Consider the following 57,671-nt stretch of genomic DNA (forward strand, 5'->3'; position numbering starts at 1 on the left):
CTCCCCTTAGTAGAGCCTACACTCTCCTATGTGCCTATCGGTGAGGAATGGATTGATCTCGCTGTTCCACCGGGTCACCCCCTAGCCCTGCGTAAAAACGGTGATCAGCCGCAGCCTGTGCATATGGAGGAACTGAAAGATGAACCTTTTGTCGTGCTGAAAAAAGGGCAGGGCTTTCGCAAGCTGACGATGGATTTGTGCCATCAGGCGGGCTTTGAACCTCATGTGGTGTTTGAAAGCACCAACATGGAGACCCTGCAATCGCTCGTGGCGACAGGTATGGGTGTGACGCTCGTCCCCCGTTTTATCGCGCGGGCTGCCAGCAGCGAGTTTGTTCCGGCTTTACTGCCTCTGGCCGAACCGACGCCAAGCCGTACCTTAGCCATTGCTTATCGCAACGGACGTTATCTGTCCAAAGCCGCCGAAGCTTTTATTGATACTTTCCGGGAAACGGTCAAACAGCTTTCTCAAGAGTAGCTACGAATATGAAAGGGACCGTCTTCCTCCCCAGTCAAAGCCAGAGAAGAAGACGGTCCCGGGGCTACGCCCCTATATTAGCGATCTAATGTTTAGTTTATGGTTCGAACACAATGTTGTGATATGGCTTCCATCCGGTTTCAACGAACCACATTTCATGTTCATTTAAATTCCATGTCAGCCTCGCCTGATTACTACAATCTTGCTTGGACACTTGCTCGGAAACTCCACTTTATCCAGCGCGCATCACTTCTTTCCTTAAGGTCTCTAGCCTTGGCTTCCCAAGAATATCCTACCTCAGTTCCAATGTGCTGTGTGATCCCAAAGTGCCTGTCCTCGCCTGTTCGTGATCAGGGTCGCCCTAAATCAGGTGGACTTTTATCCTGATCATAGCCCATTTCATAATTGTTACCGACAACCTGTCTGTTTAAGCCTCTCGGCCGTGACAGGCCATCCCTATTCGCCAGTTCGGATCTACTTTGGTTATCCATCGTTATCAACCTCCTGGTGTCGGGATACTATTATAATACACTTACAATCTGTATCTGAAACAGGTATCCATAATTTTTTTATCGGGAGGCATCAAACGCTTGCTCCATATCAGCTTCACTCACTTTTTTCTTTTTACACAAAAATTAAATTCATTCCTTGAGCATGAAATGTTCCTTTCTATTATGCAGGACGACTAAACAGAACGACGTTTATCGGTCATACAAAGAGGGGCGACGATCCTCAAATACCGGGATACGACCGCGCACATCCTGCACCAAGGCTGATTCCATCGTTCCTGTAATGATCTCCTCCTGCTCTCCGCCCTCGGCAATAACCTCTCCCCACGGATCAATGATAAGGGAGTGTCCGAAGAAATCGGTATCTCCGCTGCGACCAACCCGGTTACAGGCCATGACATACATTTGATTTTCAATGGCCCGTGCGGTCAGCAGGGTACGCCAGTGATGGAGCCGGGGATGAGGCCATTCCGCGGGTACGATCAGCAGGCTGGCACCGGACAAGGCCAGACTACGGGCCAGTTCGGGAAAACGGATGTCATAGCAGATCGCAGCCCCTGCCTGAATCCCGCCATCCAGCATGAACATAACCTTTTCCTCACCAGGCTGTAAATACTTTTCTTCCTCCATAAGACGGAACAAATGAATTTTGGAATACGAAGCCACCTCGGCTCCTGTCCGGTCAAAAACAATCATTGTATTGTACACATGACCATCACTTTTTTTCTCTGCAATCGACCCGGCTACCACGTTCACCTGATGTGTGGCAGCGAATGCAGCTACCCATTCCCGGGTCTCTGTTCCTTCCTTGTCCGCCAGCTCATGAATGCGATCCAAGGCATAGCCCGTGTTCCACATTTCCGGCAGGACAATCAGATCCGGTTTTTGCGCGGCTGTTACTGCCTGTTCCATTAAAGTACGCATATGACTGCGATTTTCCGGGGGATTCCCCAGTTCAATATAAGCCTGTATAAGTGCAACACGGAACGGCTGAGCTGCATGATATGTCAAAATCGTTCATCCTCCCTGTAAACCGGAGCTTACGATGACTGTTGGGTCCGGTATTTTCCCCCATCATAGCCCGATCCTGCTCTGGCACGCAACCATATAAGCTTAATTCCCCCTATACAACCCGGTAAAATCATGATAAGTTAATTCTCAAACTATATAAGCTTAATTCGAAAAATTTACATGGAGAACGGAGTAGGCGGAATGGTGCTGTACAAGCGGTAGCGTTCGCCTTTGCCCCCCAATTTCTACCCTTGTAATTCATTCAGGAAATTTGGGGGCACAGCGATGGGAAGCACCATCCGCATACGCAGTGGCGCATCATGTACTTTTCCAGTTCAGCTTAAATTAACTATTCCAAAAGGTCGTGTGAATTCATGAGTCATTTTTCCATCCCCTCTGCTGACGTGATGAAACAGTTGCCCACTCAATTTTTTGCGACGCTTGTACAAAATGTTAACCGTGAAATTGCGGCAGGACATGACGTCATTAATCTCGGACAAGGGAACCCGGACACCCCCACTCCACCTCATATTGTAAAAGCCTTGCAGGAATCCGCGGACAACCCGCTTTATCATAAGTATTCGCCTTTTCGCGGCTATGGATTTCTCAAGGAAGCCGTAGCCCAGCGCTATCAGGAGGATTACGGTGTAACGCTTGACCCGGAAACGGAGGTTGCCATCTTGTTTGGTGGAAAAACAGGCTTGGTGCAGCTACCGCAAATCTTGCTCAATCCCGGCGATATATGCCTCGTGCCTGATCCCGGCTATCCCGATTACTGGTCTGGCGTAGCCTTGGCTAAAGCGGAGATGTCTTTTCTTCCATTAAAGGAAGACAATAATTTTCTGCCCGATTACGAGGCAATCTCTGAAGAAGCACGCCGCCGTGCCAAGCTGATGTTCCTTAACTATCCGAATAATCCGACCTCGGCAACCGCCCCACTTTCCTTCTACGAGGAAACAGTCGAATTCGCGCAGCGTAACGGGATTGTGGTTGCCAGTGATTTCGCTTATGGTGCTATTGGCTTTGACGGCGAACGTCCGGTCAGCTTCCTCCAGGCCGAAGGGGCCAAGGATGTAGGAATCGAGTTCTATACCCTGTCCAAAACCTATAATATGGCGGGCTGGCGCGTTGGTTTTGCGCTTGGTAATGCTGAAATCATTTCCATGATTAATCTGCTGCAGGATCATATTTATGTAAGCTTGTTCGGAGGCATTCAGGCAGCAGCAGCTACAGCGCTGACGTCCTCGCAGGATTGCGTAGGCGAGCTGGTTGCCCGCTATGAATCGCGCCGCAATGCTTTTTTTGATGCACTTGGACAAATCGGCTGGAAGGCGACGCGTCCAAGCGGCTCCTTCTTTAGCTGGCTGCCTGTACCGCAGGGCTACACTTCGGCTACCTTTGCCGACCTGCTGCTGCGTGAGGCCAAAGTAGCTGTCGCTCCGGGGGTTGGCTTTGGCAGCGGCGGTGAAGGATATGTACGGGCGGGGCTGCTAAGCTCAGAAGCCAGGCTGACTGAGGCAGTTGAACGAATCGGCAAGCTGAGCCTGTTTGGTTAAGCCGTATTTCCAGCTACAACTCCTTTGCCAAACTCGACCTTTTCGTGGTATTCTGTATCCAATATCAATTAGCGTGTTGAAGGGGCTATTAAGAGAGAATCGTCCTGTTCAGAGAGTAGATTCCGATGGGCTGCAAGAATTTACCTGGACCCTCTCCCAACTCCTACCCCCGAGCGTCCTGCGCAATCAGGCGGTGCCTGCCGTTAACAGGTTTTAAGTGGGATGATCCAGAATCATCAATGAAGGTGGTACCGCGGAAGCACAAACTTTCGTCCTTTGCATACAAAGGATGGAAGTTTTTTTGCATTAAAAAAGAGTACACATTAAGGAAGTGGATGTCTTGTCAACACGAATCGTTATTAAAATCGGAAGCAGCTCCCTGACTGGGGTGGAGGGCGGCCTAAACCGGGAAGCCATCGCTTATTTTGCCCGCGAAATCAGCTTGCTGCGTGCAAAAGGTCATGAAGTGCTGCTGGTCACATCAGGCGCAGTAGCCGCCGGGTTCCGGGAGATCGGGTATCCGTTTCGCCCTAAGCTGTTGCATGAAAAGCAGGCGGCGGCGGCGGTTGGTCAAGCTCTTCTTATGCAGGCCTATCAGCAGGCTTTTAAAGATTTTGGCTTGGTGAGCGCTCAGATCCTGCTGACCCGCAGTGACTTTTCGAGCCGTAAAAGGATGAATAATGCTGGAATGACCGTGGAAGAATTGCTGCGCCAGCAGGTTATCCCGATCTTTAACGAAAATGATACCGTATCAATTGACGAATTGAAATTCGGCGATAACGATATGCTGTCAGCGCTGGTCGCCAATCTGGTCAAAGCACAGCATTTGATCATTATTACAGATACCGATGGCGTATATACGGCAGACCCGCGCAAGCATCCGAACGCCGTACGCTTTGAACGTATCGACGAAATTACGGAGGAGATTTATGCACTTGCAGGAGGCTCCGGGTCAGCAGTAGGGACTGGCGGCATGCGATCTAAGATCGAAGCTGCCAAGGTTGCTACTCGCGGCGGTGTGCCTGTGTATGTGGGGCGCGTCAGCGCAGATGGGGATCTGGACGCAGCCGTTAAAGGACACGGACCTGGGACTTATTTTGACACCCACCTCTCTTCGCTGCCGATGAAAAAGCAATGGCTTGGCTTCATGTCCACCCCCCTGGGTGCGGTGCATGTAGACCATGGGGCCGAGGAAGCGCTGATACATGGGGGCCACAGTCTGCTTCCCGTTGGCGTACGACGTGTCGAGGGCAGCTTTCATGCCGGAGATGTCGTAGAGGTGCTGGGGCCGGAAAATAAGGTGTTAGGTCGCGGCATTGTCAATTATGATGATGAACAGCTTCGAATCGTACAAGGATTACCCAGCGGCGAGGTTGTAGGCAAGATTGGTGCCATTCACCGGCTTGAGGTGATCCACAGGGATGAATGGATTACACTATATATGTAGGGAGGCCATAACATGAGTAAATTAACGACGAATACAGCTGCTACAGAGGAAAACCAGTTCAGTGAAGTACGGGCCAAAGCGACGCTTGCGAGAAAAAGTGCAGGAGCCATGAACCGACTGACAACAGCACAAAAAAATGAAGCACTGCTCGCTATGGCAGAGGCACTGGTGAGCCATACGGAAGAGCTGATTACAGCGAATAATGATGATTTGCAGCGAGGACGGGAACTGGGAACGTCGGAATCGCTGCTCGACCGTCTCAAGCTGACTGAAGAGCGAATCGGGGCTATTGCCGAAGGACTGCGCCAAATTGCGGAGCTGCCTGATCCAGTCGGTGACACGCTGGAGCATATCGAACGTCCAAACGGTCTGCGGATTGAGAAAATACGCGTGCCGCTGGGCGTGATTGGCATCATTTATGAAGCCCGTCCGAATGTAACAGTAGATGCTGCGGGCCTGTGCTTGAAAACAGGTAATCCGGTTGTCCTGCGCGGTGGTTCGGCGGCCCTCTCCTCCAACCGCAAAATCATTGAAGTGCTTCAGCAGACGCTGGACACAACAGCCGTACCACGCGAGGCGCTTCAACTGATTGAAGATTCAGACCGTGCCTCCGTCAACGAAATGCTCACCTTGAACGGTCTACTCGATGTGATCATTCCACGTGGTGGACGTTCGCTCATTCAAAATGTAGTTCAGAACGCTACCGTGCCTGTCATCGAAACCGGCGCTGGTGTATGCCATACGTATTTGGACGCTACCGCGGATACACAGATGGCTGAAGCCATTACGCTGAACGCTAAGGTGCAAAGACCGTCAGTGTGTAACTCCATGGAAACACTGCTCGTTCACGCCGATTACGCACAAGCACACTTAACGAGTTTGGCAGAACGCTTCCGTGATGCCGGGGTCGAGCTGCGCGGCTGCACGCGGACACGTGCATTGGTTCCTTGGGCTGTTCCAGCCACAGAAGAGGATTACGGTACAGAGTATAATGATTACATTATGAACGTCAAGGTGGTAGACCATCTGGACGACGCACTTGAGCATATTGCCCGTTATGGAACGATGCATTCGGAATGTATTGTCACTGAGGATAAAGCCCATGCCGAACAATTTCTGCAGGAGGTAGATGCGGCAGCTGTGTACCACAATGCCTCTACCCGCTTTACGGATGGTTTTGAATTCGGGTTTGGTGCCGAGATTGGGATTAGTACCCAGAAATTACATGCCCGCGGTCCCATGGGCCTGCCTGCGCTGACTTCAACCAAATATCGTGTGTACGGGACTGGACAAATCAGAGAATAATATCTTAAATCAATCCGTATCCTTGGAGGTTATGAATCAATGTGTGAATCACAGTCGAAGTTTTTAATTAACGAGCAAATTACGTTTTTCGGAGCAGGCTCAATGGCGGAAGCTATCATTCGCGGAATGACAGCTCGTTCCGTCGTCAAGCGTGGCGGTATAACTGTCATCAACCGCAGTAATCAGGCGCGCCTTGAAGAACTCCAGCAGCAATATGGGGTGCTGTTCCAAACAGAGGATGCCGCCAAAACCGAGCTGTTGCGCCGTTCTCCGGTCATCGTGCTTGCTATGAAGCCCAAGGACGCTGCTGTGGCACTTGGACAGCTTGGTCCCCTCCTGTCGGAGGATCAGCTGATCATTTCGGTCATCGCCGGATTGTCCATTCGTACAATGCAAACGCTGCTTGGCCGCAAACAGCCAATCGCACGAACGATGCCGAACACGTCCAGCTCGATTGGACTGGGAGCCACAGGCATCAGCTTTTCCAAGGAGATTAGCGAAGGCCAGCGTAAAAACGTGCTTGCCATATTCGATTCTGTGGGCACGGTGACTGTAATAGAAGAAGAAAAAATGGATATTTTGACCGGGATCTCCGGAAGCGGTCCAGCCTATATCTATTACTTGATGGAAGCCATGATTGCTGGGGGAATTCGTGGTGGCTTGACTCCTGAGCAAGCACACGAGCTGACAGTCCAGACCGCGCTTGGAGCGGCACGCATGGTGCAGCAAACCGGGGAGGAGCCATCTGCTCTGCGCCACAAAATCATGTCACCCAATGGCTCGACGGTAGCCGCATTGGAGACGCTGGACAAAGGCGATTTCTACGAAACCGTGATTGCAGCGGTGCAGCGTTGTGCTGAACGATCCCGTGAGATGGGAGCTGTACTTAAGGAGGGAATTGAATGAGCTATTGCCTGGCGACCTACCGGGTATACGATGACAAAGCCGATTTTAATAAAAAGGCCCAATCTATTGCCATCGGCATGACGGTGGGCAGCTGGACCGAGCTTCCGCAAGCCAAGCGGGATAAGATGCAAAAGCACCTTGGCTCCGTTCAATCCGTGGAGGTTTATGATGGGGGTCCCGGTGAACGTTATGCCGATCTGACTATCGCTTACCCGGACATCAACTTCAGCCGGGACATTCCCGCGCTGCTGGTGACCGTCTTCGGCAAAATTTCGATGGACGGTCGAATCAAGCTGACGAAGCTGGACTTCTCGGAGGCATTCCGTTCCGCTTTTCCGGGACCGAAGTTTGGCATCAGCGGCTTGCGTGAGCGGCTCGGCGTGTATGATCGCCCGCTGCTCATGAGCATTTTCAAATCGGTAATCGGTCTGAAGCTGGACGAGCTGAGCAAGCAATTTACCCGCCAGGCCCTCGGTGGCGTTGATCTGATCAAGGACGACGAAATTTTGTTTGAAAATGCACTGACACCGATTGAAAAACGCGTCGAAGCCTGCAGCAGAGCCGCCGAGGCGGCTGAGCGTGAAACTGGCAAAAAGCTGCTGTATGCAGCGAATTTAACTGGACCCACCTCGCAGCTCAAGGCACAGGCACTCAAAGCCATCGACGCAGGCGCGAATGCGCTGCTGTTCAACGTACTGGCCTACGGCTACGATGTACTGCATGAGCTAAGCAGCGATCCTGCCATCTCCGTACCGATTGCCGCCCACCCTTCGTTGGCGGGTGCAGCCTATCCGTCGCCGCATTACGGTATTTCGGCGTCCGTACTGCTCGGTCAGCTTATGCGTCTGGCTGGTGCTGACCTCGTGCTCTTCCCTTCTCCTTACGGCTCGGTGACGATGCCGCGTGAGGAAAACATGGCGATCCGCGATGAGCTGATCACCCCGGAGCTGCCGCTGAAGGCCAGCATGCCTGTGCCCTCCGCAGGAATTCACCCCGGCCTGGTGCCGTTAATTGTACGTGACTTTGGTACTGACGTTGTGGTCAATGCCGGGGGCGGTATTCACGGTCATCCGATGGGTACCGAAGCTGGCGGACGCGCTTTTGTGCAGGCGATTGAAGCGGTGCAGCAGCATGTACCGCTGGCAGAATACGCCCGCTCTCATGCTGAGCTGCGATCCGCACTTAATACGTGGGGAGGCGAGCAATGAGTACATCCAGGAAACCCGTCATTTTTTGCGACTTTGACGGGACGATTACGAACAGTGACAATATTGTCGCTATTATGCAGCATTTTCAGCCTGAGGGCTGCGAGCCCATCATGCAACATATCGTAAACGGACATATCTCCATTCGTGAGGGCGTAAGTGCCATGTTTGCTCTGATGCCTTCGGGACAAAAGGACGAAATCATCTCCTATGTACTTGGGCAAGCGGGTATACGTGATGGCTTTGCACGCTTTTTGGCCTATGTACGGGAGCAGAATATTGAATTTTTTGTCACCAGTGGCGGCATTGATTTTTTTATTGATCCATTGCTTAAGCCCTTCGATATTCCACAGGATCACATCTTCTGCAACGGAGCGGATTTTTCCGGGGATAACATACAGATTACATGGCCATATCCATGTGAGGAGCCGTGTACGAACGACTGTGGCATGTGCAAAACGACCATTATACGTCAATACCCTGCCGAGCAGTACGAACGGATTTTGATCGGCGACAGCCTGACGGATTTTGAAGGAGCCAAAATTGCCGACCTCGTGTACTCCCGCTCGCACCTGACATTAAAATGTCAAGAGCTTGGCGTACCGCACGTACCCTTTGAAACATTTGACGACATTATCAAGGATTTAAAGCTAAAACAAGAGTAAGGGGTGCTGTAATTGAGCTTTGACTTGGCAGACATTACATTGGAAGAAAAACGCCGCGCATTGGAAGAACTCGCCGATGTTAAAGAGCTATTTGCAGCTCGCAACTGGTTCCCCGCCACGAGCGGAAATTTGTCGATCCGAATCGGTGATTTTCAGCCCGAGCAATTCTATTTTGCAGTTACCGCCAGTGGCAAGGATAAGACAAAGCGGACACCGGAAGATTTTCTGTTTGTTGACCAACACGGAAAAGCGGCTGAAGCCACCAACCTCAAGCCAAGTGCTGAAACGCTGATTCATTGTGAAATTTATCGCCTGACAGGCTGCGGAGCCGTTTTTCATGTGCATACCGTGTTTAACAACCTGATTTCCGAATATTACGGGGAACATGGCTCTGTACCTGTGCAAGGAATCGAGCTGATTAAGGCTTTTAACATATGGGAGGAAAATGCTGCAATCCAGATTCCCGTGCTGCCGAATTATGCCGACATCGCCTCCATTGCCAAGCTGGTGCCGGGCGTGCTGAATGAGCGGATTCCAGGAATTTTATTGCGTAATCACGGCATTTATGCGTGGGGGAAAGATGTGTTTGAAGCTAAAAAGCATCTGGAGGCGTTTGAATTTTTGTTTGAAACGACGTACCGCTCCCTGCTGCTGAAAAGTACAAAATAAAGAACAGCGTACTTTATACTCATATATTTAAAAATTAAAGTTTTAATAGAATGCCAAGAACGTAGCCTAAGCAAAAGCGCGGGAACATTCTTTTTATATGGAAAAGGCAGCCCTGGGCGTGAAAATAAAATCCCAGACTGCCTTTCTATTTTTATTGGGGACGCTCCAGCATGAATTGCTCTCCCAGCTTCGCGTAGTTATTCCCGGCCAACCGACTCACTGGACGTAGATTGTCAGCAATCACGTAAGTGTTTTGATACGCTTCCTCAGATAGATGATATTGTACCACGCGTCCAATCAGCAGATCACAAGCAGGCTCACTCTCCGTACCGCCCAGCGGTATTGCACGCTCCAGGACACATTCCATCCGTATTTTCGCTTCGGTCACACCCGGAACTGCAATTTTTGTACTTTGTATCGGCGTAAGTCCGGCTAACGTAATTTCACTCTCTTCTGGCGACAGACGAGAAGCCGTTACATTCACTGCACCTACATTGTCCTCATCTGTGATATGTACGACAAAAGCTTTTTGCTCCATCGCGTTACGCGCTGTATCTTTGGACACTCCATCCACACGTTGTACCGATATGGACAGAAGCGGCGGCTCAGAGGCAACAATGGAAAAATAACTGAACGGTGCTCCATTGAGCACTCCTTCACTGCTCAACGTCGTTACAAAGGCTACCGGCCTTGGGATAATACTTCCGCTTAACAGTTTGTAATTTTCACGCCCTGTAAGCGTATCAGGATTTAATGGTATCATTGTTTTCCCCTCTTTCCAGATGACATTCCTATTTGCGCTTCAACTCACTTACTCCAATTACTTACCTGGAGAACCGCCCGAAAATCCCATAATAAATCTAAAGGGCTTCTCTCATAAAGTATCGCGCGAATGATGCAGAATGTAAAGCTGGAGCTAAAGCTCTCCCTATTGCCCAATGATATTACCTTGGCTATCTCGAACAATAACCGCAATTCCTTTGGGTACAGCAATCGTAACATCAAGCTGCTGCCGATTCTGCATAAAACGTGTCGGAATTTCGCTGAGCAGCACATATAACGTATCTCCGATTTGCTTTGTCTGATATAATTCTTGTGCTTTAAATTCGTTCTCGTTGCCTGTGTAAACATAGCTTCCGAACACATGCACCTCCGGTGAGGTGGTTGTATCAATTTTGACCGCATACGGATTTTCTCCCTGTACGATCACCTTGGTCACTCCGGCAGGCATTTTCTCATGCCAATCGGGGAGAAGCCTTGTTTCCTGCACAGAGCCCATCATTTCCCTGACTTGCGTAGTAAGTCCCAGTGAACTAACCAAAGCAAATCCGATACAGAAAAAAACCAATACGGCCGTAATGAACATACTGAACAAATCATAACGAATACGCTCACGTGTCCCTTTCCACGCTGTATACATCAGAATTTCCAATCCCAGCAAAACAAAAACGACAGGCCACCAGGTTAAAATCTGCTCCAGGATGCCCGCTCCCCAAAACTTCGAGGCAAACGTTACGCCCCCTAACAGGACGAGAAAAAGTCCCATCGACAGCCTTCCGACTTTCCATACCCCTGCTGAAGCAGTTGACGCCTTGTGGGAGTCCTTCTTATTGGACGATGGGCCAGAAAAGCCTATAGAGCTTGTCCCGTCGCTATGAGAATGATGGACTCCCTTAATGGGAGTCTCACTCTTTGAAAATTCAGTATCCATTCTATTATTTCTCCTTTACCCGTTTAGATTTGGAATTACCGATCATCATCCAAATACCGCCGCCTATTAACAAGAAGGATACAATAATCGTTCGTAAATACTTATCAACGATATAGTAAATATTCACCTCTGGGAACAGACGATCCAATCCAGGAACAAGTACGTTGATCAGGATGTAATAAGCGCCCAGTGCCAGCAATCCCAAGCCTACCCACCGATGATACTGTGCAAACATGCCGATTACTGGCTTGTCAATCAGTGGTTCCCGACCATACCGGCTTACTTGCTGGAGCGCATCAAAAAAGCTGTAAAACCAGATGACCGGAATCATGAACAAAAAGAGTGAAAGATGTAGCACATCCAGCACATAGATTCCTCCTAAAAACAGCAGCATGAACTGAAGTCCCCGTTTTTGCAGACCAATATACATATGCCCCGCTCCGGGAAATACTGATAAAATGGTAGCCAGCATTTTACTACGTCGCCCCTCAATTCTTCCATGCTCCAGTTCCTCAAACAGAGTCCGGTCCTGAAGAATTTCTCCAGCTTGTTTGCGATGTACATGCTGGACCGCATCAAACATGCAATACAGCCAAATAATCGGCAGTACGCCCGCAAACGCCATAAACCCAGATTCATTGGTGACGCTGGTAATAAAAATGAGAATCACTCCAAAGCCAAAGAAGGACATCAGAAAAGATAAACCACGCTGCATTAGTCCCAGATGAAGGTGTCCCAATCCCGGGATGAACGATAGCAATATGGTGAAAAAACGTTCATTGTCCGATCCTTTTGGATAAACAGGTGAACCTGGCACCCCGTAGTGTCCTTGCTCATAAGGGTTATAACCTGGACCATAGCCTACTCCTGCTCCCGGCACATCCGTATTTGCATCGGTTGCGCCTTCCGGTGCTTCTCCCGCCAAGCCTTCACCTCCATAAGGCGCGCTCTGGGGGTAAAAGCTATACGGGTTCGGACCTGCATGGGAAGGATATGGAGCAACAACTGCACGAGCATCATTACGCAATAAGCTAATCATGATATGCAGCATACTCAATCCCCATAAAAGAGCGGACAGAAAAATACTAGCCAATAAAGGACCTTCGTCGCTCGCTACCACCGCAAAAAATAAACCTCCTGCCAGACATCCAAAAAACAAAATTGTATATACAAACGCATTGGCCTTGCGTTTCCAGTAATAGTGTCCTACACCGGGAATGATGTTTAGCAGAAATGCCAGCAGTTTGCTTCGTTCCGTATAAGGCACGGCTACACTTCCTTTCTAATCTTGGGATTTTTATACGAATCCATCTTAAGGCTTAAATTTGTCAAGCCAGGTTGTCGTGGCTCGCATGACCTCTTCACTGTAAGAAACGCGTTCTTTTGGAGGAAGCGGCTTGCCGTTATTTTGCAGCATCATTTTATCAAAAGCTCCACTGGACAGCAGGATCAAGGTTAGGCTTGCCGCTATAACATAGTGAAATACAGGGGTTTCAAACCAGCGACGCCTTTTGAAAATAACTTGACTCACTTCTCCATCTATATCGGGGAGTGCGGCCATGACCTGATCTGTGAATCGCTCCGTATCTATCTGGGCAGCATGATCTTTTAAAGTCGGTTCCAACTGCTCCAGTGCAGCAAGATATGCATCCAGTGCCTGTCCGTCTTCCAGTAAAAGCTTTTCCAGCCGCGCAGTCTCTTCTAACGTGCAAGTTCCTGTTATATAAGCGTGCCAGTCCTTCAACTGCCCTTCCACCCACGGTTTATCCTGTTGTTCAGTCATTGCCATTCCTCCTCCTTCCAGTGATTTCGAATCCACTGTCGTGCCCGATAAAGTCTGGACTCTACCGTTTTTAAAGCGACCTGCGTCTCATCCGCAATTTGGTCATAGGTTTTTCCCTGCATATAATAGGCTCGAATAATATCCCGATGCTGCTGTGGCAGCTGGGCGATTTTTTCCGAGAGTTCCACATTGCGTTCCTCACGGATCAGGCGTGACAGTATATCCTCATCCCGGGAAGGGAACTGTACAAGGGTTTGTGCGATGTCTACGAGCTCTGTGGGACGCCTGTCCTGTTTGCGCTTGATATCCAGCGCTTTGTGGAGCGCAATTCGACTCAGCCACGTTTTGAAACCTTCGTTCCGGTACTGGGGGAGAGACTTATACACCTGAACGAACGCTTCCTGCGCGGCATCTTCCGCTTCCTTACTGTCATGCAATACCGAATAGGCTATATGAAAAACATGCTTGCTGTACAGTTCTACGATCTCACGGAACGCCTGCCGATCACCAGACCGGATTCGCTCAATGATTCTCTCTATATCAATGATGCTCTCCCCCTTCCCAATACTATAGACGTCAGGGAATTTCCTCCCCCTGCATATTTCAAAAAAATATATTTAAAAAGGACACACCCTCCAATCGGAGCGGTGTGTCCTCTATCATTAAAGTCTGCTTGCTCGCTTCATTTTCTGCTTGTTTTGATGTGCACAGGCGATATCCCCGAGATATCCGTGACATAGCCATCTCAGGGTAAGAGCTTTAGTACCAAAACTACTGCCTACAACGCACAGACCGATGCTTTAGCTGCGTCCGCCACCACGGAATCGCTGGGCGTATTCTTTTGCATCCTGGGCATTGCGTACACGGTTTCGACTCCACTCCAGCAATATGCGGTCAATATAACGGAAGTGCACCTTTCCTGCAAACACCGCTTCCTTCAAAGCCAACAAAATCAGCTCTTCGGGATAACGATCCTGATCCATCCAACTGTTAATCGTCTCGTATTCCATCGGAGATAGCGGTCGACCAAATTCTTTTTCAAAAATCATGAACAAATTTCGTTCTTCTGTAGTCGTAGATTCCGTTATTCCATTCTGAATTTCCGGTTTCCCACCAAACAAAAATTCGTCTTCATCGTTTGGCTCCGTACGCTCGGCAATCATACATTCCGCCAGCTTACGGTACAGTCCCGTCAAGTTGTAACGTTCAAATTGTACGGAAGAGCTGCGGTCCTCCGCAGAATCAATCCGCAGAAAGCCTTCTTTCATAAGCTTACTGAAATAGAGCGCGATTTCGTTCGCAGTGCATCCGATACGAGCCTGTAATTGCTCCCATGTCGGAAATTCATTACGTTCCGCCTGTTTAAAAGCAAGTAACTGCATCAGCAGGAGCATTTCACCATCTGTCAGTCGAAGCGTCCGATAATGCTTGAGCAGGGCGTAGGGAATCTGGACCATTCCGGCTTCCATCGCAAAGGCTACTCCCTCCGCCCATTCTGCCGCAGATGTTTTGTCGAATGATCCGGTCATCGGTTACGGATACAGACGATACAGCATACGTGGGAACGGAATCGTTTCACGTACATGATCGAGCCCGCAAATCCATGCTACTGTACGCTCCAGTCCCAGTCCAAAACCGGAATGCGGAACGCTACCATAGGTACGCAGATCCATATACCATTGGTAGGCTTCACGTGTCAGGTTATGCTCGTTAAAGCGCTCTTCCATCAAGGCCGGATCATCTATCCGTTGGGAACCTCCAATAATTTCGCCGTAGCCTTCAGGAGCGATCATATCGGCGCACAGAACAACCTCTGGGCGAGTTGGGTCAGGTTTCATATAAAATGCCTTAATGTGAGTCGGCCAATGTGTAATGAATACAGGCTTGTTGTATCTCTCGGCAATTGCCGTTTCATGAGGAGCACCAAAGTCTTCACCCCAAGGAATATCGAATCCTTCGCCTTGAAGGAAAGTAATTGCTTCATCATACGTTATGCGTGGGAATTCCCCTTGAATTTGCTCCAGCTTCGAAACATCGCGTCCAATCGTTTCAAGTTCCTTCGCACAATTTTTCAGAACAGACTGTACGATATGACTTACAAACTGCTCCTGGATGCGCAATGATTCCTCATGATCGACAAAAGCCATTTCCGGCTCAATCATCCAGAACTCGATCAGGTGGCGACGTGTTTTGGACTTTTCCGCACGGAAAGTTGGACCAAAGGAATATACCTTACCCAGAGCCATTGCTGCCGCTTCCATATACAATTGCCCGCTTTGTGTCAAATAGGCATCTTCGTCAAAATATTTGATGTGGAACAACTCTGTTGTACCTTCTGCGGAAGAAGGCGTCAAAACCGGCGGGTCCACCTTCGTAAAGCCGTTGCCATTAAAAAATTCCTGAACAGCACGGATGATTTCCGCCCGTACGATCAGAACAGCACGTTGCTTGGCGGAGCGCAGCCACAAGTGACGATGATCCATCAGGAAATCTACCCCGTGCTCTTTTGGTGTAATCGGGTAGTTTTCAGTCAGATGAATAATTTCAATACCTGTAACCGTTAATTCAAAACCTGATTGACTACGCGGTTCCTCACGCACGATTCCAGTCACATACAGGGAGCTTTCCTGCGTCAAGGATTTGGCATCATTCCAAATGTCCTCGGACACTTCGCTTTTCACGATAACCCCTTGAATATATCCGCTGCCATCGCGCAATTGCAGGAACTGGATTTTACCGCTAGATCGTTTATTATTTACCCAAGCGCCGATTGTAACCGTTTCCCCTACATGGCGACCCACTTGGGCAATCGTACTTTTATTCGTCATGACCGTCTCTCCTCTTAACCGAAAATCAAACAGCCCTTCCCAAGGGTCAGGCTGTTTGTTCTCAACTGTTGATACATACAGACTGAAGTAAGAACACTGTATGCATAAAATTTAATTTTTTCCGGTTGAACTATTGTACCAAACGGAACGTGTCACGGGCAATAACCAGTTCTTCGTTCGTTGGAATAACTAATACTTCTACCTTGGAGTTTGCCGTTGTAATCCGGCGAGGCTCACCAGAACGAATAGCGTTAAGCGAATCATCCAGCTCGATACCGAGGAATGTCAGTTGCTCCAACACTCTCTTACGCAGCACGACGGAATTCTCGCCTACACCTGCTGTAAATACAATCACGTCTACCCCGTTCATTGCCGCAGCATAGGAGCCAATGTATTTACGCAGACGGTATTCATACATTTCGAATGCCAATGTAGAATTAGCTTCGCCTTTTTCCATACCTTCTGTGACTTCACGCATATCACTGCTGATACCGGAAATAGCTAAAAGTCCACTGTGCTTGTTAAGCATGGAGTTCACTTCATTGACCGTCAGTTCTTCTTTGTTCATAACATAAGGCACGATTGCAGGGTCCAAATCACCACTACGTGTACCCATCATAAGGCCTTCCAGTGGAGTCATACCCATGGAAGTATCTACGGACAGACCGCCTTGAACTGCTGTTATACTACCGCCATTACCGATATGACAAGTAATGATCTTCAAATCTTCCAGAGGACGACCCAGGAATTTGGCAGCTTCCTTACTAACAAAATCATGAGAAGTACCATGTGCGCCGTAACGACGTACCTTGTACTTATTGTACAACACTCGTGGAATGGCGTACATATATGCTTTCTCAGGCATGGTTTGGTGGAACGAGGTATCAAATATTACAGCCTGCGGCACATCCGGCATATTCGCTTCTGCGGCTCTAATCCCCATCATGGAAGGCGGGTTATGCAGCGGCGCAAGGTCGAATAAGCGACGGATTTCACTCTTCGCTTCAGGCGTTATCAGCGCTGACTGCTTGAAGATTTCGCCTCCATGAACCACGCGATGGCCTACAGCCTCAATTTCGCTAACGCTGGAAATCACACCATGCTCCGCATCTGTAAGTGCATTGAGCACTTTACGGACCGCTGTGGTATGCTCCAGAATTTCGCTAACCTCAGTATATTCTTCTTTGCCTGTTGGCTTATGCGTCAGGATGGAGGAGTCCATACCGATACGCTCTACCAAACCTTTTGCCAAAACGGACTCATCCGTCATATCATACAGTTGATATTTCAGGGAAGAACTTCCTGCATTGATTACGAGAATTTTCATATCCGGTCACCATCCTTGTCGTACTTAAAGAAACCTTCGCCCGATTTTACACCCAGATTACCTGCACGCACCATTTTCTTCAGGACGATGGACGGACGATATTTTAACTCACCAAATTCACGGAACATGCGCTCCAGAGCAGCCAAAACGGAATCCAGACCAAAGCGGTCGGCCATTTCCAAAGGACCGTTTTGGAAGCTGTAACCGATTCGCATAGCATCGTCGATATCTTCAGCCGAAGCTACACCCTCTTGAAGCACGTGTGCCGCTTCATTGATCAGCAAGCAAATGATACGGCTTGTTACGAAGCCTGGGGATTCATAAATCATAACCCCTTTTTTCTCTACTATTTCTTCAACAAACAGTTTTGTGCTTTCAAACGTCTCATCAGAAGTTTTCAATCCACGAATAATTTCCACAAGATCAATGCGGGATACCGGATAAATAAAGTGCATGCCAATAACACGCTCTGGGTACTTGGTCGAGCTGGCAAGCTCGGTCAGACTAAGCGTGGATGTATTACTTGCAAGGATAATGTTGCTTGGACACACATAGTCCAGCTCTTCGAAAACAGCTTTCTTTTCGTCCAGGTTTTCTGTAATCGTCTCAATGACCATATCACAGCTGCCAAGCTCCGCCAAATGGGATACTTTTTGAATGCGGGATAAAATCAACTTTTTCTCCGCTTGTGTGATGGCCCACTTTTCCAATTGTTTGTCCAGACTCGTTTCAATCATATTATAGGCGTAGTCTAGTTTCTCTGGTGTCTGCTCTACCAGCAGCACATCGATTCCTTTGGACGCGAGCATTTCAGAAATACCTTGGCCCATGGTGCCGCCGCCGATGACGCCGATTTTTTTAAATTGCATGGTTCTTAACTCCACCCTTTCCTGGTCACTCTCATATATTGTATCCTTCTTTGTCGAAAAATACATGTTTATGTCCCAATAGATAATAATATCTTAGCACGGACTAAAAGTAAAAAAAAATAACCAGCATAAAAAATTATGCTGGTAATAAAGCATTTTCACTAAATTGACATCTAAATTGGTCTCCGGACAATGTTTCTTCCTTCATCAGGATGTCAAGAGAGTTGTCGAACACGGGACGATGCTTTTCAAGCAGCTCCAAAGTTCGGGTATGCATCCCATCCATAATCTGGCCATTTTCACGCATAAGTTCCTCTTTTGTAACCATATCCATATTAATAATGCCAAGTGACGTCAACCCGGAAGTCATCATCGTGTGAACGATATTCAGTGCCTGCTCAAAATCATTACTTGAGCCTGTACTTCGACCGCCATAGTACATTTCTTCTGCTGCAGCCCCAGCGAGGGAAATCATAATCTGCTCCTCCAGGAACTGCTTGGTATATAGATAATGCTCTTGCTGTGGATTATGTCGCACATAGCCGAGCGCTTTCCCACGTGGGCTAAGCGCTACCTGGCTCACACTGCCGGGACGAACGATTTCGGCCATAATAGCATGTCCCAGCTCATGAATGGCTACACGTTTTTTCTCTTCCAACGTGGATTCACGGTCTGTTTTCTCGCCCATCATTACCTTGTCGATGGCCATCGACAGATGTTTTTGGGCAATCATCTTCTCTTCCTGTCTCATCGCATAGATTGCCGCTTCATTCATGACGCTTTCCAGCTGTGCGCCTGAAAAACCATAGGATTCTTCAGCAATTTTGTCCAGATTCGTATTTTCCTGAATCGGTTTGTTTTTAGCATGAATTTTCAGAATATGAAGACGGCCCTTTTTATCAGGCAAATCCACTTGAATATGACGGTCAAAGCGTCCCGGACGTGTTAAAGCGCTATCCAGCATTTCTTTACGGTTTGTAGCCGCAATAAGCAAAATACGTGGAGTATCAGCTGAATAAATACCATCCATTTCTGTCAGCAGCTGGTTCAAAGTCTGATCATATTCACGTTGCTGTCCACCCTCACGCTTACCGCCAATCACATCAATTTCATCAATAAAAATAATCGCATTTTCCTTCTTTTCCTTGGCTGCACGAGTACGAGCCTCACGAAATAGCTCACGGACACGACCTGCACCCACACCAACGTACATTTCAACAAACTCACTGCCTGAGGCGGCAACAAATACAGAATTGGTATAATGTGCGGCTGCCTTCGCCATCAGCGTTTTCCCGGTTCCCGGAGGACCTGTGAGCAAAACGCCTTTTAAGGGACGAATGCCAAATTTTGAGATTTCATCATGTCGATTCAAAAAGTCCAGCGCCTCTCGCAGCTCCTGCTTGGCGCTTTCCTGCCCGCCGATCTCTTCAAAAGTCAGCTTGTCCGGGCCATTTTTTTTACGTTTACGCTCTTGCCCGGCACCTACAGCCAAGCCACCGCGCGCATGCATGAGCATTAACAAGCCGCTGAGCATTATACCTGCGATCAGCAGTGGGACAATATTCACCCCGATAAAGATGAGAAATATGATCGTTACCGGCACAATGCCGATTAGTGCTTCCTTGATCCATCTAGGCATTAGGCCATACCCCCATTTGCTGAGATTGACGTGGCAAAACGATAAACTTGGTCGCTTTACCTTCGCTGAGTCGGATATAGACATTGTTTGAATCCATATCGGTATCAGCCTGGATGCCCGTCTTTTTCTTTTTCATCTGCTCCACAGTAGATGAAATTTGAGTATATTTTTTATTTTCCATCGCTTCCGCTACGGGAAACATAGCCTCAGACCACCATTGATTCAGTGCTGAATTGGAATGATCTTCGATGTCGAGCTTAATGGTGCGGCTACCAATGATGGACTGCCCTTTTTGTTTAACTGCATCGACTAGTCCGGCCACATCTGCCTGTGGTTTGAGATCCAGTTTCAATACAACCTGTTCCGGTTTAATATCTATTTGAGCGCTTGTCACGCCGGGATATTGAGAAACCAATTTTTCCAGAGGACTTTGCATTGTAACCTGACGGTAAATGAACCATCCTCCAAACAGCAGCGATGCTGCCAAAACTGCCGCAACAACGATAGGAACTGCACGCAATTTCAAATAACATCCTCCTCTCAAAATGTAAAACAAAGAAGAAACGGGACGAATGTCTACAACAAACAGACTTATGATCTTGACCTTGCTGCAAAACAGCAAGCCTTTTTCTATCATATTTGTCTATCACTTAGGAATATAGTATATCATAACGTATATCGAATATCGAAGGCAATGTGTGGGGGAGTTGGGGTTGGGCAAAATCATTGGTTATGGGTGGGAGACGCTGCGTGTAGGATTTGATCTTACGATCGCTGTTGCCGCCGGATTTTTTTCGATTAGATTCTTATGGGGAAAATCCGGCGGCAAAGGCGAACGCTCCGCTTCTCCAGATTCAAATCCTCCACTCCGCTACTGCCCGCCATAAAGATGAATTTTGCCTTAGCAGGAAAGTTAGCTAAGTAAGGATGCTTCGCTGGCTTTCAGCCTAGCTTTGCGGCGTAGCAAAAAAGACGTAAATACGAATTTCATCGTATTTACGTCTTTTCCTTATTGCTTCTGGTGTCTAGATTTATTTCACTACTTCGGCTTTCTTTGCGTTCTTTCTGTTACTCATACTTCTATAAGCAACTTGGCTATAACAAAAATTTGCATGTAGCACCTACGCTGCATATATATAAAGTTTTATTACCTCATCGCTAACAACATAGTCCTTTATAGAAACATCATGCCACCGTCGATCAGAGGGGATTGTCCTGTCATGTAATCGGAATCCGGGCCTGCCAGGAAGGACACGAAGGCTGATACATCTTCCGGTATTGAGAGACGACCCAGAGCAATTTTGCTGCCGAATTCCTTGGTAGCATCGCCTATAGCTTCACCTTTAGAGGCCGTAATTTCTTTATCAATTCCGCTCCACATCGGAGTTTGTACAATGCCAGGGCAGTAGGCGTTAACCGTAATTCCATATTGTGCATATTCCTGAGCCGCGGTTTGTGTTAGCGCTCGAACGGCAAACTTAGTTGCAGAGTAAATACCTAGATTGGCATTACCGACATGACCTGCCTGGGAAGAGGCATTAATGATTTTACCACCATGACCCAACTCTCTAAATTTGGCTGTGGCCGCCTGCATGCCCCACAATACACTGGTCACATTAATGTGAAACAGCTTGTCAAAATCAGCCAGCGTAACATCATCCAATAGCTTGGAAGGAGCAATCCCAGCATTATTCACGATAACATCAAAGCCACCGAGTTTCTCAGCTGTCTCCTGTACGGCGGCGAAAACCTGATCCCGGACGGAGACATCAACTTTAAGCGCAAGCGAGTGCCCTCCTGCCTTTGCGATCTCTCGAGCAACACTTTGAGCTGTACTTTCATTTAAATCCACGACTGCAACGGCAAAGCCATCTTGACTCAGCCGTAAAGCGATAGCCCGACCAATCCCTTGACCTCCACCTGTTACCAATGCAACTTTCCCATCCATTTTTCCCATGTTCATGAATCTCCTTTTGCGTATAAGTAGTCATGATAACATAGCCACGAAATTATGGCTTACGTTAGTCAATATCTATAATTGAACCATTTTTAGGAAAAAAACATTATGAGATATGTAATAGACTTCACTTTATACCTGTTTAAGGTAAATGAACAACATGTAATCCAAACTTTTAAAATTACATATGAAGGTACTGCACAGGCGGATACGGTTTTATACTCAAATAGTTATGCTATGATAAATCCTAATCAAACATAAAATCAAAAAGACGTAAATACGAATTCATCGTATTTACGTCTTTTTTTTAACTTTCAATCATTCCAAGATATATAAACGGAGTTTAAAAGTTACCTTTTGCGCCACTCCGCAGGGGATGATGCTTTCCATCGGCCGCCTCCAGATTTCTCGAATAAGCCTATGTCAGAGGAGAAATCCGGGAACAAGATTGACAGATGTAAAACCCAAAACGGAGATAAGCGCGGCGTCCGTTCCCTCCTACCTCAACTCCCTGGTGTTTGGAGTGACTCCATGGCGGTCAGCCATCTGAGTGGGCCATTTGAATCTGAAGAAGCGGAGCGTTCGCCTTTGCCGCCGGATTTTCCCCATAAGAATCTAATCGAAAAAAATCCGGCGGCAACAGCGATCGTAAGATCAAATGGACTACGCAGCGCTCCCAGGCACTCCTACCCCTTCAAACCATCATCAGCCACTCCCCACATCACTCTAGTAGTTAGGCAATGTATACTTTACCCCCGTCGATCCCCCATCTGAGAAACGGTAAAAGGTATAGTTATGATGACTTCCATCATTGTAAAACAGCTGCCAAACATATTCGCCATTGAACACACTCGGCTGGAGACTCACAATCTCTGCATCTGGAAGCTGCTGCTGAATGATTGCCTTCATTTTTTCCTCGTCGACTCCGTTTTTCAATAGCTCGGTATGGATACCGCTATTATCTGCGGCAGGTACATTAGGCTGTCCCTCCACTTTTTGAAAGGGAACCCACACCATTATATTTTCATTTTGGGCATTTTTCCCTTGAACTACCCAATATACCTGACTCCATACTGACTTCCATGTACGAGTCGTGCTGACCAGACCACCCGATTGCTTGGCCTTTATGATAGCGGCATTTCTCTCAGCCACCTGGTCTTGCGTAACATAAGAATAATACCAGAACATGCTGACCAGGATCAGTATCACGGCCAAAACGGCGACCGCTATCCATTTTTTCTTATTTTTCAAACCTGTGCTTCCTCTCTAAGGGGATGTGACACCTGAATTAGCGCGACAGCAGCCCTTCAAAGGCGGCTTGTGCCTCATGTTTGATACGTTCCTCGTCCATAGTCAGGCACTCACCGTTTTTCACGACCTGACGACCATCAACCCACACATGAGCCACATCTTTGGCGCTTGCGGAGTATACGGCATGGGAAATGAGGTCTGTACGCGGCAAGAAGTGCGCCTGATTCAGATCTAATGCGATAAAGTCAGCCTTGTTGCCTGCTGCCAGTACTCCTACCTCTTTTAAACCAATCGACTTCGCGCCGTATTCTGTTGCCAGACGCAGCGCTTCACTCGCAGGAACTGCCGTAGGATCACCGGATACTCCCTTGTGAATGAGCGCAGCCAGACGCATTTCCTCAAACATATCCAGATTATTATTGCTGGCAGGACCATCTGTTCCGAGGGAAACAGTAACCCCTGCACGCAGCAGTTCAGGCACTCTTGCTACACCACTTGCCAGCTTAAGGTTGCTGCCCGGATTATGCGAAATCGCTACACCACGTTCAGCCAGCAAAGCTATTTCTTCATCGTTCAAATGAACGGCATGAGCAACAAGTGAAGGACGGGAGAAAAAGCCGAGCTTATCCAAATGTGCAACTGGACGCAAGCCATAATCACGTACGTTTTGCTCAACTTCTGCAAGAGTCTCGGACATGTGTGTGTGCAGCGGTAAATCCAAATCATGCGCAGCCTGTACAAATTTTTCGATAAACGCAGGCGGGCATGTGTAAGGCGCATGCGGAGACATCATCGTTGTAATACGACCATCTGCCTTACCATGCCAGTTACGTGCAAAAGTCACAGCCTCAGCCAGCTTGATTCGCTGCTCCTCCTCAGAGCATAATCCAATCGCCCCACGCATCAGACTCGCACGAATGCCTGATTCTTCAGCTATACGAGCCACCTCATCCATATGATCATACATGTCCAGGAAGGTCGTCGTACCGCCTTTCAGCATTTCCAGCACAGACAAGGAAGTACCCCAGTACACATCTGAAGATGTGAACTTAGCTTCCATCGGCCACATTTTCTCCTGAAGCCATACTTGAAGTGCCAAATCATCACCATACCCACGCAGCAATGACATCGCCGCATGACCATGAGTGTTAATCAGACCTGGCAAAAAGAGCAAGCCTTTACCGTCAAAAGCGTCTGTCTCTTCCTCTCCCGCAGGCAAAGTCTCGCCAATGTAAGTAATCCGGCTATCCTCCACAATCATATAGCCATGGATTACTCCGACTTCCGGTCCGTTTACGGCAAAGGAGCCGTTTTTAATTATCCATTTATTCACCGTCATATTGCAATTCTTCCTTTCCATCCTCTAAATAATAAGCGAGGCTAAGCAAATCGGTTGTAAAATCTGTGGTATGTACCCGGATGTTGTCCGGGGTTTTCAGAATGATCGGTGCAAAGTTCAAGATCGCTTCAATACCACTCTCAATAAGTTTGTCAGCCACGTGTTGCGCTTCGAAATCCGGTACGGTAATAATCCCGATCCGAATATTTTTTTCTTTTATGGTCGCTTCCAATTGATCCATTGGCTGAACGATCAACGTATTGATCATCGTCCCCGTCTTCTCTGGAACCGCATCAAATACCGCTACAATTTTCATATTATCTTTTAAGTAAGCATTATAATTCGAAAGCGCTTGACCCAGATTACCAGCTCCGACCAATACGACGTTGATTTGCTGATCAATTTTCAGAATATGACGTATTTTTTCAATAAGATAAGTAACATCATAACCGATACCCTTTCGGCCAAAATCTCCAAAATATGCAAGATCCTTGCGAATTTGAGCCGGATTCAAGTTCAGTCTTTGTCCCAGCTCCTGGGAAGAGACCGTGGCCACCTCCCTTTTGTGCAGTGCATTCAGATAACGTAAATATACGGGTAACCTCCGCACAACTGCCTCTGAAATTTTATCTGATTTCATACTTGCTCCCCCTAATTGTAACGGACATGTTTAAGTATCCGTCCATTATGCCTCAGTCTCCGGGGCGGATTGGAGCCATTCAGAGATGCGGGGCACCATTTGCTCCGTCGGCATATGCTCCATTTTTGGTCCCGGTAACGAGTACAAAAAGTGCTTTCCGTAATAGGATTCGATTACACGTGTATCGTATACGATGACGACCCCGTGGTCGCTCGCTGTACGTACCAAACGCCCAAATCCCTGTTTAAAGCGAATGACCGCCTGTGGAACAGACAGCTTCATAAATGGATTTTTCTTTTGCTGCTGAAGCAGCTCGCTTTTCGCCTCCAGCAACGGGTGATTTGGCGGTTGAAACGGCAGCCGGACAATTGCCAAGCAAGTCAGCGCCTTGCCTGGAATATCGACACCTTCCCAGAAGCTGCTGGTTCCCAGCAATACAGAAGCTTTGGCCTCCTGAAAACGCCGGGTCAGCTTGCTGCGGCTCCCACTGTCTACACCCTGTCCCAGCACAGTGATATCACTGGAAGATAATGCCTCTTTGAGTGGCTCGTACACCTGCCGGAGCATCCGGTACGAGGTAAATAAAACGAGCATTCTCCCCCCGGTCGCCTGAGCAGTCGAGCCTAGCGAGCTAACGAGCATATTTACAAAATGTGCATCTCCAACACTTCCCTTTACACTCGGGAAATCCCGGGGAATGACCAGCAACACCTGATCCCTGTAGTTAAAGGGCGACGGGAGCTGCGAAGTCATAAGCCGCCCCTCTTCTGCAGCTTCCTGCAAACCGAGCTGATCGGTCATGTACTGAAACGACTTATCTACCGATAAGGTAGCTGAGGTCAGAATAATGCTTCTTTTTTTGTCAAAAAACATTTCTTTCAGCTGGCGGCTCACATCTACAGGCACTGCATAAAATTGCAGTGATTTACTGCGAAATTGCCCGCTTGCCTCAAGCCAGTAGACGGTCGTTTCATCATCAAGACGCATAAAGAAGCGCAAATTTTCCTTCACACCCGCCAAATCCTTGAGCAGTCCCGTGATATCGGTAATGAGGCTGTCAGCCGCATAATCGTCATGTTCTTCCTTTACGTCCAGCATCAGCTTATCGCCCTTGCGCAAAATTTCGCTTAGCGTAACATTTAGCTGATTTTCCAGCGCAGCCGCTTGATCCCACTTGGCAGGCTTGGCCGACGGCTTGAGACGGGAAGAAAACTGCCCCGTTTCACCCGGTGTCGCATCACTTCGCTCCGGCAGCATACCAAATAGCTTGTCGCTTAACAAATCCCATGTCTCTTTGACCTCCAGCACAAGTGGATATACCTGGTCGATGATCGAAGCCCAATCTGCTGACTTCTCATGACCGGACTTTACCAACTGCTGACGCAATGAAGGCAGCTGTCCATTCTTGCTGTCTTTGAACAGCCGGGTCAGCGTATGAACGAGTGTGAAATATTTCATATGCATGCCCAGATGCTTACCAGCAACTTCCTCCAGATGGTGTGCTTCATCAATGACCAGATGCTCATAGCTTGGCAATAGCTGATGACTAGCCTTGACATCCGTAAACAGCTTGGAGTGATTCGTTATAACCACATCCGCTGTTCCGGCCTCATGACGTGCACGATGATAAAAGCATTTACGGAACCACGGGCATGAACGGCCAAGACAGGACTCGGAATCACTTGCCACTGTTTCCCAAAAATCTCCGCCACGGTTGCTCAGATTCAATTCTTCATCATCACCAGTTTCCGTGAGTGTCAGCCAGACGATCATCTGGGCAGCTGTAATTAAGTCTTCCTTGGGTGTTGCGAAGTCTCTTCTGTTTATTTTATGTTCAAACTTGCGCAGACACAAATAATGCCCCCGCCCCTTAAAAATGGCAGCCCGGAACGGGAACGGAATCACCTTCGTCAGCATCGGAATATCGCGCTCACGCAATTGCTCCTGCAGGTTGATTGTATGCGTACTTACTGTGACTCGCTGACCATATTTTACACTGTGATACAGTGATGGAAGCAAATAACCCAGAGACTTGCCTGTCCCTGTACCCGCCTCGATCAGCAAATGCTTGTCTTCACTCAGCGCCTGATTTACATCCTCTATCATCTGTACCTGCGCTTCGCGCTCCTCGTATTGGCTCAAGGATGAACGTAAATGATCTCGCACATCATCCATGTATTTATCAAAGGAAACACCCGACAGCGGATTTGGATCATCTTCTCTGCGTGGAGTAGCTAGCTCTGTCCAATCTTCCACCTTTAGTGCAAGCTGGCGATAAAACTGATGCCCCTCCAAATCCTGAATGGGATCAAGCTCTTTCTCTTCACGTACCCCGTCAAGAAACCATCCAAGATCACTTTCTTCCTCTGCGAACAAATCACTGAGCCGCTGTATCGTGATTAAAGGCAAGGCTTGAAGCTCTCCCACACACTTTAAAAACACCTCGGCCGTAGCCAACGCGTCGCTGTCTGCTTGATGGGGACGGTCATGAGCCAGCCCGAACTCAGAAGATACAAATCCCAGCTGATAGGAGGAAAGCGATGGAAACATGATTTTCAGAAAATCCATTGTGTCCAAAATTCTACCGCTAAACGGCAGATATCCACACCGATCTAAAGCGTTTTGCAAAAAATTAAAATCAAATGCCACATTATGACCGACCAGCACAACATCATCCAGCATAGGTACAAGCTCCATCATCATCTCTTCAAGTGCTGGAGCATCCTTGACGTCATCGTCTGTAATTCCGGTCAACCCGGTAATAAAAGGCGGAATAGGTCTGCCAGGGTTCACATAAGAACCGTAAAGACGGGAAATGCTGTTATCATGATCTATAATTGCAAGTCCGACTTGAATGATGTCATCCGCGGACTGGGTGCCTGTCGTTTCAAAATCCAATACCGCAAATTTCATTCGGGCTAAATCCTTTCTTTTGACACATACAAAAATAATAACTCCGTATAACAGCATAGCAGAATATCGCCTTTTTGGAAATTAAGACAGCCAAAAAAGACGATGCATACGCCGCCTGAGGAGGTGGGCATGCATCGTCTTACCCGGTGTCTGACAACTACATCCAGGGCATCATCGAGCTGTCGTAGCGAAGCATTTTGGTACCGGACAAACAGGCTTCCATATTGTGCAGCGGCTCGGGCATTGCAGGATCGAGCTGGTGCGCGCGAGCAAAACATTTTTGCGCTGCCTCTACATCAGCCTGTTTGGCCATCAGACAGCCCAGCGCATTATAGATGGCCGCCTTGAGTCCTGGCTGCTCTGTCAGGTGCAGCACCTTTTGAAAATGGCGTACAGCCTCCGCTGTATCCTCCAGTTGAAAATGCGCCATCCCTAAATACATACGACTTTGCCAGCTGTTCGGAAAATGCTGTAATACCTGTTCAAACTGCTGAATGGCCTCAGGGTACATAAGCAGTTGGTAATACCCTTGTCCCCGATTATAAGCCAGCAGCTCTTTTTCAGGCAGTTCCTTTTCAGAAAGCTCTGCGTCAGAAATGTCGGACTCTGCGGAAAAGCCGGCCGCTCGCAGGCAAACCATTTTTTCCTCAAAGGCCAGCCATTCATCCATAATTCTGTCACTCATTTTCCGCAGCAAACTCCAATGCTGCAGCAGCTCCTGCTTGCGAGAACCTTGGGCTGATGGGTAATGCTTCACGATATCATCTAACATGCTGTTCATTTCTGCGAATACATGCTGGAACATGTGCATCCCGCCCTTACGAAAGATGGAGTAATACACTCACATTCTTCGCCTAAAGGACGTGTTTCATCCGCACTCCCATTCATTACATGATCGTAGCGTGTACTTCCTTATTCGCCGTCTGGGCTGGTTTATTATGTTCATCAACGAATACCACAGTCGGTTTGTATGTTTTTGCCTCTTCATTTGACATAGAAGCGTAGGAAATAATAATGACCGTATCACCAGGCTGCACCAGACGCGCTGCTGCACCATTGAGGCAAATCACGCCGCTGCCACGCGGTCCAGGGATAACATAGGTTTCCAACCGGGCCCCGTTGTTATTGTTCACAATTTGAACCTTTTCATTTTCCAGCAGATCGGATGTCTCCATCAAATCCTCATCAATCGTAATACTCCCCACATAGTTAAGATTGGCTTCAGTCACCGTCGCACGGTGAATTTTCGATTTCATCATCGTTCTAAACATGGGAAAGCACCTCCGCTTTCTGTAATCTAATATTGTCAATCAGTCGGGTGTTCCCAAATTTCACAGCCAGCGCTACAATGATGTCCTCTTGAACATCACTTAGCCGCTGCTCGGCAAGAATTGGCTCTAAGCCGGGAAAAGTTAATATTTCAATATAATCAATGTCTGCCAATGGTGAGGAGGTAATGGTGGACTCTACCATTTGATGTATCTGACCGATTGTAAACGAGTTTTGTACAGCATCTTCGCTCACTTCACGCACCTTGCGCAGTGATTGGGACAGTACCAACGCCTGCTCCCGCTGCTCTGCACTCAAATACACATTACGCGAGCTCAGGGCCAAACCGTCAGCCTCTCGGACGATCGGGCAAGGTACAATGGTCACATTCATATTGAGATCGGTCACCATCTGCTGAAGCACAGCAACCTGCTGCGCGTCCTTCATACCAAAGAAGGCCAGATCAGGATTGACCATGTTAAACAGCTTGGCTACCACCGTCGTCACACCATCAAAATGTCCCGGACGTGAAGCGCCACATAAGCGTTCCGTCAAAGCGGATACGTGAATTTTGGTTCGGGTTGGCTGCGGGTACATTTCCGCTACTGTTGGCAAAAATACAATATCCACACCCTCGCGCCGCGCTACCTCCAGATCACGTGCTTCATCACGAGGGTAGCTGTCCAGATCTTCATTAGGTCCAAATTGAATCGGGTTGACGAAAATGCTGAGCACCACTGTATCTGACAGTTCACGCGCCTTTTGCATCAAGCTTGCGTGGCCTTCATGCAAGTACCCCATCGTCGGCACAAAGCCGACTGTATGTTGCTGTATAGCAGCAGAACCGTATTCCGCTTTTGCTCTGTTTGTGCCAAGCTGCCGCCGTTCAGCAATAGCCTGCCGCAGCTGAGCCACTTCTCTTACGATGATCATGACTGGGATTCCACCTTTTCCTTAGCTTGTTGCCTAACTTGCTCCTTAGCCTGGCCTTTGGCCTTACCGTACAGAGCTTCCACGACACGATCGTCCGCACTGAACACATGCTCTTCAGCTGGAAAGGCGCGTCCCTTCACATCGCTCACATATTGCTCAATGCTGCTGCGGATCAAGCCGCCTACATCGGCATAGGTTTTAACAAAGCGCTTGCTGTAATAAGGCGATGCATATTGAATCAGGTCGTGATAGACCAGCACCTGACCATCGCATCCGCGTCCAGCACCAATTCCAATGGTCGGAATGGACAGTTCTTTGGAAATCGCCGTTGCGACCTCCTCAGTCACCAATTCTAGTACAATGCCAAATGCACCCGCTTGCTCCAGCGCCTTGGCGTCATCCATCAACCGACGTGCGTCTGCTTCATCCTTACCCTGAATGCGATAGCCGCCAATCTGATTAACAGACTGTGGTGTAAGACCGATATGTCCCAGTACAGGTACACCTGCCTGAACAGTCGCTTTTACGACGTCGATAATTTCTGCTCCGCCTTCCAATTTGACAGCATGCACATGTCCTTCCTGCATCAGACGGCGAATACCCTGAAGGCTTTCCGATACGCTGCTGTGGTATGTCATAAAAGGCATGTCCGCTACGATAAATGTATGCTCCGCACCTCTTGCTACCGCCCGGGAATGGTATACGATATCGTCCAAAGTTACGGGAATGGTCGAATCGTAACCGAGAACTACGTTACCCAGCGAATCACCCACGAGAATCATGTCAATTCCCGCCTCCTCGGCTATTTTAGCCGATGGATAATCATACGCGGTCAGCATGCTGAGCGGAATGCCCTCCTGCTTCATTTTTTTCATTTTCACAATATTCAGTGCTTGTTTTCCGGCCACTTGGCATGGCTCCCTTCATCTTTTTTTGGCACAAAAAATAACCTTTTATGAACGCCTGCATATGTGCGTCATTAAAAGGTCCGAACAGCCAAAAAAGACACTCATTTTGAGATCGTCCCTTCTGTCTCGGTCCTGTTCGGCTCAGAGCAGAATCCAACGTAACCTTCAAATGAAGTTATGATGGTTTTACAAACTTGCTAAAGTAGAGCATGTGCCCTTGGAGTGCAGCTCGGACCGTCCGATGCCGCCTCCTGCACAGTATAACAAAAAACATCCACTTTTTCACGTGAAGTTTTGCACAGAGATAGCGATTCCGGGCGTTACTCACAGCTATGCTAGCTCTTACAATTGTATATCGCCTGAAATAACCTGAATTCGCTCTCCCTGATCTGTTTCTACCACTAATGCCCCAGAAGGGTCCAAGCCAACGGCAGTACCTTCTACTGCTACCCCTTGTCCGGTGTGTGCACGTACAGTGCGGTTGATCGTTACCGATAGCGCCTCCCACAGCATGGCTATAGGCTGGAACCCCTGTTCTGCATACAACCTGCATAGCTGCTCCATCTCCCCCAGCACTGCTGCAATCAATTCAGTACGGTCAATTTCACGCCCTGCCTCTATTTTCAAGGACGTTCCCACCTGGGATAGCTCTTCGGGGTAATCATCCCTATTCAAATTCACATCAATGCCGATGCCTGCAATACAATAGCGGACCCGTTGATCCTCTGCTGCAGATTCCAGCAGAATACCGGACACTTTGCGACCATGAATAAGCAGATCATTCGGCCACTTTATGCCAGTCTTCACACCCGTCAGACGACGAATGGCCCTGCACAACGCCACACCTGTAAGCAGTGTCAGTTGGGGAGTAAAGGCCATGGGCTGGGTGGGACGCAGCACAATGCTCATCCAGACGCCTTTGCCGCGAGGTGAAAACCACCTCCGGCCCAAACGTCCCCGGCCTGCTGTCTGCTCCTCTGCCAGCACTACCGTTCCCTCCGGCGCTCCCTCTTCTGCCAAACGCATGGCATCCTGCTGAGTGGAGACCGTCGAATCCAGTATAACGATACGCTTGCCAAACGATTGTGTATTCAATGAATGTGCCAGTTTGGAAACTTCCAGTCGATCTGGTCGGGACACGATTCGGTAGCCCCGACGCGAGGAGGCTTCAATATTGTAGCCCAGCTCACGCAGCTTGTTAATCTGCTTCCATACCGCCGTGCGGCTGACCGAGAGGCGGCGGCTGATTTCCTCCCCTGAGACATAATCGGATGTCCCCTCCTCCAGTATGCCTAACAATCTCTCATGATTATTCACTACTTATCACCCGTTTCGTCACCCGTTTCGCTTCCTGAAGCAATGCTTCTGTTTCATTCGGGATATCTCCGCAGGCGGCAGCCAGTAGAAGCTGTTCCAGCGTCTGCCCCAGCCAAGGCCCACCCGGTCGATTCATCGCTTGAACCAGTACATTTCCTGTAATGTTTAAATCCTTAATGCGAATCACAGCGGCTTGCTTCGTCCACGAATTGGCCAGTTCTGCCATCCTCGCCACATGCATGTCTGCCCCTGACGATAATCCACGGAATGAGGGAGGCAGTGTCTTATAAAGCTCAAGCCAATCCAAAGCGGTATCCCGTCCCAGTTTAATTAACAGTCGAATCCAGCTGCGACGCAGTGCCTCATCGTGGAATTCATCATCTTTGTGCGAAGCAGAATCAACCGCTATCACCACAGCACAGCTGACTAGCTCGGCCTCCCATTCCAGCAGATGGACCAGCCGCAGACGTACAGCGTTGGAGAAGGTCCAAGCTCTCAGCAGCTCGTCGGCTGTCTCCGAGGTCAGTCTGCAAGATAACAGGAGCAAGCCCCAACGCAGTTCATCCGGCAGCTCCACGATCCCGCTGAGCGCGTCCCTTTCGCATTGCTCCCAGGGAACAGGCACCTTTGTACAGGCCAGCAATCCGCTGCGCCTCAGCATTTCCAGCCCACGCAATGGGTCCGGCCCGGACAGCATCTTTTCCAGTTCGACTCGTACGCGCTCCATTGCTATAAATCGAAGTCCTTCTCTGCGTCGAATCATCCCTTTCCAGGTGTTGAAGGCGACACGGAAACGGAAAACAGAGGCAAAACGGATGCAACGCAGCATTCGCAGTCCGTCCTCCTCAAATCGTTCCTCGGCACGGCCCACACAACGGACGAGAGCAGCCCGTAAATCAGCTTCCCCTCCAAACGGGTCCACTCGCGCTCCATATTTATCCATTGCTATCGCGTTCATGGTAAAATCACGTCGCATCAGATCCTGCCGGATGTCCTTCACAAAAGCGACTTCCGTGGGTCGGCGGTGATCAGCATAGCCGCTTTCCGTACGAAATGTGGTCACCTCGAATGCATGACCGCCCTGCATGACCGTAACCGTCCCATGCTGAATTCCTGTCGGAATGACATGAGGGAACAGTGCTATGACTTGTTCAGGCTCAGCCGAAGTGGTCAGGTCCATGTCATGAATAGCACGACCTAACAGCTCATCCCGTACACAGCCACCTACCCAGTAGGTCTCGTGACCTGCTGCCGTTAGTGTATGTATGACCTCTCTGCTATGAAGAGCCATCTCTTGATCAGCATATTGCCACGTATTTGTGTTCACAGGGTTTCCCCCTTTGCAAATATTCAATAAAAAAACGGACGCGAGTCCGTCTTCTTAAACGCAGATCGGTTTAAGATCCGGTACCTCGCGTCCCAACACACGGTAATATATTTCTTCATATTGACGACTAATCAGCTCATCACAGAAAACAGTACGAGCACGTGCCAGACAGGCTTCACGGAAACGTTCTGCCATCGCTTCATCGGATAACAGCTCGACTGCATATTCAGCCATTGCCTCGGTGTTGCCAATTTCAGCAAGATAGCCCGTACTTCCATGTACAACAAGTTCAGGTATGCCGCCTGCCTGAGAGCCAACGGTCGGCACTCCGCAAGCCATTGCTTCAAGCGCAACCAGCCCAAAGCTTTCCTTTTCCGAAGGAAGCAGCAGCACATCCGCCATGGAAATGACTTGTGCAATCTCATCTTGCTTACCCAAAAAGAATACCTTATCCTGTAAGCCTAAATTTTCTATTTTACAGCGGATTTTCGGAAGATCCGGCCCTTCCCCAACCAGCAGCAGCTTCGAAGGTATCTTTTCCTGCACTCGTTCAAATATATCCAATACGTCTCCCACCCGTTTGACAGGGCGGAAATTGGAAATATGCATCATAATTTTTTCATCCGGCTGTGCAAAATCTCTCCGCAGCGCAGCCGCATCTCTTGGATAATACACCCGTTTGTCGACAAAGTTGTAGGTCAAATCAATGGGCCGAGTAATCTCCAGCGCATCTATCGTCTCACGAATCAAATCCTTGGAAACTGCTGTCACAGCGTCGCTTTTGTTAATAGCCAGGCGAATCAGGTCTTTCAACGATTCATCCTGTGCCAGCACCGTAATGTCCGTACCGTGCAGCGTGGTTACCACCTTGAGGTGATCGCCCACCATTTCCTTGGCTAAATAAGCGCAGACCGCATGGGGTACCGCATAATGAACATGAAGTACATCCAAGTTCTTCATTTGTGCGACCTGGGCCATTTTTGTGGCCAGCGACAAATCATAAGGCGGATATCTGAACACGTAATAGTCGTTAACCTCAACCTCATGATAAAATATATTTTTTTGGAATGCCCCGCCTAATCTGAACGGAATACTATTGGCAATAAAATGGACCTCATGCCCCTTCTCGGCCAGCAATTTGCCCAGCTCTGTCGCCACTACACCGGAACCTCCCAGCGATGGATAACAGGTAATTCCAATTTTCAATTTGTCATTCAAGTTAAGCTGCCCCCTTCCGTTCATCGGAAATGACTTTTAATAATAGCACACACCAAATACAGTGCACACTTATGTCAAGAATTTTATAAATCCTTATGTGAATAGCTTAACCAGATGAGGCGTTTTGGACGCAAAGCCCTCTGCATATGAAATCAGTTTTCGCTGACCCAACAAAGAGTCCCGGGCTTTCACACGCTCTACATATCCCTGATTTAACGGCGTAGCTACCGTATCCTTACCTGGTGCAGCCTGAAATTGCGAAGCATAGCTTAACAGCGATTGCTCCTTGGCTTCATAGTGCTCGGTGATGTCCACGATCAGGTCCGTTCTGCCGATGTCATTAATAAAATAAAAATATAATTGCTCCACCTGAACCGCAGGTTTTTCTGGCATAAAGCGTCGTAGCTTGGCGTTAAACACCGCTTCCTCCACCAGTTTGCTGCACATAACATGATCCGGATGCCGATCCTCCCAATATGGAGCAAATACGATTTTGGGTGCATGACGCCTGATCTCTGCTGTAACTGCAGCTACATGCTCAGGTGTCACATATAATCCACGGTCAGGCAGTCCCAGATTCGTCCGCACGGCAAGCCCCAGCACTTTCGATGCGTGCTCAGCTTCTGCCAAACGAGTATCCACATCCCCATTGGAGGACATTTCAGCCCGTGTCAAATCGCACACACCCACTTTTAAACCAGCGGCTGTATGCTTGGCAATCGTGCCCCCCATGCCTATCTCTGCATCGTCGGCATGAGCTCCAAAAATCAGGATGTCCAGCGTCATTTCACATCACCCAACTCGTCAATGCCCGGTTTATATTTATGTACCAGCTCACGCCATGCAAAATCGCCGCGATCCAGCGCCTTAACCAGTATTTCAGCCGTTGCAACATTAGTTGCCAAAGGAATCCCCTGCACGTCACACAGACGCAGCAACGCACTAATATCCGGCTCATGCGGCTGTGCCATTAACGGGTCACGCAAGAATATAATCATATCCATTTCGTTTTGTGCAACCAAGGCTCCGATTTGCTGGTCTCCCCCAAGCGGTCCTGACATGAAACGGTGAATTTGAAGCTTTGTTTGCTCCATAATGCGCAGACCTGTCGTGCCTGTTGAATACAATTGATGGTCTGTAAACACATGCTCATATGCCGTTGCAAAATTAACAATTTCATCCTTTTTACGATCATGCGCTATAAATGCAATCTTTAACATTCGAAATTCCTCCTGCCTCATTCTATAATTCCGTTCGTCAATTCATTCGCATTATTCTTAATCAATGTAATGCTCAAACCCGTATACAAGTCCCGGCTGCTCCATGACTTTTTGAATACCGATTTTGACACCAGGCATATAGCCAGCCCGCTCATAAGAGTCCTGACGGATTTTAAGGGATTGTCCAAATCCTCCGAATATCACTTCCTGTTGCGCGAATACGCCGGGGAGCCGGACACTATGGATACGAAAGCCTTGATAGTAACCGCCACGTGATCCCTCAAGGGTTTCCTCCTCTTCCGGATTGCCCTGTCGCAGCTCCTGGCGTTGCTCCGCAATCAGCTCTGCAGTCTTGATGGCTGTTCCGGAAGGCGCGTCCAATTTTTGGTCACCATGATATTCGATGATTTCCAAATGCGGGAAGTATTTTGCCGCCTGAGCCGCAAAGCGCATCATCAAAATGACTCCAATGGAGAAGTTAGGCGCAATCAGACCACCGATTTGCTGTTCCCGGCACTGCTTGTCCAGTTCATCAATCTGCTCGGGTGTTAACCCTGTGGTTCCGATAACCGGACGAACTCCATGCTTGATCGCAAGCGCTGTATGTGCGTACGCACAACGCGGCCCCGTAAAATCGACCATGACATCTGGTCGACTATCCAGCAAAGCCTGCTCCACGTCCTCTACAATAGCGATGCCCGCTTCCTTCAGTCCGACGAGAAGGCCGGCATCACTGCCGGCGTGCGTTCTGTTCACTGCGGCCACAAGCTGTAGTTCCTCATCCTGGAGAACCAACTTGACAACCTCACGGCCCATACGCCCTGCTGCACCTACGACAGCTACTTTTATTGGTTCTGACATATCCCTACAACTCCTTATGCATCAATTTGTGCTAGATTTGTTCATTCATCTGTTGGCATAACTTCTTCATGAGATTGGCAAGCTGTACATTGTGAGGAAACAATGCAGCCGCCTCACGGGCAGCCTGCACAGCCAGCTCATATTCACTCAATTCATCATAAATCAATGCGAGCAGCATAAATGCATCACCGCATAGCGGATCAAGAGCAATTGCCTGTTCCAGCAGCAAGATCGCATCTCGATGCAGCTGTGATGTAATTTTTTCTACATCCAGCATCTTTCTGGCCTTCTCCGTAAGTTGCCTGGCTTGCTGCGCATGCAGATGAAGCACATATTCATCCTGCTGTGGAGCCAGACGAACTGCGTGCTCTGCATAGGCGAGCGCCTGCTCCAAACGTCCACTGCGAGCATAGGTCACCGAACACCGGAAATAATGCTCCGCATGATCAGGCTGGGCTGAAATCGCTTTTTCAAACCATTCCACGGCCTGCTCAAAATCGTTCTGCAAAATGCATTGGTAAGCTTTCTGAACGTATTCCTCCGCCTTCATGACACTGCACCTCCGGGTAACCGGTTTGGTACAGCATATGTACAAAACGCCTAATCGGTGTCCTTTTTGGTCCAGCGATTCGCGTCACGTGTGTTAAATTTATGCATGACCTTGTCATGAGCCTCGGTCAAATTTATACCCAGCGAATTCGCAAAGCAAACCGTAATGAACAAAATATCCCCCAGCTCCAGCTCAATATAATTGTCAGCCTCATCCGTTTTTTTCGGTTTTTCGCCAAAGGAGTGATTCACTTCCCTCGCCAGTTCTCCGACTTCCTCAGACATCCGGGCCAGCATCGCCAAAGGGCTAAAATACCCTTCCTTGAATTGAGATATATACTGATCTACCTCACGTTGAATATCATCTAACGATTTTTCCATGAAGCATACAATCCCCCTATGTGCAGGTTTATTCATATGTTATCGTAAAGCACATTTTAAAACAAATTTTTTTTAAATTGAACTTGCGCCTCCATCTTGTAATCATTAGACTTTTAAAGCTACCATAAAAAGGTATACTAAACATAAGGATCTACGGTTTTCCCGAATTACAAGAAATCGTTCATCACCAAACTGCTATTGCGAGGGATTATATGAAGATATCCAAATTCATCGAACAGCTTAAAATCATTTTACCCATTCTGCTCGGCACTGCTATCTATGCATTCGGTCTGCTGTATTTCATTATACCCAGTAAACTGATGGAAGGCGGCATTACAGGGATTACGCTATTGTTGAATTATGCTTTTTCGATTTCCCCCTCGCTCTCCACATTACTCCTGAATATTCCTTTATTTTTGATCGGATGGAAAATGCTTGGTGGCAAGCAGATTATATATACGGGGATAGGTATCGGATCGCTTACTTTTTTTCTGTGGTTATTTGAAAAAATGATTCATTTCGGATGGATGGGGACCTTTCAAACCGAACACGATATTATACTTTCTTCATTATATGCCGGGGTTACACTCGGGGCCGGGTTAGGTATTGTATTCCGCTTTGGCGGGACTACTGGCGGCTCGGATATTATCGCTCGAATTTTAAATCGAAATTTCGGCTGGAGTATGGGAAGGATTCTGCTGGTGATTGATATTGTCATTATCGGCGCTTCATTACTTTACATACCAAAAGAAAAAATTCTCTATACGCTAGTCGCCGTGTTCATCGCGTCCAAGATTATTGATTTTATACAGGAGGGGGCTTATTCAGCCAGAGCTTTTATGATTATCAGTGACCATACGATGGATATTGCCGATATGATTACAAAGGACATGGATCGGGGAGTTACGATTATTCCCGCTGTAGGAGCATTTTCCAAGCAGGCCAAGCATGTTGCCTACTGCGTCGTGTCTCGCCAGGAAATACGGCGTTTGCATCAGATTGTGAAGTCCGTCGATCCTCGAGCGTTTATCATCATTCAGGATGTGCACGATGTGCATGGAGAGGGATTCAAAGAGGAATAGCCCGGAAATCCGGGCGAGGACAAACGTATATAGAACAGATCCAAGGCTCCAGCTGCGACTGCTCGAGCAGTTCGGACAATTCAGCTGCTCAGCGTTATCTGGAAAACCCGGTTCGATATTTCCGATACCCTACATAAGTCAGCACCAGCAGTACAATCGTCCCGATTGCCAATTCCGCTCGGCGTTCGCTCTCACGGGGGATAAATGGTGCCAAAGCGGTGGCGTCTTTTTCACGTCCAAACAAGGCATTAAAGGTCGGGTTCCCTTGCTCCAATGCTCCCCTAATCGCTGAAGCATCTACGCTTTGCTGATCCCCCAATCCTTTTACGTAGGAAATCCATGAATCGGTCCGTACGACCTCGCTTGTCTTACCATGGATGAGGGCTGCTGTACGTATCGTCTCATAGTGATCCTCCAGCACTGCGGCTCCAGCCGCAAAACCCTTCATGTTACCTTTAGCAAACTGGGTGTTCAGGCCACTGACATCTTCTTTTAAAATTTTATAATACTGCTGCCATAAGGGCTGGCGCGGATGTGCAAGTGCATCTGTCGCAAGCCGCAAACTGGCCGCTGCCTTCACCCACTCATCAGGCGAAGCTTGCACGGACTGTGTAGCCTGCTGCACCTCAAGGATACTGCCGGATAAAGCATGAATGGCCTCTACAGATAGCGCTGCCTGTACCTGCCCAGTGCTGAACCATCGGCTCACCTCAGCTACATCCGCGCGCGCTTTTTCAATATTCCCGTCCATTACGTCCCGGTACAATATCGCAGCAGTTTGATCCATTTTTTGAATTTCTTTTGTATTAACAGTAGGCTTTGACTGATCGCGTGCTACCGCTATACCTGGAGGGACGCAGACGAACAGCAGCAGGACCATAGATAACACAATACTCGATACAACACGTAACGTAATACGAAACCCCCGACCCCAAATCATGGGACATCCCTCCTCACCTTACTGTATGGCAAGGTTACCGGGACTAGAACTGGCTTTAGGTGAATCGTTCGAAACCAGGCTACGACTCAAGCTGTATCTCGATGATACGATGTCTTTTGATTGCGTGCCAGCATAGCCAGCCATCCCGCTACGATACTGAAAAGCGTCAGTATATAGGTAAAAGCACGCACTTGCGGTACATCATCCGTTAGTGTCTTTGGAAGGTACGGATAAATGCCAAATGTATAATCCATCGTATCGTTTAACAGTGTCCATATAGCGGCCAATCCTAAAGCAATCCAATTGCAGGTAAAAAAACGTACGAACAGCAGTGCTTCAACTGCCATGGCCGTATGAGAAGCCACCAGCATCCAATCCTGCCATATCATATGGTCCCCCTGCGCCACACCCCAAAAAATAATAGTCGAGGCCCAGATACCGTACTTTATACTCGTAACCACAGCCAACGCCTCCATCACCTGACGAATCAGTCTCAAGCTCTTGAGACGTGGAGGATAAAGCAAAAATATGATAGAGAATGTAAAAAACAGACTGGCCGTCGGGCTATCAGGCACAAATACAATTTGCCACAGCGGGTGAAATTTTAGCGTATATTCCAGCTGTCCTCCATACCATATGTACCCATACACTGTTCCAATCAGATTGCACCAGAACAACAGCCACAAAAAAGGCCGGCTCGTCAGGAACGACCGGCTCCACAAATAAGATAACGACATGTCCTTCATCCTCCGTTCAAACGATAGAACCCCCACAGGCTCCATCCTTCCAAAACTATATCATATCCAATCGTATAAGAAAAACGTCTATCGACGTACTTTTACGGAAGTCGATCTTGCTTAGCGGAAGTTATTCTGCGATTATAGGATTGTTCAGCTCCACCTGAAAATTTATAATTTCCAAAAAAACCTGGCCGCAGCTACGGTCAGGTTTGTGATTTATGATCTTGAACTGACGATGGGTCTGAAATGCCCAGCTAAAGCTCCCTAAAATCGTTTCAACTCATCGCTCTCAGCTCATCCGTAAGATGACGGAAAGCTACTTCATCTCCGGAGGCCAGCGCCTCATCAATATCCTTGTAGAGCTTTTCACTCCGGTGTTTACGTAATGCCTCGTCCAAAACCATTTCAGCAGACAGCCCCAACATTACTTCATAAGTAACCTTCATTTTATCCATAGGATGCACCTCCAACATGAGTTTAAGAGATCCTATATTCTTTTCCTTTCGCCACATAGCTGAGTGCCGTTCGTGACATCCGCTGCAAATCCGCATCGGTCAATTCACGCACCACTTTGGCAGGTGTACCGAGAGAAAGAGTATAGGGTGGTATTTTAGTATTTTCCGTAACGACCGACCCTGCTCCTATTAAAGCATATTCACCAAGCTCCGCTCCGTTGAGTACAATGGCCCCCATACCGATTAAAGTGCCTTTGCCTACCGTACAGCCATGGATAATGGCAGCATGTCCCACCGAAATATCATTCGCCAGCACTAGAGGCTGGTCCGTGTTCACATGGCCCACGACCCCATCCTGAATATTGCAGCGTTCACCGATGATGACAGGCGCCATATCCCCGCGCAGTACGGCATTAAACCATACGGAGGAATCTTGGCCGATCGTTACCTTTCCGACAATTTTTGCTCCTTCTGCCACATAGACAGATGAATGGAGCTGTGGCATATTTCCGTTATAGTGAATCAGCATTATCTTCACCCTCTCATTTTGGGTGAATTCTATCAACATGCGTGCTGCTTGTCAATGGAGCCGTATACCCGGGCCGTTCCGCACAATGCGGCAGTCCCCAGCCAGCTTCAGCCCCCAGGCCGTCATCTGTACAGATGGTTTTATCGGGTCCTCACCTTGACGAAGCATACCCAGATGTAGCATCATTCGGAGGATCCTCTGATCAAAGACCGAACGGGGCGTATCATAGTAAAACGGTCGGATCAGCGGCCCGATATGTACAAAAAGCGACTCTGAGGATGTCCAGGGCCTGGCACATTCTCCAATCCAATAGACTAGAGAAAGCAGATTGGGAACAGCTCCTTTATACAATCTTAACCAAAACCTGAATAGCTGCATCATTTCATCCTCTATTGCGTGCTCTCTTTGCGCCTCCCCCTTTGCCGTCAGCACAACCCGATCTCCCTTCTCCTCAATGTACCTGGAGTGACGGGCATAATCATACAGTAGTGCCATTCGGTCTGGATAAAACTTAAAAGAGGAACCGTATCCGAAACGCCAGCCTCCCTTGCCCAGCAGTGGCTCCGCAATATGCAAATGCTCCATTAGTTGCTGCTGATTGCGACGGTACCATGCCCCCTCGGGATTTAGCGGAACCTCATGCTCCCCCATGTACTGAAGGAAGAGTCGTAAATCCTCCGCCAAAAGATGTCCCTCTTCCCGGTACGATGACGGTTCACTTACCCGGGACATTCCGTTTTGGAGATCACGCACCATAACACGGCGAAAGCGCTCCTTCATATCCAACGGAATTTGGTACAAATATCTCGTGCTGTGCGTAGAACCGTTGAACAGCCAGCCGCTAGAGCGCAGACGGGTCACGATGTCCCGTGGCCGTTCACCATTATCCACGTCCCCATCGACAGATTGTTTGGCAATCGCAATCAATTCCTCCATACTGAAGTAAGGTCGGTCATCGAACAACAGTGCATTCAAAAACCTTATTTCTGACAACCTCAGCTCCCTAACCTGCGTCTCAAAAAAACTGCTGCTGCCAAGCTTCGTCAAAATACCCTGGATTAACTCATGCTTGGAATTGGGCTTACAGTCACAATCGTAATACACCGCAATTCTGTTCAAGTGCACAATATCCGCAAATGTCAGCATATCCGCCAGATTCATCGTTCCATCGCCTCGCCACTGGACTGTCATCCGGAAATGATTCTTACCTGTTGTACCCACAGCTTTGACGGAATGTTCAGACTCTAAACCTATTTTTTTGTAAAGGTATAATTAAAAAAACAAAAAGACCACGACTTCTACGGTTCGTAGAATATCGTGGCCTTTCTTTATCTTTTTGAATTACATTCACTTTTTTCTTGTAAATGCTTCATACAATTATACAAAAGGGGTGTCCAATCAGGACCTTCACGCTGAAGCATACTCAATGACAAATTTCCAATTCGTTCCGTACATTTTTCCTGATACAGCGCCTTGTACAAATTAGCCAAAAAACCCCCGTGGGAAACAACCAACAGATTTTTCTCGCGATTTTCCGACCAGATGGCCTCCATAAAAGCCAAACCGCGCTGCTGAAGAGCCTCATCGCTCTCCTGTCCAAGATCAAGCAGGTGCCAGTCGATCCCCCACTTCTCTTCACGTTCAGCCTGTGTCATCCCCTCGACCTTGCCATAAGCACGTTCTCTTAGTCGATCATCCGGCTCCAGCAGCGGAAGCTGCAGAGCAGAAGCAATAATTTCTCCCGTCTCTTTCGCTCTGGAGAGGCTGCTTGTAATAAGCCCGTCCCAATGATAGGGTTCTTCCTTTAATCGTTCTGCCAGCAGGCGTGCCTGCCGTCGCCCTTCCTCATTCAACGGAATATCACTGTGGCCCTGAATTTTACCCACCGCATTCCAGTCTGTCAATCCATGTCTGATCAAACCAATAAGCATTGTGTCGTTCCTCCGCTATTCTGTTATTCAGGCTAATTTCTAACCCTTCTTGTCCGATGGATCCAGCCCAGAGAAAATAAAGCAAGCGCAAGCGCCAACACAGACAACAAGATCCAATATTGCGGGTAAGTAGGAACAATGCTTGCAACCAGCGGTTCCATAATGCCTGTATTCATATCTTTAATGTGATATTGATATTGTGGAGATGTACTTGTAGTTTTCAGCAAGCCTGTCGGTAAAATGCCTGTATCCATGACAGGTGCCGCTTGAGGGGGAGTTTCCTGAGAGGAGCTTCCATTCCAATTCAAAAACAAAAAGCTACACAAAAATACGGCTAAAAAACCAGCAATCCATACAGACATATACTTACGGGCTGCCGGGTTCACACGCGCACGTCGGTGCTCGCCGGGAACAAGCCACGGTGACTCTTCATAAATGCGATCCATAACCCGGCGATTCATCGCCTCTACCTGCTCATCTGTTATTTCAAAGGAAATATCGCGGATAGCGGATCGACCCTCTTTTGATAAATTCCATTCATTTTCTTCCGAACCAAGCTCCCACTTGTCAGACGAGCTTTTGGCTCGTCTGCGCTCCGAGTCCTGTTTCGATACATTTTTGCCTGTAGCGAACAAATCCTCAGCGTCCCTGGATTTCATTGGCTGCTCATCCCTTCGTTTTCCTCATAGAGAGGTTCAAAAAAATAAGGCTCCAACTGCGTCTTCACACTGGTTCTTGCCCGGAAAAGCAACGACTTCACCGCACTGACCGTCTGTCCTAAAATAGTAGCAATCTCCTGATAATCCAATTGCTCATATTCACGCAAAATCAGCGCTGATCTCTGCTTTTCAGGCAATCTGTTGATCGCTTCACGGACCATCTCTACCTTCTCGCCGCGTAGGACGGCCTGCTCCGGAATTACATCCGGTGGTGCTACCGGCACATAACCGCTCTCCTCCAATGGAACCTGACCGCTACGATGCTTGCGAAGCTCGCTTAGCACTGTATTGCGTGCAATCGTATATAACCAAGTGGAGAACGATGCGTCAACCTCGCGAAAAGAATGCAGGCTCCGGTACGCTTTGTAAAACGTCTCCGAACATAAGTCCTCAGCGATCATTTCCAGGTTCGAACTTTTTAGCATATGATAAACAAAAGCTAAAATTTTACGTTGGTGCCGCCTCATTAATTCTGAATAAACCTCAACATTACCTTGTTTGATTTCCTGAATCATCTGGGAATCTGTCATCATTCGAGTGAGACCCTCCTCGCCCATACATGTGCTGTTTCCCCATCCGATTCTGTCTATATATACCGAACAGGTCAAAAAAAGTTGCGCCCTCTGCGCAAATGATGAAACAGCATCATGGAACATTTGTTATTTTTTTACCCTATGTACTGCCAACATTAACGGTGCTATCCCCGACAATACTCATTATCCCAAATGGACTTACCTATTGTACCACAAAATACCCGCCAGTAAAAAAGTCCAAAATCCCCACGATTTCCATCATTGGCTCCCTAACGCTGGCAACAGATTCAAATATACGACTTTTCAATTGATTTTATGTTTTTTCAAGATAAAGTAGATGGAGTGACTGGTCTATTGAACCCGCTTTATTTTTGGACGCACGGTTTAAATAATCAGTCAAAAAGAAAACGCTTAAAAAAAACATTGACAAAATGAAAACGTATACATATAATAAAAGTACAGTATGGTTTCTCTCCACTCCTATCCTACTCAGCTACTTCAGAAAAGTAGCTACCACCCGGGGCTTTGCCCGGGTGGTCTTTTTTTTGTTTTCAATTACTCCTCTTTAGCGTATTCAGTTGCCTCACATGTGGGTTGATAAACTCCGATTTTCAATAATTTACCAATTATTTGATTATTCTATTAAAACACATTATTATATAATAAATTTTTTCAATGGGTAGGAGGCAAGAAATGAATAATAACTGGAACAAGGCAATATATAAGATTTGGTCTCCAATTTATGATAAGTTTTTCAATTCAGGTAGCTTCCTCAATTCTAGAAAGATCATATTTCAAGAAAAGTCATTTCATAGCGCGCAAAAAATACTTTTTGTAGGTGTAGGAACTGGGGCAGATTTAGAATTGATAAATCACTACGGGCTGGATATTACTGCCATAGATTATTCACCTGAAATGCTTAACAAAGCAAAAAAGAAATTTACCAATACCTCCATACAATTCTTAGAAATGGATGCTCAACAAATGAATTTTATGGATGAGCAATTTGATATAGTAGTAGGAAGTTTAATTCTCTCGGTAGTACCTGACGCAAATAAATGCTTCGATGAGATGGTGCGAGTTTTGAAAAAAGACGGAGAACTTATTATTTTCGATAAGTTTTCTCCTAAAGGAAAAAAGCCCTCATTATTCAAAAAAACGATAAGGCCCGTTATTAAGGTGTTAGGAACCGATATCGGGTTGAATTTTGAAGAACTGTATGAAAAACAAAAGCTAAAATTGCGGATCAAAGAGGATGTACCTATAATGTTCGACGGTATGTATAGAAAAATCATAGTAACCAAGTAACACCTAGAATGATTCCATTTGCTCTTTAAGCAACAAAAAAGCGAGCATAAGAGAACCTTCGCTCGCTTTAAATCTTTTCCTACAACTTCACTCCCAGAAATTGTGGTGCTTTTGAGGCGTTCCGTAGCGCAGAGGTTCATTTGAATCTGGAGAAGCGGAGCGATCTCCTTAACGCACACCCACTTTCCCCAATCTTCACACCACTACTTTATAGCCCATCGAATCTAGCAGGGTCTTGGCACGCTCCCAATCCTGCTCCTGCCGGAAGGAAAGCCGCATAATACCGGGGACGTCCTCCCGGCTCTCAATGATTTGCATATTGCTCAGGTTAATGCTGTGATTTCCCAGCTCCATTGCAATCCTTCCGATAATACCGGGCGTATCCGGTACATCAATATACAGATCAAACGTTGAGACGATGACACCTTTGCGGCGCTCCGGCAGTTCACTGCGGAAATGCCCAGCCGTCAAAAACTCGTCAGCGATTCCCTCTCCGTCTTGTGTTCTCAGCAAATGGGTAAAACGCTCAATTTGCCCATTCCATTCTTCCAACAGGCCTAGCAAAACATCACGATTACTTAGCAAAATGTCCCGCCACACAATCGGATCACTAGAAGCTATCCGCGTAATATCACGGAACCCACCAGCAGCCAATGTACGGTACAGCGGATTTTCATCATTGTGCTTTCGCACCTGATTTACCAGTGCGGCTGCAATAATGTGCGGAAGATGGCTAATCGCGCCGACAATATCATCGTGCATGTCAGGTTGGACGCGCACAACCTGAGCCCCTGTGTATTTTAAGAGCTGCTCCAGCGAGCCGTATGCTTCCTCGGGCACATCCTCAGCGGGGGAGAGTACATAATAAGCGTTCTCAAACAGCAACGCCGAAGCAGCCTTTACACCGGAACGCTCCGAGCCAGCCATCGGATGACCGCCGATAAAATAAGCGTTACGCAAAGAAATTTCCGATGCTTTTTTGGCAATCGAGGATTTCGTGCTGCCTACATCAGTAATAATACAACCTGCTTTAAGCGGCAACTGACTTAACAGCTCCAGATAATACTCCAGTAAACCAACAGGTACGCATAAAAAAATAAAATCGGCATCCTCTGCCGCCTCTGCAACCGAAAGAGTCGCGGTGTCCACGACACCACGGCTTAACATCGGTTCCATCAGTTCAGGGAGGTGAGCATGACCCACAACGGTGATGTCCGGCTTCCCTTTAAAACAAAGTGCGAGGGACCCACCAATCAGTCCCACGCCAAAAATGGCAATCTTCATCAATTATCAAATCCCATCTGCGGAAATTATAGGCGTGCTTTCGCCGCTTCCGCCCCCAGGACCTGTTCCAGCGCACGGACAAACAACTCATTTTGCGGCTGCGATCCAATTGACACCCTAATATAAGTCGGATATTTATGATGACCAGCGCGAATGATCACGCCTTTACGAAGCAATTCCTGAAATACCTCACCGGATGGACGACGCACATCCAGCATAATAAAGTTACCGTGTGCCGGAAAAGACTCCAACCCAAGACGCTTCAGCTCATTTTGCAAATAAGCTCTGCCCTCTGCGTTGCGATCCCGACATTCCCGAACAAATTCCTGGTCCTCCAAAGCTGCAATCGCCGCAGCCTGTGCTACCCGTGAAGTATTGAACGGCTCACGAACCTGATTGATCAAACGGACAGTCGACTCGGCTCCCATACCATATCCAATACGCAACGAAGCCAGACCATAGATTTTGGAGAAGGTACGAAGTACAACCAAATTCTCATACGTTGACAACAAACGAATGCCATCTGGATACGAGCGATCCGTCACAAACTCGGCATAAGCTTCATCCAGCACAACCATCACATGCTTAGGCACCTGCTCCAAAAACGCAAGCAGCTCTGATTCGGGTACAATCGTGCCTGTCGGATTATTCGGATTACAAACCCAGATAATTTTTGTACGGTCATTGATTTGAGCCAGCATAGCATCCAAATCATGCACACCGTCGCGCAAAGGCACCTCAACTGCAACCGCTCCCTCAATTTCCACGTTACTTTTGTATACGGAAAATGTCTGATCAGCCATGATGCTTTCTTCCCCGGGAAGGAGAAATGCACGCGCAATTAACGCAATAATTTCGTCAGAGCCACAGCCAAAAATAAACTGCTCCTCTTTCAAACCCGTCTGTTTGGCCAGCGCCTGTGTCAAAGCTACCGCGCTTCCATCAGGATAGACACTAATGTTGGCAAATTCCTGTTGAATCGCCTGCAATACTTTGGGAGAACTGCCATACGGATTTTCATTTGAAGCGAGCTTGATTACTTCATCAAGCCCCAACTCGCGTTTCACGTCTTCAATCGGTTTACCGGGCTGATATACTGGCAAATGTACAATATGCGGTTTAGGTTGCATGCCCCTACCTCCTCTATCCAATCAGAACTGAATTTATTGCTCTCTATATTGACGCCAAATTACTGCTTTAATTGTGCCACAAAATCGTGAATTTGCAAAAGCCCTTCTGCTCTGCGCGCAGAATCCTCCAGCAATGGAATAGCTTCCTCCACCTGACGCACAATGGCACTGCCGACCACAACTCCATCGCAAATGTCTGAAAACCGGACTACCTGTTCCCGAGTTGAAATACCAAAGCCGATCGCCACCGGAATGTCGGTATGCCGTTTGACCTGCGTGATAAAGCCCTCTATCCCTTCAAAAAAGGAAGCTCTCTCCCCGGTTACACCAAGTGAGGATACACAATATACAAATCCACGGGCATTACGGACAATCCGCTCGATCCGCTGCTCAGAAGTTGGAGCCACCAGCGGGATTAGATGCACCCCTACCTCTGCCGCCCGTGTTCCCAGTTCTTCCGCTTCCTCAAGCGGAAGGTCGGGAATAATCAGACCGCTGATACCGTGCTTCTGCAGGCCAGCAAAGAAAGCATCCATACCCATCTGTAAAACAGGATTGTAATACGTAAACAAAATAAAAGGCAGGCTTGAACCTGCCGCCCTAGCCAGAGAAGCTGTCTCCATACAGGTACGGATCGAGATTTGCCGTTTCAGCGCACGCTCAGACGCACGCTGAATGACAGGACCGTCAGCTAACGGGTCGGAATACGGAACACCTAGCTCCAATATATCGGCTCCGGCAGACTCCAGCTGCCGAATAATCTCCACCGTAGTCTCCACATCCGGGTCGCCCACCGTCAGAAAAGGAATTAATGCCGTTTTGCCTTCATTTTTAAGGCGCTCAAACGCCTGATCAATTAAATTCATGACGGATTTCCTCCCAAATACTTGATAATGGAGTCCACATCTTTATCCCCGCGTCCAGACAAGCAAATAACGATAATATCATCTGCCGTCAACGTAGGTGCCAGTTTGACGACCTGAGCAATTGCATGTGCCGACTCTAATGCAGGAAGTATGCCTTCCGTACGGCAGAGAAGCTGGAGTGCATCCAACGCTTCCTGATCGGTAATTGGAACATAGTTGGCCCGTTCAATATCTTTCAGATACGAATGCTCCGGTCCAACGCCTGGATAATCCAATCCGGCCGAGATGGAATGCGCAGGCTGCACTTGCCCGTATTCATCCTGAAGCAGATAACTCATGGAGCCCTGGAAGACCCCTTGTGTTCCCTTGCTCATCGTTGCCGCATGGAATTCTGTTTCTACACCTTTTCCAGCAGCTTCCACACCGATCAAAGCAACGCCCTCATCCTCAATAAAAGGATAAAACATGCCGATGGCATTGCTTCCGCCACCAATCGCTGCTACGACGACATCCGGAAGTCTGCCTTCCTTTTCCAAGATCTGACGACGTGTTTCATCACCAATCACACGCTGGAAGTCCCGCACCATCATCGGATACGGATGGGGACCGACAGCCGAACCCAAAATATAGAAGGTATCATGGACATGGCTCACCCAGTAACGCAAGGCTTCATTCCCGGCGTCCTTCAGTGTACGTGTACCCGAGGTCACCGGAATGACCTCTGCACCCAAAAGCTGCATCCGGAATACGTTTAGCTGCTGACGCACAGTATCCTCTTCGCCCATGAACACCTTGCATTCCAATCCGAGCAACGCAGCCACGGTTGCTGTCGCGACACCATGCTGTCCCGCGCCTGTTTCGGCAATGACCTTCTGTTTGCCCATGCGTTTTGCCAGCAATCCCTGTGCCAATGCATTATTGATTTTGTGGGCCCCGGTATGATTCAAATCTTCGCGTTTCAAGTAAATTTTAGCCTCGCCCAGATACTTACTCAGACGCTCTGCATGATAAAGTGGTGTTTCCCGGCCAGAGTAGTCCTTTAGAAGTCCGTTCAACTCTGCTTTAAATTCCGGATCATCTGCGTACTTCCGGTAGGATTCCTCTAATTCAATCAGTGCGTTCATCAACGTTTCCGGTACGAAGCGTCCGCCAAATGTCCCAAAACGTCCGTTGCTATCAGGTAATTGTGTCATGCCTGCTTCACCCTTTCTACGAATGCCGTGATTTTTGAAATGTCCTTGACTCCATCTGTCTCTACGCCGCTGGACACATCCAGCCCTTCGGGATGATACTCGGTAACCAGCTTTTCCGCATTATCAGCAGTCAGTCCGCCGGCTACAAACAAAGGAATTCCATGTTGATGGGTCCAAGCCTGATAGGCAGGAATTCGATCCCATGCAAACGTTCTGCCAGAACCGCCACCATACAGGGGATCATATGTATCTAGCAGTAAAGCGTCAATTGTACCTGCATAGGCTTCCAATTCTTCTGCCGGGCGTTCCGTCTGGCCCTTCCCCGTCGGCTGATGACTGTCTACAGACCAAGCTTTGAATACCTGCACACCAAAACGCTCCCTGATCTCGCTACAGCGCTGCGGACTTTCCTGTCCATGCAGCTGAACGACATCCAATGGAGCTTGCTCCATCACATCATTTAACAGCGCATCATCAGGATTCACAAATACACCCACGCTGCGCGGTCTGCTGCCCGGAGTCCATTCATCCAATACGCGAAGCAGCTCTCCAGCCTGAGCGCCGTCAATCCGGCGCTTACTGTCGGCAAACACAAAACCTATATAATCGACCGGTAAGTTTATTATAGATTTTAGCACTTCAACGCTTTGAAGTCCACAAATTTTTACGCCCGTTTTATTCATGCTGTAACCCCGTCCATCAAATCCGCTACAGCTTGACCCACATCATTCTTACGCATCAGATGTTCTCCTACCAGAATACCGTGTGCCCCTACCGAATGCAGGTACTTTACATCTTCAGGCCCGGCTATGCCGCTTTCACTAATAAACGTAACTCCTTTAGGAATCAGTGCGATCAGATCTTCCGTCGTTTGGAGGCGGGTCTCGAACGTCCGCAAATTGCGATTATTGACCCCAATCAAGGTTGCTGTGCCCAAATCCAGCACCCCTTTAAGCTCCTCACTGTCATGCACCTCCACCAATGCGTCCAGTCCCAGGTCTCTGGCAATCTGTAAAAACGATCCCAAAACACGTGTTTCCAGTATCGCTGCAATTAACAGCACCGCATCGGCTCCCAGTAGACGAGCTTCATAAATTTGCCGTTCATCAATGATAAAATCCTTTCGCAACAACGGAATGTTCACTTGCTCACGAATTTGGTGCAAATATTCAGGACTGCCCTGAAAATACGTCACATCTGTCAGTACAGAAATACAATCCGCTCCAGCTCCCTCATAGGCACGAGCAATGTCCACCGGATGGAAATCCGGTCGGATAAGCCCTTTGGACGGTGAAGCCTTTTTCACTTCAGCAATCAGCCCTAACGGCCGGTTGCGACGCACGGCTATTGCGTCCTTAAATCCTCTTGTTGCAGGCAAATTGGATACCAGCCGTTCCGCTTCACTGATATTAAAATGCTCCTTTAGCTGCTCCACTTCCTGTCGCTTCGTCACCACAATTTTATCAAGATACATATTGATACTCCCCCGTCGCCTGTATTAATTGATCCATCTTGGACAGTGCCAGCCCGTTGTCAATGGCTTCCGCCGCCCGTGCTACTCCGTCTGCCAAGGTAGTTGCTGCGCCCGATACATAAATACACGCGCCAGCATTTGCTAATACGACGTCCCGGTAAGCGCCGCGCTCTCCGTTCAGAATCCGCCGTATAATGTCGGCATTAACCTGCGCATCACCACCCAGTACCTGATCGAGATGATGCATCTGCAAGCCCAGGTCCGACGGCAGAAGCTCAAATGTGTGAACCTTGCCATCCTTCAGCTCAGAGACTCGCGTCGGAGCCGAAATACTAATTTCATCCAATCCGTCCAGACTGCTGACAACCATGGCCCGTTTGGAGCCGAGCTGATTCAGCACCTCGGCAATCACTTCCGTTTTTCCAGCGTCATAAATGCCCAGCAGCTGTCGATCTGCACCAGCCGGATTCGTCAACGGACCTAGCATATTGAACACTGTCCGCACTCCAAGCTCACGTCGCGGCGCAGCAGCATGCTTCATCGAAGGATGATATAGCTGCGCGAACAAAAAGCAGATGCCGATCCGTTCCAGACATGACCGAGCCTGATCACTCGTCAGGTGAATGTTGACTCCCAAAGCTTCTAACACATCTGCACTCCCGGCGCGGCCGCTTGCAGAACGATTGCCATGCTTCGCCACCCGTACAGACACCGAAGCGGCAATGATAGCTGATACTGTAGAAATATTAAACTTGTGAATGCCTGAACCTCCAGTTCCGCATGTGTCCAGCAGACGAGTTTCACCTTCTCCAGTCTGGACTGGACTAGCGTAACTGCGCATCGCCTCGGCAAATCCGGTGATTTCATCCACCGTCTCCCCTTTGATGCGCAGAGCTGTCAGCAGCCCGCCAATTTGCGCCTGTGTAGCACTCCCGCTCATAATCTGCTCCATTACGCTACGGGCCTCCGCACGCGAAAGATGCTGTCCCTCGATAACCCGGCTTAATCCCACTTGCATCATGTTATGTCCTTCCATCACCGTCTCCTCCTCTAAATCAGATTTTTGTGTATTCCGTCTCCCGCAATGAAGTATTACCTGATCAATACTTACTTAAGGAGTATACAAATAATCCTGGTTGATGACGCTGTTGTAGGGCTGTGTCGTTGCCGGGAACATCGCCTCCGCCGTACGGATTGCTTTCAGCAATGCCTTGGCCTTGTTCACCGTCTCCTGATACTCGCTTTCCGGAACCGAGTCCCACACAATTCCTGCTCCTGCCTGGACAAAGGCCCGGTTCTTTTTAAACACGATGGTGCGAATGGTAATACAGGTATCCATGTTGCCCGAAAAGCCCAAATATCCAATAGCCCCTGCATAGGGTCCGCGCGCTTCCCGTTCAAGTTCGGCAATAATTTCCATTGCACGCAGCTTCGGCGCCCCCGATACGGTGCCCGCTGGCAGGCAGGACAGGAAAGCATCAAAGAAATCTTTATCCTCGCGTAGTTCACCCGACACATTGGATACAATGTGCATAACGTGGGAATAGCGTTCAATCTCCATAAACGTATCGCATTTGACTGTACCGAACTGAGATACGCGGCCCAGATCATTTCTACCCAAATCGACCAGCATCAGATGCTCGGCACGTTCTTTTTCATCCTTCAACAGTTCTTCAGCAAGCGCCGCATCCTCTGTCTCCGTGACGCCACGTGGCCGCGTCCCTGCAATAGGGCGGGTTTCTACCCGACCGTTTTCTACCTTGACAAGCGCCTCCGGCGAAGTGCCCACGATGATCTCGTCATCCATTTTCAAATAATACATGTATGGCGACGGATTCATCGTGCGCAGCACGCGGTATACCTGCAAAGGAGAAGCCTCAGTATCAATGTGAAAACGCTGGGATAGTACAACCTGAAAAATATCACCAGAGCGAATATATTCCTTTGCCTGCTCAACGTTTGCAATAAACTGCTCCTTCGTCACATTCGATTGAATCTCACCCAGTTCCACATCATCAGGAATGAAGGCCGATCCCAATCTCTCTGGTGGTGTCTGCTTGCGCAGATACTGCGCCGTCTCCTCCAGCTTGCGCTCCACCTCAGCATAAGCAGCACGAATGTCCTCATCGCTAAACCCTTCGCCCACATGCACATTACCAACCAGCAAAATTTGCTGCTTTACATGATCAAAAACAATCACTTGATCGCAGAACATAAAACGAATATCATCCATATTCAAATCATCTACCGAATGCTCTGGCAGCTTTTCATAGTATTGAAGCAGATCATATCCAAAAAATCCGATTGCTCCACCTGTAAATGGAGGCATTTCTTTTAGTTTGGGACTGCGATATTTGCGAAGCAATGCCTTGAGCGCTTCAAGCGGCTTATCGTTTAAAATTTGCCGTTTACCATGTTGTTCCAAAATCAAACGGCCTTTTTTGCCCGAAACCATCAGGAACGGATCGGTTCCGATGAATGAATGGCGCGCCCACTGCTCGCCTCCCTCTACACTCTCTAGCAGAAAGGCTCGGTCCCGCTCTGCATACCGACGGAAAATCCGAATCGGCGTCTCCATATCGGCCAGCACTTTTTTGTACACAGGAATCAGGTTAAAATCATTCGCCATCGTTATCACTTGCTCCACATGCGGCGTTAACATGAGATCACTTCCTTTCCAATTTGGTGCAGAACCAAAGGAGAGAATAAAAAAGCCCCTACCTGGAAGGTAGAGGCTGTCAGTTATTGAAATTATAAGAATGCTACCATATGTAAAATGACTACAGCAAACGAGCAAAGTATACACTCTTCCCTTGCTTAATCGCAGGTACCCTCAAATAAGCTTATCTCTCGAAGAAAATCTCTTCAGGGCAAAAGCTCATTCCGCTACCCGGTCTCTGTCATCTCATATGGAATTGGCTAAGGCTGCACTCTTCTCGTCTCAACTCTGGCTCTGGCTAACTCTACTCAACTCTGCTACACACACTATATCTCATAGGATGTCACTTTGGCAACCATCATCTAAAAAAATGGGCGATTACTTTCCTTGGGAAGCCAGATCCGGTCTTAGCGCCTGCGCTCCGTTCAAGTATACATGTTTGATTTCCCGCTGCGATTTATGGGTGTTCACCTGTACCATTAAACGGATACATTTGGGCAAACTACCCGCAACAGGAATTTCCAATGCACACATAAGCGGAACCATATCCCATCCGTCAAGCTGACGTATTGCCTTCGCTGGAAACGCAGTATCCAGATCGTGGGTCACCGTAATCCAGACGTTGCTAATATCCTCAGGCTGAATTTCATTGTAGGCTACAATTTCATCTAGCAGTTGGCTTGTCGCTTCCAAAATTTCGTTTTCTTCATTATTCGCCACGGTCGTCGCACCACGAATTCCACGATTGTACATCATTTACGCCTCCTTTTTTAACTGTTCAATGACTTGCCTTATGTCAGAGACGGAAATATCCTTTACAACCTCCACACGCCCGATGCTGCGTGGGACGATAAAAGTAATGCTGCCTTCTTTAAACTTTTTGTCATGCATCATCGCATCCAGCAGCCGATCCGTATTGAGTTGTACTGGAAGGGAGGTTGGTAGCCGCAGCGAGGACAGCATATCTCTTGTTTCTTTGACCACAGAGGTGTCTGCTCCCAGCTTCACACCCAGAAGCGCAGAGCCGACCATACCTATAGAAATGGCCTCCCCGTGTAAAAACTCCCCATATCCCGCTATCGCTTCAATAGCATGACCAATCGTATGGCCAAGGTTTAAAATAGCACGTAAATCATTTTCCCGTTCATCGCGTGAGACCACTTCGGCTTTCACGGAGCAGCCCTTCTCCAGCCCGTACTCCAGGGCTTGCGCATCCAGAGCCAGCAAATCTGCCGCATGATCACGGCACCACTGGGCAAAATCAGCATCCCAGATCAAGCCATGCTTGATCATTTCAGCCAGTCCGGCGGATACTTCACGCGGAGGCAATGTAGACAACGTATCTACATCGTAAAGCACGAGTTCCGGTTGATGGAAAGCTCCAATCATATTCTTTGCCAGAGGATGATTGATGCCAACCTTGCCGCCCACGCTGCTGTCATGGGCGAGGATCGTAGTAGGAATCTGCACAAACTTGACGCCTCTCATATATGAGGCTGCCACAAATCCGGCCAGATCGCCCACTACACCACCACCAAGTGCGATAACGGCTGAGTGGCGATCCAAACCGCCCTTAATGGCTGCTGTTATAACCTGCTCAAATACAGCAATCGACTTGGATGTTTCACCCGGCTTGACGACAAAGGATACCGTCTTGTACCCCGACTCCTGAAGATTGCTCTCCAGTGTCGCTAAATACAATGCAGCTACATTTTCATCAGAGACAATCAACAATGGACTTTTTTGCGTAATTCCTCGTTCCTTCAAAAGCTCTCCGGCCCGATGCAGCAGTCCTCGCCCGATATGAATGGGATAGGAACGTTCTCCAAGTTGTACCGTCAGCGTACTCATCTTAGTACCTCTCCAGTTGTTCTTCGTAGGATGCAATATTCGCCCGAATCTCTTCAATCGAATCTCCGCCGAATTTTTCAAGCAAAGCCTTCGCAATCTCCCAGGCTACAACATGCTCCATCACTACGCTTGCCGCGGGTACCGCACATGCATCCGAACGCTCAACCTGTGCGGTGAACGCTTCCTTCGTATCAATGTCGACGCTTTGCAAGGGCTTATACAGTGTCGGGATCGGCTTCATGACGCCGCGAACCACAACGGGCATTCCATTGGTCATGCCACCTTCAAAACCGCCCAAACGATTGGTACGACGGTGATATCCACGCTCCTCATCATACAGAATCTCATCATGCACCTGTGAGCCGCGCAGTTCTCCTGCTTCAAACCCAATGCCGATTTCCACACCTTTAAAAGCATTTATGGACATGACGCCTTGGGCAATACGTGCATCCAGCTTCCGATCATATTGCACATGACTGCCCAGACCAATCGGAACGCCTTCCACAATACATTCCACTACCCCACCGACCGAATCGCCTTCTTGCTTGATCAGGTCAATGTACGCTTCCATTTTCTTTTCGGTTTCCGGATCGGTCACTCTCACGGAAGAGGCCTCCGTCACGGCAATCAGCTCGTCAATCGGCAACTCACGGTAAGGAGCCTCGATTTCCCCAATGCGGATGACCTGACCTGCCACCTTGATTCCGAACTCTGCCAGCAATTGGCGGGCCAAGCCACCACATGCGACCCGAATCGCAGTTTCACGCGCACTGGAACGCTCCAGAACGTTGCGCAGGTCCTTCAGATTGTATTTCATTCCACCGTTCAAATCGGCATGACCCGGACGCGGACGGTGAACCCGGCGCTTTTCTTCATCACTGCCTTCGATCGGCTCAATATTCATAATATTCTGCCAGTGCTTCCAATCGTTATTTTCCACAATCAGTGCAATCGGTGCACCTGTGGTATAACCGTGACGCACGCCTC

The 57,671-nt window shown here is 48.3% G+C and carries 60 protein-coding genes (1 of these 60 running past the window's edge); 11 read left to right on the plus strand and 49 right to left on the minus strand.

Annotation, left to right across the window (positions count from 1 at the left end; all coding sequences use genetic code 11):
• Positions 1–477 (plus strand): LysR family transcriptional regulator substrate-binding protein (locus L693_RS0118205; protein ID WP_025718856.1); only part of this gene is annotated, 477 nt, incomplete at its 5' end.
• Positions 478–827: 350 nt separating this feature from the next.
• Here the strand turns inward: L693_RS0118205 and L693_RS30700 are convergent.
• Positions 828–968, minus strand: coding sequence for a hypothetical protein (locus L693_RS30700; RefSeq protein WP_023989112.1), 141 nt, complete (start codon positions 966–968; stop codon positions 828–830).
• Between the two features lie 210 nt (positions 969–1,178).
• Positions 1,179–1,997 (minus strand): carbon-nitrogen family hydrolase, encoded by an 819-nt coding sequence (locus L693_RS0118215; RefSeq protein WP_025718857.1) that lies wholly within the window; start codon positions 1,995–1,997, stop codon positions 1,179–1,181.
• 374 nt (positions 1,998–2,371) lie between these two features.
• On the opposite strand from L693_RS0118215, the gene L693_RS0118220 reads away from it, so the two are divergent.
• The 7 genes from L693_RS0118220 to L693_RS0118250 all read left to right on the plus strand — a co-directional run bounded on the left by L693_RS0118220 (position 2,372) and on the right by L693_RS0118250 (position 9,750).
• Positions 2,372–3,553: a pyridoxal phosphate-dependent aminotransferase gene (locus L693_RS0118220; RefSeq protein ID WP_025718859.1), complete on the plus strand. Its 1,182-nt coding sequence runs from the start codon at positions 2,372–2,374 to the stop codon at positions 3,551–3,553.
• A 340-nt stretch (positions 3,554–3,893) separates the two neighbouring features.
• The gene (gene proB, locus L693_RS0118225; protein WP_049825211.1) at positions 3,894–5,000 is read left to right on the plus strand and encodes a glutamate 5-kinase; all 1,107 of its coding nucleotides are present in this window, start codon (positions 3,894–3,896) and stop codon (positions 4,998–5,000) included.
• Between the two features lie 12 nt (positions 5,001–5,012).
• Positions 5,013–6,305: a glutamate-5-semialdehyde dehydrogenase gene (locus L693_RS0118230; protein ID WP_025718860.1), complete on the plus strand. Its 1,293-nt coding sequence runs from the start codon at positions 5,013–5,015 to the stop codon at positions 6,303–6,305.
• 39 nt (positions 6,306–6,344) lie between these two features.
• Positions 6,345–7,211 (plus strand): pyrroline-5-carboxylate reductase, encoded by an 867-nt coding sequence (gene proC, locus L693_RS0118235; RefSeq protein WP_025718861.1) that lies wholly within the window; start codon positions 6,345–6,347, stop codon positions 7,209–7,211.
• On the plus strand, positions 7,208–8,419 hold the full coding sequence (locus L693_RS0118240; RefSeq protein ID WP_025718863.1) for a 2,3-diketo-5-methylthiopentyl-1-phosphate enolase: 1,212 nt from the start codon (positions 7,208–7,210) through the stop codon (positions 8,417–8,419). Before proC ends, L693_RS0118240 begins: the two co-directional genes overlap by 4 nt.
• On the plus strand, positions 8,416–9,081 hold the full coding sequence (locus L693_RS0118245) for a 2-hydroxy-3-keto-5-methylthiopentenyl-1-phosphate phosphatase (RefSeq protein ID WP_049825212.1): 666 nt from the start codon (positions 8,416–8,418) through the stop codon (positions 9,079–9,081). The genes L693_RS0118240 and L693_RS0118245 overlap by 4 nt, the downstream gene beginning before the upstream one ends.
• 12 nt (positions 9,082–9,093) lie before the next feature.
• On the plus strand, positions 9,094–9,750 hold the full coding sequence (locus L693_RS0118250) for a methylthioribulose 1-phosphate dehydratase (protein ID WP_025718865.1): 657 nt from the start codon (positions 9,094–9,096) through the stop codon (positions 9,748–9,750).
• 151 nt (positions 9,751–9,901) lie between these two features.
• Here L693_RS0118250 and L693_RS0118255 read toward each other — a convergent pair whose 3' ends face one another.
• The 11 genes from L693_RS0118255 to L693_RS0118305 all read right to left on the minus strand — a co-directional run bounded on the left by L693_RS0118255 (position 9,902) and on the right by L693_RS0118305 (position 20,433).
• Positions 9,902–10,513 carry a flavin reductase family protein gene (locus tag L693_RS0118255; protein ID WP_025718867.1) on the minus strand — a complete coding sequence of 204 codons (612 nt, stop codon included), beginning with the start codon at positions 10,511–10,513 and terminating at the stop codon, positions 9,902–9,904.
• A gap of 165 nt (positions 10,514–10,678) precedes the next feature.
• Positions 10,679–11,461: a hypothetical protein gene (locus L693_RS0118260; protein WP_025718869.1), complete on the minus strand. Its 783-nt coding sequence runs from the start codon at positions 11,459–11,461 to the stop codon at positions 10,679–10,681.
• A 4-nt stretch (positions 11,462–11,465) separates the two neighbouring features.
• Positions 11,466–12,728, minus strand: coding sequence for a hypothetical protein (locus L693_RS0118265; RefSeq protein WP_025718870.1), 1,263 nt, complete (start codon positions 12,726–12,728; stop codon positions 11,466–11,468).
• A gap of 45 nt (positions 12,729–12,773) precedes the next feature.
• The gene (locus L693_RS0118270; protein WP_025718871.1) at positions 12,774–13,244 is read right to left on the minus strand and encodes a hypothetical protein; all 471 of its coding nucleotides are present in this window, start codon (positions 13,242–13,244) and stop codon (positions 12,774–12,776) included.
• On the minus strand, positions 13,241–13,810 hold the full coding sequence (locus L693_RS0118275) for an RNA polymerase sigma factor (RefSeq protein WP_307498755.1): 570 nt from the start codon (positions 13,808–13,810) through the stop codon (positions 13,241–13,243). The genes L693_RS0118270 and L693_RS0118275 overlap by 4 nt, the downstream gene beginning before the upstream one ends.
• 234 nt (positions 13,811–14,044) lie before the next feature.
• Positions 14,045–14,773 (minus strand): DnaD domain-containing protein, encoded by a 729-nt coding sequence (locus tag L693_RS0118280; protein WP_049825213.1) that lies wholly within the window; start codon positions 14,771–14,773, stop codon positions 14,045–14,047.
• 3 nt (positions 14,774–14,776) lie between these two features.
• Entirely contained in the window at positions 14,777–16,072 is a 1,296-nt protein-coding gene (gene asnS, locus L693_RS0118285; RefSeq protein WP_025718875.1) for an asparagine--tRNA ligase, read from the minus strand.
• A gap of 130 nt (positions 16,073–16,202) precedes the next feature.
• Positions 16,203–17,399 (minus strand): acetate/propionate family kinase, encoded by a 1,197-nt coding sequence (locus tag L693_RS0118290; RefSeq protein ID WP_025718876.1) that lies wholly within the window; start codon positions 17,397–17,399, stop codon positions 16,203–16,205.
• A complete protein-coding gene (locus L693_RS0118295; protein ID WP_025718877.1) occupies positions 17,396–18,268 on the minus strand; it encodes a 3-hydroxyacyl-CoA dehydrogenase family protein in 873 nt (290 codons plus the stop codon). The genes L693_RS0118290 and L693_RS0118295 overlap by 4 nt, the downstream gene beginning before the upstream one ends.
• Before the next feature lie 136 nt (positions 18,269–18,404).
• Complete coding sequence (locus L693_RS0118300; protein WP_025718878.1) at positions 18,405–19,907, minus strand: AAA family ATPase; 1,503 nt, start codon at positions 19,905–19,907, stop codon at positions 18,405–18,407.
• Positions 19,900–20,433, minus strand: coding sequence for a hypothetical protein (locus L693_RS0118305; protein WP_025718879.1), 534 nt, complete (start codon positions 20,431–20,433; stop codon positions 19,900–19,902). Before L693_RS0118305 ends, L693_RS0118300 begins: the two co-directional genes overlap by 8 nt.
• Before the next feature lie 187 nt (positions 20,434–20,620).
• Here L693_RS0118305 and L693_RS30125 point away from each other — a divergent pair, with 187 nt between their 5' ends.
• Positions 20,621–20,794, plus strand: a complete 174-nt coding sequence (locus L693_RS30125) for a hypothetical protein (protein ID WP_155983872.1) — start codon at positions 20,621–20,623, stop codon at positions 20,792–20,794.
• 287 nt (positions 20,795–21,081) lie between these two features.
• Here the strand turns inward: L693_RS30125 and L693_RS0118315 are convergent, their stop codons facing one another.
• The 17 genes from L693_RS0118315 to L693_RS0118400 form a co-directional block, all read right to left on the minus strand.
• Positions 21,082–21,864, minus strand: coding sequence for a (S)-acetoin forming diacetyl reductase (locus L693_RS0118315; protein ID WP_197029999.1), 783 nt, complete (start codon positions 21,862–21,864; stop codon positions 21,082–21,084).
• A 726-nt stretch (positions 21,865–22,590) separates the two neighbouring features.
• Positions 22,591–23,115 carry a cell wall elongation regulator TseB-like domain-containing protein gene (locus L693_RS0118325; RefSeq protein ID WP_025718882.1) on the minus strand — a complete coding sequence of 175 codons (525 nt, stop codon included), beginning with the start codon at positions 23,113–23,115 and terminating at the stop codon, positions 22,591–22,593.
• A gap of 37 nt (positions 23,116–23,152) precedes the next feature.
• A complete protein-coding gene (locus L693_RS0118330) occupies positions 23,153–24,454 on the minus strand; it encodes an amidohydrolase (RefSeq protein ID WP_025718884.1) in 1,302 nt (433 codons plus the stop codon).
• A complete protein-coding gene (locus L693_RS0118335) occupies positions 24,441–25,094 on the minus strand; it encodes a redox-sensing transcriptional repressor Rex (protein ID WP_025718887.1) in 654 nt (217 codons plus the stop codon). Before L693_RS0118335 ends, L693_RS0118330 begins: the two co-directional genes overlap by 14 nt.
• 45 nt (positions 25,095–25,139) lie before the next feature.
• Positions 25,140–28,007, minus strand: coding sequence for an ATP-dependent DNA helicase DinG (gene dinG, locus L693_RS0118340; protein ID WP_025718888.1), 2,868 nt, complete (start codon positions 28,005–28,007; stop codon positions 25,140–25,142).
• A gap of 157 nt (positions 28,008–28,164) precedes the next feature.
• Entirely contained in the window at positions 28,165–28,812 is a 648-nt protein-coding gene (locus L693_RS0118345; protein ID WP_025718889.1) for a tetratricopeptide repeat protein, read from the minus strand.
• Between the two features lie 82 nt (positions 28,813–28,894).
• Entirely contained in the window at positions 28,895–29,278 is a 384-nt protein-coding gene (gene panD, locus L693_RS0118350) for an aspartate 1-decarboxylase (protein ID WP_007430795.1), read from the minus strand.
• Entirely contained in the window at positions 29,271–30,209 is a 939-nt protein-coding gene (gene panC, locus L693_RS0118355) for a pantoate--beta-alanine ligase (protein WP_025718890.1), read from the minus strand. Before panC ends, panD begins: the two co-directional genes overlap by 8 nt.
• Positions 30,206–31,117: a 3-methyl-2-oxobutanoate hydroxymethyltransferase gene (panB, locus tag L693_RS0118360; protein WP_025718891.1), complete on the minus strand. Its 912-nt coding sequence runs from the start codon at positions 31,115–31,117 to the stop codon at positions 30,206–30,208. The genes panC and panB overlap by 4 nt, the downstream gene beginning before the upstream one ends.
• A 342-nt stretch (positions 31,118–31,459) precedes the next feature.
• The gene (locus L693_RS0118365; RefSeq protein ID WP_025718892.1) at positions 31,460–32,434 is read right to left on the minus strand and encodes a biotin--[acetyl-CoA-carboxylase] ligase; all 975 of its coding nucleotides are present in this window, start codon (positions 32,432–32,434) and stop codon (positions 31,460–31,462) included.
• On the minus strand, positions 32,427–33,761 hold the full coding sequence (locus tag L693_RS0118370; protein WP_025718893.1) for a CCA tRNA nucleotidyltransferase: 1,335 nt from the start codon (positions 33,759–33,761) through the stop codon (positions 32,427–32,429). The genes L693_RS0118365 and L693_RS0118370 overlap by 8 nt, the downstream gene beginning before the upstream one ends.
• Positions 33,762–33,815: 54 nt before the next feature.
• A complete protein-coding gene (bshA, locus tag L693_RS0118375) occupies positions 33,816–34,979 on the minus strand; it encodes an N-acetyl-alpha-D-glucosaminyl L-malate synthase BshA (protein WP_025718894.1) in 1,164 nt (387 codons plus the stop codon).
• A gap of 93 nt (positions 34,980–35,072) precedes the next feature.
• Positions 35,073–35,765, minus strand: a complete 693-nt coding sequence (gene bshB1, locus L693_RS0118380; RefSeq protein ID WP_025718896.1) for a bacillithiol biosynthesis deacetylase BshB1 — start codon at positions 35,763–35,765, stop codon at positions 35,073–35,075.
• Positions 35,762–36,199 (minus strand): methylglyoxal synthase, encoded by a 438-nt coding sequence (gene mgsA, locus L693_RS0118385; protein ID WP_025718897.1) that lies wholly within the window; start codon positions 36,197–36,199, stop codon positions 35,762–35,764. Before mgsA ends, bshB1 begins: the two co-directional genes overlap by 4 nt.
• Positions 36,200–36,256: 57 nt before the next feature.
• Complete coding sequence (gene dapB, locus L693_RS0118390; protein WP_025718899.1) at positions 36,257–37,060, minus strand: 4-hydroxy-tetrahydrodipicolinate reductase; 804 nt, start codon at positions 37,058–37,060, stop codon at positions 36,257–36,259.
• 31 nt (positions 37,061–37,091) lie between these two features.
• Positions 37,092–37,610 carry a tetratricopeptide repeat protein gene (locus L693_RS0118395; RefSeq protein ID WP_025718901.1) on the minus strand — a complete coding sequence of 173 codons (519 nt, stop codon included), beginning with the start codon at positions 37,608–37,610 and terminating at the stop codon, positions 37,092–37,094.
• Between the two features lie 50 nt (positions 37,611–37,660).
• On the minus strand, positions 37,661–37,990 hold the full coding sequence (locus tag L693_RS0118400; RefSeq protein ID WP_025718902.1) for a nucleotide pyrophosphohydrolase: 330 nt from the start codon (positions 37,988–37,990) through the stop codon (positions 37,661–37,663).
• Positions 37,991–38,202: 212 nt separating this feature from the next.
• Here L693_RS0118400 and L693_RS0118405 point away from each other — a divergent pair, with 212 nt between their 5' ends.
• A complete protein-coding gene (locus L693_RS0118405) occupies positions 38,203–39,072 on the plus strand; it encodes a YitT family protein (RefSeq protein WP_025718903.1) in 870 nt (289 codons plus the stop codon).
• 94 nt (positions 39,073–39,166) lie between these two features.
• Here L693_RS0118405 and L693_RS0118410 read toward each other — a convergent pair whose 3' ends face one another.
• The 8 genes from L693_RS0118410 to L693_RS0118445 form a co-directional block, all read right to left on the minus strand.
• Positions 39,167–40,012, minus strand: a complete 846-nt coding sequence (locus L693_RS0118410) for a sporulation protein YpjB (protein ID WP_025718904.1) — start codon at positions 40,010–40,012, stop codon at positions 39,167–39,169.
• Positions 40,013–40,098: 86 nt separating this feature from the next.
• Complete coding sequence (locus L693_RS0118415; RefSeq protein WP_025718905.1) at positions 40,099–40,749, minus strand: DUF1405 domain-containing protein; 651 nt, start codon at positions 40,747–40,749, stop codon at positions 40,099–40,101.
• 278 nt (positions 40,750–41,027) lie between these two features.
• Positions 41,028–41,207, minus strand: a complete 180-nt coding sequence (locus tag L693_RS0118420) for an IDEAL domain-containing protein (RefSeq protein WP_025718907.1) — start codon at positions 41,205–41,207, stop codon at positions 41,028–41,030.
• A gap of 22 nt (positions 41,208–41,229) precedes the next feature.
• Entirely contained in the window at positions 41,230–41,736 is a 507-nt protein-coding gene (locus L693_RS0118425) for a gamma carbonic anhydrase family protein (protein WP_025718909.1), read from the minus strand.
• A gap of 51 nt (positions 41,737–41,787) precedes the next feature.
• Positions 41,788–42,897, minus strand: a complete 1,110-nt coding sequence (locus tag L693_RS0118430; RefSeq protein ID WP_025718910.1) for a hypothetical protein — start codon at positions 42,895–42,897, stop codon at positions 41,788–41,790.
• Between the two features lie 167 nt (positions 42,898–43,064).
• The gene (locus L693_RS0118435; protein WP_025718911.1) at positions 43,065–43,667 is read right to left on the minus strand and encodes a histidine phosphatase family protein; all 603 of its coding nucleotides are present in this window, start codon (positions 43,665–43,667) and stop codon (positions 43,065–43,067) included.
• A gap of 32 nt (positions 43,668–43,699) precedes the next feature.
• Positions 43,700–44,326: a hypothetical protein gene (locus L693_RS0118440; RefSeq protein WP_025718912.1), complete on the minus strand. Its 627-nt coding sequence runs from the start codon at positions 44,324–44,326 to the stop codon at positions 43,700–43,702.
• Positions 44,323–44,919, minus strand: a complete 597-nt coding sequence (locus tag L693_RS0118445; RefSeq protein ID WP_007430814.1) for an RNA polymerase sigma factor — start codon at positions 44,917–44,919, stop codon at positions 44,323–44,325. Before L693_RS0118445 ends, L693_RS0118440 begins: the two co-directional genes overlap by 4 nt.
• A 693-nt stretch (positions 44,920–45,612) precedes the next feature.
• On the opposite strand from L693_RS0118445, the gene L693_RS0118450 reads away from it, so the two are divergent.
• A complete protein-coding gene (locus L693_RS0118450) occupies positions 45,613–46,227 on the plus strand; it encodes a class I SAM-dependent methyltransferase (RefSeq protein WP_025718913.1) in 615 nt (204 codons plus the stop codon).
• A gap of 195 nt (positions 46,228–46,422) precedes the next feature.
• On the opposite strand, the gene L693_RS0118455 is transcribed toward L693_RS0118450, so the two are convergent.
• From L693_RS0118455 to aroC, 11 genes are all read right to left on the minus strand, one after another.
• Positions 46,423–47,511: a prephenate dehydrogenase gene (locus L693_RS0118455; protein WP_025718914.1), complete on the minus strand. Its 1,089-nt coding sequence runs from the start codon at positions 47,509–47,511 to the stop codon at positions 46,423–46,425.
• 26 nt (positions 47,512–47,537) lie between these two features.
• Positions 47,538–48,641, minus strand: coding sequence for a histidinol-phosphate transaminase (hisC, locus tag L693_RS0118460; RefSeq protein ID WP_025718915.1), 1,104 nt, complete (start codon positions 48,639–48,641; stop codon positions 47,538–47,540).
• A gap of 59 nt (positions 48,642–48,700) precedes the next feature.
• A complete protein-coding gene (trpA, locus tag L693_RS0118465) occupies positions 48,701–49,507 on the minus strand; it encodes a tryptophan synthase subunit alpha (RefSeq protein ID WP_025718916.1) in 807 nt (268 codons plus the stop codon).
• A complete protein-coding gene (gene trpB, locus L693_RS0118470) occupies positions 49,504–50,700 on the minus strand; it encodes a tryptophan synthase subunit beta (RefSeq protein WP_025718917.1) in 1,197 nt (398 codons plus the stop codon). The genes trpA and trpB overlap by 4 nt, the downstream gene beginning before the upstream one ends.
• Positions 50,697–51,383: a phosphoribosylanthranilate isomerase gene (locus L693_RS0118475; RefSeq protein ID WP_025718918.1), complete on the minus strand. Its 687-nt coding sequence runs from the start codon at positions 51,381–51,383 to the stop codon at positions 50,697–50,699. Before L693_RS0118475 ends, trpB begins: the two co-directional genes overlap by 4 nt.
• Entirely contained in the window at positions 51,380–52,174 is a 795-nt protein-coding gene (gene trpC, locus L693_RS0118480) for an indole-3-glycerol phosphate synthase TrpC (protein ID WP_025718919.1), read from the minus strand. The genes L693_RS0118475 and trpC overlap by 4 nt, the downstream gene beginning before the upstream one ends.
• Positions 52,164–53,210: an anthranilate phosphoribosyltransferase gene (trpD, locus tag L693_RS0118485; protein ID WP_025718921.1), complete on the minus strand. Its 1,047-nt coding sequence runs from the start codon at positions 53,208–53,210 to the stop codon at positions 52,164–52,166. Before trpD ends, trpC begins: the two co-directional genes overlap by 11 nt.
• A gap of 75 nt (positions 53,211–53,285) precedes the next feature.
• Positions 53,286–54,836 (minus strand): anthranilate synthase component I, encoded by a 1,551-nt coding sequence (gene trpE / locus L693_RS0118490; RefSeq protein ID WP_025718922.1) that lies wholly within the window; start codon positions 54,834–54,836, stop codon positions 53,286–53,288.
• 375 nt (positions 54,837–55,211) lie between these two features.
• Positions 55,212–55,586 (minus strand): chorismate mutase, encoded by a 375-nt coding sequence (gene aroH / locus L693_RS0118495; RefSeq protein ID WP_025718923.1) that lies wholly within the window; start codon positions 55,584–55,586, stop codon positions 55,212–55,214.
• 3 nt (positions 55,587–55,589) lie between these two features.
• The gene (gene aroB, locus L693_RS0118500) at positions 55,590–56,684 is read right to left on the minus strand and encodes a 3-dehydroquinate synthase (protein WP_025718924.1); all 1,095 of its coding nucleotides are present in this window, start codon (positions 56,682–56,684) and stop codon (positions 55,590–55,592) included.
• Between the two features lies 1 nt (position 56,685).
• Positions 56,686–57,671, minus strand: partial view of a chorismate synthase gene (aroC, locus tag L693_RS0118505; RefSeq protein WP_025718926.1) — the 3' portion only. Its footprint extends 184 nt past the window's final position; only the last 986 of its 1,170 coding nucleotides appear in the window; the start codon falls outside the window, past its right edge; its stop codon occupies positions 56,686–56,688.

The organism is Paenibacillus sp. 1-18 (genome assembly GCF_000520755.1).
Classification (GTDB): domain Bacteria; phylum Bacillota; class Bacilli; order Paenibacillales; family Paenibacillaceae; genus Paenibacillus; species Paenibacillus brasilensis.

Bases quoted from the DNA above. Each gene is read 5' to 3' on its own strand.
- L693_RS0118455 (WP_025718914.1), bottom strand. From the start codon at position 47,511: ATGAAGATTGCCATTTTTGGCGTGGGACTGATTGGTGGGTCCCTCGCA.
- L693_RS0118410 (WP_025718904.1), bottom strand. From the start codon at position 40,012: ATGATTTGGGGTCGGGGGTTTCGTATTACGTTACGTGTTGTATCGAGT.
- L693_RS0118420 (WP_025718907.1), bottom strand. From the start codon at position 41,207: ATGGATAAAATGAAGGTTACTTATGAAGTAATGTTGGGGCTGTCTGCT.
- L693_RS0118425 (WP_025718909.1), bottom strand. From the start codon at position 41,736: ATGCTGATTCACTATAACGGAAATATGCCACAGCTCCATTCATCTGTC.
- L693_RS0118290 (WP_025718876.1), bottom strand. From the start codon at position 17,399: ATGAAAATTCTCGTAATCAATGCAGGAAGTTCTTCCCTGAAATATCAA.
- trpD (WP_025718921.1), bottom strand. From the start codon at position 53,210: ATGGAAGGACATAACATGATGCAAGTGGGATTAAGCCGGGTTATCGAG.
- L693_RS0118445 (WP_007430814.1), bottom strand. From the start codon at position 44,919: ATGATGACAGATTCCCAGATGATTCAGGAAATCAAACAAGGTAATGTT.
- dinG (WP_025718888.1), bottom strand. From the start codon at position 28,007: ATGAAATTTGCGGTATTGGATTTTGAAACGACAGGCACCCAGTCCGCG.
- L693_RS0118240 (WP_025718863.1), top strand. From the start codon at position 7,208: ATGAGCTATTGCCTGGCGACCTACCGGGTATACGATGACAAAGCCGAT.
- L693_RS0118430 (WP_025718910.1), bottom strand. From the start codon at position 42,897: ATGAATCTGGCGGATATGCTGACATTTGCGGATATTGTGCACTTGAAC.
- L693_RS0118260 (WP_025718869.1), bottom strand. From the start codon at position 11,461: ATGGATACTGAATTTTCAAAGAGTGAGACTCCCATTAAGGGAGTCCAT.
- proC (WP_025718861.1), top strand. From the start codon at position 6,345: ATGTGTGAATCACAGTCGAAGTTTTTAATTAACGAGCAAATTACGTTT.
- L693_RS0118400 (WP_025718902.1), bottom strand. From the start codon at position 37,990: ATGGAAAAATCGTTAGATGATATTCAACGTGAGGTAGATCAGTATATA.
- trpE (WP_025718922.1), bottom strand. From the start codon at position 54,836: ATGTTAACGCCGCATGTGGAGCAAGTGATAACGATGGCGAATGATTTT.
- L693_RS0118330 (WP_025718884.1), bottom strand. From the start codon at position 24,454: ATGACGGTGAATAAATGGATAATTAAAAACGGCTCCTTTGCCGTAAAC.
- bshB1 (WP_025718896.1), bottom strand. From the start codon at position 35,765: ATGACGCTGGACATCCTGATTTTTGGAGCTCATGCCGACGATGCAGAG.
- aroB (WP_025718924.1), bottom strand. From the start codon at position 56,684: ATGAGTACGCTGACGGTACAACTTGGAGAACGTTCCTATCCCATTCAT.
- L693_RS0118415 (WP_025718905.1), bottom strand. From the start codon at position 40,749: ATGTCGTTATCTTATTTGTGGAGCCGGTCGTTCCTGACGAGCCGGCCT.
- L693_RS0118345 (WP_025718889.1), bottom strand. From the start codon at position 28,812: ATGTTCCAGCATGTATTCGCAGAAATGAACAGCATGTTAGATGATATC.
- L693_RS0118450 (WP_025718913.1), top strand. From the start codon at position 45,613: ATGAATAATAACTGGAACAAGGCAATATATAAGATTTGGTCTCCAATT.
- L693_RS0118230 (WP_025718860.1), top strand. From the start codon at position 5,013: ATGAGTAAATTAACGACGAATACAGCTGCTACAGAGGAAAACCAGTTC.
- L693_RS30700 (WP_023989112.1), bottom strand. From the start codon at position 968: ATGGATAACCAAAGTAGATCCGAACTGGCGAATAGGGATGGCCTGTCA.
- L693_RS0118335 (WP_025718887.1), bottom strand. From the start codon at position 25,094: ATGAAATCAGATAAAATTTCAGAGGCAGTTGTGCGGAGGTTACCCGTA.
- asnS (WP_025718875.1), bottom strand. From the start codon at position 16,072: ATGACGAATAAAAGTACGATTGCCCAAGTGGGTCGCCATGTAGGGGAA.
- dapB (WP_025718899.1), bottom strand. From the start codon at position 37,060: ATGTCAGAACCAATAAAAGTAGCTGTCGTAGGTGCAGCAGGGCGTATG.
- hisC (WP_025718915.1), bottom strand. From the start codon at position 48,641: ATGCAACCTAAACCGCATATTGTACATTTGCCAGTATATCAGCCCGGT.
- L693_RS0118315 (WP_197029999.1), bottom strand. From the start codon at position 21,864: ATGGGAAAAATGGATGGGAAAGTTGCATTGGTAACAGGTGGAGGTCAA.
- mgsA (WP_025718897.1), bottom strand. From the start codon at position 36,199: ATGTTAAAGATTGCATTTATAGCGCATGATCGTAAAAAGGATGAAATT.
- panD (WP_007430795.1), bottom strand. From the start codon at position 29,278: ATGTTTAGAACGATGATGAAATCGAAAATTCACCGTGCGACGGTGACT.
- trpA (WP_025718916.1), bottom strand. From the start codon at position 49,507: ATGAATTTAATTGATCAGGCGTTTGAGCGCCTTAAAAATGAAGGCAAA.
- L693_RS0118270 (WP_025718871.1), bottom strand. From the start codon at position 13,244: ATGACTGAACAACAGGATAAACCGTGGGTGGAAGGGCAGTTGAAGGAC.
- L693_RS0118405 (WP_025718903.1), top strand. From the start codon at position 38,203: ATGAAGATATCCAAATTCATCGAACAGCTTAAAATCATTTTACCCATT.
- L693_RS0118280 (WP_049825213.1), bottom strand. From the start codon at position 14,773: ATGACCGGATCATTCGACAAAACATCTGCGGCAGAATGGGCGGAGGGA.
- trpC (WP_025718919.1), bottom strand. From the start codon at position 52,174: ATGTATCTTGATAAAATTGTGGTGACGAAGCGACAGGAAGTGGAGCAG.
- L693_RS0118440 (WP_025718912.1), bottom strand. From the start codon at position 44,326: ATGAAATCCAGGGACGCTGAGGATTTGTTCGCTACAGGCAAAAATGTA.
- L693_RS0118435 (WP_025718911.1), bottom strand. From the start codon at position 43,667: ATGCTTATTGGTTTGATCAGACATGGATTGACAGACTGGAATGCGGTG.
- aroH (WP_025718923.1), bottom strand. From the start codon at position 55,586: ATGTACAATCGTGGAATTCGTGGTGCGACGACCGTGGCGAATAATGAA.
- trpB (WP_025718917.1), bottom strand. From the start codon at position 50,700: ATGACACAATTACCTGATAGCAACGGACGTTTTGGGACATTTGGCGGA.
- panC (WP_025718890.1), bottom strand. From the start codon at position 30,209: ATGATCATCGTAAGAGAAGTGGCTCAGCTGCGGCAGGCTATTGCTGAA.
- L693_RS0118395 (WP_025718901.1), bottom strand. From the start codon at position 37,610: ATGAAGGCGGAGGAATACGTTCAGAAAGCTTACCAATGCATTTTGCAG.
- L693_RS0118475 (WP_025718918.1), bottom strand. From the start codon at position 51,383: ATGAATAAAACGGGCGTAAAAATTTGTGGACTTCAAAGCGTTGAAGTG.
- L693_RS0118255 (WP_025718867.1), bottom strand. From the start codon at position 10,513: ATGATACCATTAAATCCTGATACGCTTACAGGGCGTGAAAATTACAAA.
- L693_RS0118245 (WP_049825212.1), top strand. From the start codon at position 8,416: ATGAGTACATCCAGGAAACCCGTCATTTTTTGCGACTTTGACGGGACG.
- L693_RS0118220 (WP_025718859.1), top strand. From the start codon at position 2,372: ATGAGTCATTTTTCCATCCCCTCTGCTGACGTGATGAAACAGTTGCCC.
- L693_RS0118300 (WP_025718878.1), bottom strand. From the start codon at position 19,907: ATGCCTAGATGGATCAAGGAAGCACTAATCGGCATTGTGCCGGTAACG.
- L693_RS0118295 (WP_025718877.1), bottom strand. From the start codon at position 18,268: ATGCAATTTAAAAAAATCGGCGTCATCGGCGGCGGCACCATGGGCCAA.